General features: G+C 58.7%; 57 protein-coding genes, 4 tRNA genes and 1 other annotated feature (1 of these 62 only partly in view). Of the genes, 42 read left to right on the top strand and 19 right to left on the bottom strand.

The annotated features are described in order from the left end of the window. The 4 genes from cysD to ACSBQQ_RS14720 form a co-directional block, all read left to right on the top strand. Positions 1–552, top strand: partial view of a sulfate adenylyltransferase subunit CysD gene (cysD, locus tag ACSBQQ_RS14735; RefSeq protein ID WP_004932620.1) — the 3' portion only. It extends 357 nt beyond the left edge of the window; the window shows 552 of its 909 coding nt (coding positions 358–909); the start codon falls outside the window, past its left edge; its stop codon occupies positions 550–552. Positions 553–563: 11 nt separating this feature from the next. Next, positions 564–1991 (top strand): sulfate adenylyltransferase subunit CysN, encoded by a 1428-nt coding sequence (cysN, locus tag ACSBQQ_RS14730; RefSeq protein WP_060428636.1) that lies wholly within the window; start codon positions 564–566, stop codon positions 1989–1991. Beyond that, complete coding sequence (gene cysC / locus ACSBQQ_RS14725) at positions 1930–2619, top strand: adenylyl-sulfate kinase (protein WP_077791443.1); 690 nt, start codon at positions 1930–1932, stop codon at positions 2617–2619. Before cysN ends, cysC begins: the two co-directional genes overlap by 62 nt. 84 nt (positions 2620–2703) lie before the next feature. Continuing rightward, on the top strand, positions 2704–3030 hold the full coding sequence (locus ACSBQQ_RS14720) for a DUF3561 family protein (protein ID WP_004932611.1): 327 nt from the start codon (positions 2704–2706) through the stop codon (positions 3028–3030). Positions 3031–3082: 52 nt separating this feature from the next. Here ACSBQQ_RS14720 and ACSBQQ_RS14715 read toward each other — a convergent pair whose 3' ends face one another. The 3 genes from ACSBQQ_RS14715 to ACSBQQ_RS14705 all read right to left on the bottom strand — a co-directional run bounded on the left by ACSBQQ_RS14715 (position 3083) and on the right by ACSBQQ_RS14705 (position 5507). Next, positions 3083–3805, bottom strand: coding sequence for an amino acid ABC transporter ATP-binding protein (locus ACSBQQ_RS14715; protein ID WP_060428634.1), 723 nt, complete (start codon positions 3803–3805; stop codon positions 3083–3085). Next, entirely contained in the window at positions 3789–4556 is a 768-nt protein-coding gene (locus tag ACSBQQ_RS14710; RefSeq protein WP_086556831.1) for an amino acid ABC transporter permease, read from the bottom strand. The genes ACSBQQ_RS14715 and ACSBQQ_RS14710 overlap by 17 nt, the downstream gene beginning before the upstream one ends. A 180-nt stretch (positions 4557–4736) precedes the next feature. After that, entirely contained in the window at positions 4737–5507 is a 771-nt protein-coding gene (locus tag ACSBQQ_RS14705) for a basic amino acid ABC transporter substrate-binding protein (RefSeq protein WP_060428632.1), read from the bottom strand. 403 nt (positions 5508–5910) lie between these two features. Here ACSBQQ_RS14705 and ftsB point away from each other — a divergent pair, with 403 nt between their 5' ends. The 8 genes from ftsB to rpoS all read left to right on the top strand — a co-directional run bounded on the left by ftsB (position 5911) and on the right by rpoS (position 12216). Then, on the top strand, positions 5911–6231 hold the full coding sequence (ftsB, locus tag ACSBQQ_RS14700; RefSeq protein WP_016929043.1) for a cell division protein FtsB: 321 nt from the start codon (positions 5911–5913) through the stop codon (positions 6229–6231). Positions 6232–6234: 3 nt separating this feature from the next. Further along, entirely contained in the window at positions 6235–6942 is a 708-nt protein-coding gene (gene ispD / locus ACSBQQ_RS14695; protein ID WP_033649254.1) for a 2-C-methyl-D-erythritol 4-phosphate cytidylyltransferase, read from the top strand. Positions 6943–6952: 10 nt separating this feature from the next. Continuing rightward, on the top strand, positions 6953–7426 hold the full coding sequence (gene ispF / locus ACSBQQ_RS14690) for a 2-C-methyl-D-erythritol 2,4-cyclodiphosphate synthase (RefSeq protein WP_004932594.1): 474 nt from the start codon (positions 6953–6955) through the stop codon (positions 7424–7426). A 4-nt stretch (positions 7427–7430) separates the two neighbouring features. Further along, positions 7431–8477: a tRNA pseudouridine(13) synthase TruD gene (gene truD / locus ACSBQQ_RS14685; RefSeq protein WP_060428630.1), complete on the top strand. Its 1047-nt coding sequence runs from the start codon at positions 7431–7433 to the stop codon at positions 8475–8477. Then, the gene (gene surE, locus ACSBQQ_RS14680; RefSeq protein WP_033637163.1) at positions 8458–9219 is read left to right on the top strand and encodes a 5'/3'-nucleotidase SurE; all 762 of its coding nucleotides are present in this window, start codon (positions 8458–8460) and stop codon (positions 9217–9219) included. Before truD ends, surE begins: the two co-directional genes overlap by 20 nt. After that, entirely contained in the window at positions 9213–9839 is a 627-nt protein-coding gene (locus ACSBQQ_RS14675) for a protein-L-isoaspartate(D-aspartate) O-methyltransferase (protein WP_060428629.1), read from the top strand. Before surE ends, ACSBQQ_RS14675 begins: the two co-directional genes overlap by 7 nt. A 325-nt stretch (positions 9840–10164) precedes the next feature. Then, complete coding sequence (gene nlpD, locus ACSBQQ_RS14670) at positions 10165–11163, top strand: murein hydrolase activator NlpD (protein ID WP_033649258.1); 999 nt, start codon at positions 10165–10167, stop codon at positions 11161–11163. A 54-nt stretch (positions 11164–11217) separates the two neighbouring features. Further along, positions 11218–12216, top strand: coding sequence for an RNA polymerase sigma factor RpoS (gene rpoS / locus ACSBQQ_RS14665; RefSeq protein ID WP_004932578.1), 999 nt, complete (start codon positions 11218–11220; stop codon positions 12214–12216). 79 nt (positions 12217–12295) lie between these two features. Here the strand turns inward: rpoS and mutS are convergent, their stop codons facing one another. Then, on the bottom strand, positions 12296–14851 hold the full coding sequence (gene mutS, locus ACSBQQ_RS14660; RefSeq protein ID WP_043148268.1) for a DNA mismatch repair protein MutS: 2556 nt from the start codon (positions 14849–14851) through the stop codon (positions 12296–12298). A 387-nt stretch (positions 14852–15238) separates the two neighbouring features. Between mutS and ACSBQQ_RS14655 the strand changes: the two genes are divergently transcribed. Further along, a complete protein-coding gene (locus ACSBQQ_RS14655; RefSeq protein ID WP_162846236.1) occupies positions 15239–15406 on the top strand; it encodes a hypothetical protein in 168 nt (55 codons plus the stop codon). Here the strand turns inward: ACSBQQ_RS14655 and ACSBQQ_RS14650 are convergent. The 4 genes from ACSBQQ_RS14650 to ACSBQQ_RS14635 form a co-directional block, all read right to left on the bottom strand. Continuing rightward, positions 15403–16020, bottom strand: a complete 618-nt coding sequence (locus tag ACSBQQ_RS14650) for a Fic/DOC family protein (RefSeq protein WP_033649260.1) — start codon at positions 16018–16020, stop codon at positions 15403–15405. The genes ACSBQQ_RS14655 and ACSBQQ_RS14650 overlap by 4 nt on opposite strands. Positions 16021–16216: 196 nt before the next feature. Then, entirely contained in the window at positions 16217–17209 is a 993-nt protein-coding gene (locus tag ACSBQQ_RS14645) for a Vgb family protein (RefSeq protein ID WP_060428626.1), read from the bottom strand. A gap of 29 nt (positions 17210–17238) precedes the next feature. Next, positions 17239–18210, bottom strand: a complete 972-nt coding sequence (locus ACSBQQ_RS14640) for an aldo/keto reductase (RefSeq protein WP_039568911.1) — start codon at positions 18208–18210, stop codon at positions 17239–17241. Positions 18211–18222: 12 nt separating this feature from the next. Next, a complete protein-coding gene (locus tag ACSBQQ_RS14635) occupies positions 18223–19023 on the bottom strand; it encodes an SDR family NAD(P)-dependent oxidoreductase (RefSeq protein ID WP_048321287.1) in 801 nt (266 codons plus the stop codon). Positions 19024–19129: 106 nt separating this feature from the next. Between ACSBQQ_RS14635 and ACSBQQ_RS14630 the strand changes: the two genes are divergently transcribed. The 6 genes from ACSBQQ_RS14630 to chbG all read left to right on the top strand — a co-directional run bounded on the left by ACSBQQ_RS14630 (position 19130) and on the right by chbG (position 25335). Then, positions 19130–20023, top strand: coding sequence for a LysR family transcriptional regulator (locus ACSBQQ_RS14630; protein WP_060428624.1), 894 nt, complete (start codon positions 19130–19132; stop codon positions 20021–20023). A 417-nt stretch (positions 20024–20440) separates the two neighbouring features. Continuing rightward, positions 20441–20758 carry a PTS sugar transporter subunit IIB gene (locus tag ACSBQQ_RS14625; RefSeq protein WP_004932561.1) on the top strand — a complete coding sequence of 106 codons (318 nt, stop codon included), beginning with the start codon at positions 20441–20443 and terminating at the stop codon, positions 20756–20758. A 12-nt stretch (positions 20759–20770) separates the two neighbouring features. Then, positions 20771–22132, top strand: coding sequence for a PTS N,N'-diacetylchitobiose transporter subunit IIC (chbC, locus tag ACSBQQ_RS14620; protein WP_004932557.1), 1362 nt, complete (start codon positions 20771–20773; stop codon positions 22130–22132). A 43-nt stretch (positions 22133–22175) separates the two neighbouring features. Beyond that, a complete protein-coding gene (locus ACSBQQ_RS14615) occupies positions 22176–23561 on the top strand; it encodes a glycoside hydrolase family 1 protein (RefSeq protein ID WP_060428622.1) in 1386 nt (461 codons plus the stop codon). A 15-nt stretch (positions 23562–23576) separates the two neighbouring features. Further along, entirely contained in the window at positions 23577–24425 is an 849-nt protein-coding gene (gene chbR / locus ACSBQQ_RS14610; RefSeq protein WP_033637170.1) for a transcriptional regulator ChbR, read from the top strand. 148 nt (positions 24426–24573) lie between these two features. Next, positions 24574–25335 carry a chitin disaccharide deacetylase gene (chbG, locus tag ACSBQQ_RS14605; RefSeq protein WP_043148122.1) on the top strand — a complete coding sequence of 254 codons (762 nt, stop codon included), beginning with the start codon at positions 24574–24576 and terminating at the stop codon, positions 25333–25335. 11 nt (positions 25336–25346) lie between these two features. Here the strand turns inward: chbG and ACSBQQ_RS14600 are convergent, their stop codons facing one another. Next, on the bottom strand, positions 25347–26726 hold the full coding sequence (locus ACSBQQ_RS14600; protein ID WP_033649269.1) for an MFS transporter: 1380 nt from the start codon (positions 26724–26726) through the stop codon (positions 25347–25349). Positions 26727–26969: 243 nt separating this feature from the next. Between ACSBQQ_RS14600 and pncC the strand changes: the two genes are divergently transcribed. The 13 genes from pncC to luxS all read left to right on the top strand — a co-directional run bounded on the left by pncC (position 26970) and on the right by luxS (position 36790). Continuing rightward, positions 26970–27458, top strand: coding sequence for a nicotinamide-nucleotide amidase (gene pncC, locus ACSBQQ_RS14595; RefSeq protein ID WP_033649270.1), 489 nt, complete (start codon positions 26970–26972; stop codon positions 27456–27458). A 111-nt stretch (positions 27459–27569) separates the two neighbouring features. Next, complete coding sequence (gene recA / locus ACSBQQ_RS14590; RefSeq protein ID WP_004932541.1) at positions 27570–28634, top strand: recombinase RecA; 1065 nt, start codon at positions 27570–27572, stop codon at positions 28632–28634. A 60-nt stretch (positions 28635–28694) separates the two neighbouring features. Next, on the top strand, positions 28695–29207 hold the full coding sequence (recX, locus tag ACSBQQ_RS14585; protein WP_033649272.1) for a recombination regulator RecX: 513 nt from the start codon (positions 28695–28697) through the stop codon (positions 29205–29207). Positions 29208–29340: 133 nt separating this feature from the next. Continuing rightward, complete coding sequence (gene alaS, locus ACSBQQ_RS14580) at positions 29341–31968, top strand: alanine--tRNA ligase (RefSeq protein ID WP_033649274.1); 2628 nt, start codon at positions 29341–29343, stop codon at positions 31966–31968. Between the two features lie 252 nt (positions 31969–32220). Then, positions 32221–32406, top strand: a complete 186-nt coding sequence (gene csrA, locus ACSBQQ_RS14575; RefSeq protein WP_004091602.1) for a carbon storage regulator CsrA — start codon at positions 32221–32223, stop codon at positions 32404–32406. A 311-nt stretch (positions 32407–32717) separates the two neighbouring features. After that, positions 32718–32810 (top strand) — tRNA-Ser (locus tag ACSBQQ_RS14570). Positions 32811–32813: 3 nt separating this feature from the next. After that, a tRNA-Arg gene (locus tag ACSBQQ_RS14565) sits at positions 32814–32890 on the top strand. A 58-nt stretch (positions 32891–32948) separates the two neighbouring features. Continuing rightward, a tRNA-Arg gene (locus tag ACSBQQ_RS14560) sits at positions 32949–33025 on the top strand. Positions 33026–33216: 191 nt separating this feature from the next. Then, positions 33217–33293, top strand: a tRNA-Arg gene (locus tag ACSBQQ_RS14555). A 178-nt stretch (positions 33294–33471) separates the two neighbouring features. Then, positions 33472–34038, top strand: a complete 567-nt coding sequence (gene yqaB / locus ACSBQQ_RS14550; RefSeq protein ID WP_033650025.1) for a fructose-1-phosphate/6-phosphogluconate phosphatase — start codon at positions 33472–33474, stop codon at positions 34036–34038. After that, a complete protein-coding gene (locus ACSBQQ_RS14545; RefSeq protein ID WP_004932520.1) occupies positions 34035–34463 on the top strand; it encodes a YqaA family protein in 429 nt (142 codons plus the stop codon). Before yqaB ends, ACSBQQ_RS14545 begins: the two co-directional genes overlap by 4 nt. 82 nt (positions 34464–34545) lie before the next feature. Further along, positions 34546–36108: a glutamate--cysteine ligase gene (gshA, locus tag ACSBQQ_RS14540; protein WP_039568927.1), complete on the top strand. Its 1563-nt coding sequence runs from the start codon at positions 34546–34548 to the stop codon at positions 36106–36108. Between the two features lie 166 nt (positions 36109–36274). Further along, positions 36275–36790 (top strand): S-ribosylhomocysteine lyase, encoded by a 516-nt coding sequence (gene luxS, locus ACSBQQ_RS14535; protein ID WP_019455133.1) that lies wholly within the window; start codon positions 36275–36277, stop codon positions 36788–36790. Between the two features lie 63 nt (positions 36791–36853). On the opposite strand, the gene ACSBQQ_RS14530 is transcribed toward luxS, so the two are convergent. Both ACSBQQ_RS14530 and ACSBQQ_RS14525 read right to left on the bottom strand, forming a co-directional pair. After that, on the bottom strand, positions 36854–38143 hold the full coding sequence (locus ACSBQQ_RS14530) for an HlyC/CorC family transporter (protein WP_033637180.1): 1290 nt from the start codon (positions 38141–38143) through the stop codon (positions 36854–36856). A 41-nt stretch (positions 38144–38184) separates the two neighbouring features. Beyond that, a complete protein-coding gene (locus ACSBQQ_RS14525; protein ID WP_033637181.1) occupies positions 38185–38976 on the bottom strand; it encodes a cytochrome C assembly family protein in 792 nt (263 codons plus the stop codon). 169 nt (positions 38977–39145) lie between these two features. Here ACSBQQ_RS14525 and ffh point away from each other — a divergent pair, with 169 nt between their 5' ends. The 5 genes from ffh to rplS all read left to right on the top strand — a co-directional run bounded on the left by ffh (position 39146) and on the right by rplS (position 42762). Beyond that, positions 39146–40507 (top strand): signal recognition particle protein, encoded by a 1362-nt coding sequence (gene ffh, locus ACSBQQ_RS14520; protein WP_004932504.1) that lies wholly within the window; start codon positions 39146–39148, stop codon positions 40505–40507. A 214-nt stretch (positions 40508–40721) separates the two neighbouring features. Continuing rightward, a complete protein-coding gene (rpsP, locus tag ACSBQQ_RS14515; protein ID WP_004932501.1) occupies positions 40722–40970 on the top strand; it encodes a 30S ribosomal protein S16 in 249 nt (82 codons plus the stop codon). Between the two features lie 18 nt (positions 40971–40988). Continuing rightward, the gene (rimM, locus tag ACSBQQ_RS14510; protein WP_049196875.1) at positions 40989–41537 is read left to right on the top strand and encodes a ribosome maturation factor RimM; all 549 of its coding nucleotides are present in this window, start codon (positions 40989–40991) and stop codon (positions 41535–41537) included. Positions 41538–41589: 52 nt separating this feature from the next. Next, positions 41590–42357 (top strand): tRNA (guanosine(37)-N1)-methyltransferase TrmD, encoded by a 768-nt coding sequence (gene trmD, locus ACSBQQ_RS14505; protein ID WP_004932485.1) that lies wholly within the window; start codon positions 41590–41592, stop codon positions 42355–42357. Between the two features lie 48 nt (positions 42358–42405). Next, positions 42406–42762, top strand: coding sequence for a 50S ribosomal protein L19 (rplS, locus tag ACSBQQ_RS14500; protein WP_025301638.1), 357 nt, complete (start codon positions 42406–42408; stop codon positions 42760–42762). A 143-nt stretch (positions 42763–42905) separates the two neighbouring features. Here rplS and ACSBQQ_RS14495 read toward each other — a convergent pair whose 3' ends face one another. From ACSBQQ_RS14495 to ACSBQQ_RS14480, 4 genes are all read right to left on the bottom strand, one after another. Then, entirely contained in the window at positions 42906–43133 is a 228-nt protein-coding gene (locus tag ACSBQQ_RS14495) for an ogr/Delta-like zinc finger family protein (RefSeq protein ID WP_033637183.1), read from the bottom strand. A gap of 63 nt (positions 43134–43196) precedes the next feature. Then, the gene (locus ACSBQQ_RS14490) at positions 43197–43712 is read right to left on the bottom strand and encodes a lysozyme (protein ID WP_039568943.1); all 516 of its coding nucleotides are present in this window, start codon (positions 43710–43712) and stop codon (positions 43197–43199) included. After that, on the bottom strand, positions 43696–43917 hold the full coding sequence (locus ACSBQQ_RS14485) for an HP1 family phage holin (RefSeq protein WP_025301641.1): 222 nt from the start codon (positions 43915–43917) through the stop codon (positions 43696–43698). Before ACSBQQ_RS14485 ends, ACSBQQ_RS14490 begins: the two co-directional genes overlap by 17 nt. A 249-nt stretch (positions 43918–44166) precedes the next feature. Continuing rightward, positions 44167–44931 carry a DUF481 domain-containing protein gene (locus tag ACSBQQ_RS14480; RefSeq protein ID WP_004932469.1) on the bottom strand — a complete coding sequence of 255 codons (765 nt, stop codon included), beginning with the start codon at positions 44929–44931 and terminating at the stop codon, positions 44167–44169. A 507-nt stretch (positions 44932–45438) separates the two neighbouring features. Between ACSBQQ_RS14480 and ACSBQQ_RS14475 the strand changes: the two genes are divergently transcribed. Together ACSBQQ_RS14475 and tyrA are read left to right on the top strand one after the other, a co-directional pair. Continuing rightward, positions 45439–46515 (top strand): 3-deoxy-7-phosphoheptulonate synthase, encoded by a 1077-nt coding sequence (locus tag ACSBQQ_RS14475; RefSeq protein WP_016929016.1) that lies wholly within the window; start codon positions 45439–45441, stop codon positions 46513–46515. A 3-nt stretch (positions 46516–46518) separates the two neighbouring features. After that, the gene (gene tyrA / locus ACSBQQ_RS14470; protein WP_033637185.1) at positions 46519–47640 is read left to right on the top strand and encodes a bifunctional chorismate mutase/prephenate dehydrogenase; all 1122 of its coding nucleotides are present in this window, start codon (positions 46519–46521) and stop codon (positions 47638–47640) included. A gap of 58 nt (positions 47641–47698) precedes the next feature. Here tyrA and pheA read toward each other — a convergent pair whose 3' ends face one another. The 4 genes from pheA to bamD all read right to left on the bottom strand — a co-directional run bounded on the left by pheA (position 47699) and on the right by bamD (position 50533). Further along, positions 47699–48856 (bottom strand): bifunctional chorismate mutase/prephenate dehydratase, encoded by a 1158-nt coding sequence (gene pheA / locus ACSBQQ_RS14465; protein WP_049196868.1) that lies wholly within the window; start codon positions 48854–48856, stop codon positions 47699–47701. 42 nt (positions 48857–48898) lie between these two features. Further along, positions 48899–49025 (bottom strand) — a sequence feature (Phe leader region). Continuing rightward, positions 48977–49024, bottom strand: a complete 48-nt coding sequence (locus ACSBQQ_RS14460) for a hypothetical protein (RefSeq protein ID WP_101428074.1) — start codon at positions 49022–49024, stop codon at positions 48977–48979. (Overlaps the previous feature by 48 nt.) 122 nt (positions 49026–49147) lie before the next feature. Beyond that, complete coding sequence (gene raiA / locus ACSBQQ_RS14455) at positions 49148–49489, bottom strand: ribosome-associated translation inhibitor RaiA (RefSeq protein WP_004932457.1); 342 nt, start codon at positions 49487–49489, stop codon at positions 49148–49150. 312 nt (positions 49490–49801) lie between these two features. Next, the gene (gene bamD / locus ACSBQQ_RS14450; protein WP_004932456.1) at positions 49802–50533 is read right to left on the bottom strand and encodes an outer membrane protein assembly factor BamD; all 732 of its coding nucleotides are present in this window, start codon (positions 50531–50533) and stop codon (positions 49802–49804) included. A gap of 131 nt (positions 50534–50664) precedes the next feature. On the opposite strand from bamD, the gene rluD reads away from it, so the two are divergent. The 3 genes from rluD (at position 50665) to clpB (ending at position 55077) form a co-directional block, all read left to right on the top strand. Continuing rightward, positions 50665–51642, top strand: a complete 978-nt coding sequence (gene rluD, locus ACSBQQ_RS14445; protein ID WP_004932452.1) for a 23S rRNA pseudouridine(1911/1915/1917) synthase RluD — start codon at positions 50665–50667, stop codon at positions 51640–51642. Beyond that, positions 51642–52373 (top strand): purine nucleoside phosphorylase YfiH, encoded by a 732-nt coding sequence (gene yfiH / locus ACSBQQ_RS14440; RefSeq protein ID WP_039568951.1) that lies wholly within the window; start codon positions 51642–51644, stop codon positions 52371–52373. The genes rluD and yfiH overlap by 1 nt, the downstream gene beginning before the upstream one ends. Before the next feature lie 130 nt (positions 52374–52503). Beyond that, complete coding sequence (gene clpB, locus ACSBQQ_RS14435) at positions 52504–55077, top strand: ATP-dependent chaperone ClpB (RefSeq protein WP_025301647.1); 2574 nt, start codon at positions 52504–52506, stop codon at positions 55075–55077. The last annotated feature ends 534 nt before the right edge of the window (positions 55078–55611 follow it).

The following is a 55611-nucleotide window of genomic DNA, read 5'->3' as shown; positions in this document are numbered from 1 at the left end:
AAGCAGGCGTTGAACAAGTATGGTTTCGACGCCGCCTTCGGCGGTGCGCGGCGCGACGAGGAGAAATCGCGCGCCAAAGAGCGCATCTATTCGTTCCGCGATCGCTTCCACCGCTGGGATCCGAAAAACCAGCGGCCGGAGCTGTGGCACAACTACAACGGCCAGATCAACAAAGGGGAGAGCATCCGCGTCTTCCCGCTGTCGAACTGGACCGAGCTGGATATCTGGCAGTACATCTTCCTGGAAAAGATCGACATCGTGCCGCTGTACCTGGCGAAACCTCGCCCGGTGGTGGAGCGCGACGGCATGCTGATGATGGTGGACGACGATCGCATCGATCTGCAGCCGGGTGAAGTGATCAGCCAGCGCATGGTGCGTTTCCGCACCCTGGGGTGCTGGCCGCTGACCGGCGCGGTGGACTCGCAGGCGCAAACCCTGCCGGAGATCATCGAAGAGATGCTGGTCTCCACCACCAGTGAACGCCAGGGGCGGATGATCGATCGCGATCAGTCCGGCTCGATGGAGCTGAAAAAGCGTCAAGGGTATTTCTAAGGAGCCGCCGGATGAACAACGCAATCGCACAACAAATAGCCGACCAGGGCGGCGTCGAATCCTATCTGCACGCGCAGCAGCACAAGAGCCTGCTGCGCTTTCTGACCTGCGGCAGCGTCGATGACGGCAAAAGCACCCTGATTGGCCGCCTGCTGCACGATACCCGCCAGATCTACGAGGATCAGCTGTCGACGCTGCACAGCGACAGCAAACGCATCGGCACCCAGGGCGAGAAGCTCGATCTGGCGCTGCTGGTGGACGGCCTGCAAGCCGAGCGCGAGCAGGGCATCACCATCGACGTGGCCTATCGCTATTTCTCGACCGAAAAACGCAAATTTATCATCGCCGATACCCCGGGGCATGAGCAGTACACCCGCAACATGGCCACCGGTGCCTCCACCTGCGATCTGGCGATCCTGTTGATCGACGCGCGCAAAGGGGTATTGGACCAGACTCGCCGCCACAGCTTTATCGCGACCCTGCTGGGCATTCGCCACCTAGTGGTGGCGGTGAACAAGATGGATCTGGTGGACTACCAGGAAGCGGTGTTCGAGCAGTTCAAACAGGATTACCTGACCTTCGCCCAGCAGCTGCCAGGCGATCTGGACATCAAATTCGTACCGCTGTCGGCGCTGGACGGCGACAACGTGGCGAGCGAAAGCGCCCATATGCCGTGGTACAGCGGCCCGACGCTGCTGGAAGTGCTGGAGAGCGTGGACGTGGTCAGCGAGCGAGAAAACCAGCCGCTGCGCTTCCCGGTGCAGTACGTCAACCGCCCGAACCTCGATTTTCGCGGCTATGCCGGCACGCTGTCCGCCGGCGTGGTGCGGGTGGGGCAACGGGTCAAGGTGCTGCCTTCCGGCGTGGAGTCCAGCGTGGCGCGCATCGTGACCTTCGACGGCGATCTGCAAGAGGCGGTGCCGGGCGAGGCGATTACGCTGGTGCTGAAGGATGAGGTGGACATCAGCCGCGGCGATCTGCTGGTCGACGCCGGCGAAAGCCTGCAGGCGGCGCAGAGCGCGCTGGTGGACGTGGTATGGATGGCCGAGCAGCCGCTGGTGCCGGGCCAGAGCTACGACATCAAGATCGCCGGTAAAAAGACCCGCGCCCGCGTGGAGAGTATCCGCCATCAGGTGGAGATCAATACGCTGGCGCAGCACCCGGCCGACACGTTGCCGCTTAACGGCATCGGCCTGGTGGAGCTGACCTTCGACGAGCCGTTGATGCTGGACAGCTATCAGAGCAATCACGACACCGGCGGGCTGATCTTTATCGATCGCATGAGCAACGTCACGGTGGGTGCCGGTCTGGTACGCGAAACGCTGCAGGCCGCATCGGCGGCGCGCGGCGAGTTCAGCACTTTCGAGCTGGAGTTGAATGCGCTGGTGCGCAAGCACTTCCCGCACTGGGGCGCACGCGATCTGCTCGGTGGCCGATAAGGTGGCCGCTGAACTGAGGGCGACCGGGCCGGACGATGAGAACGTGGTTTGGCATCCGCACGCGGTGACGCGCGCGGATCGCGAAGCGCGCAACGGCCACCGCGGCGCGGTGCTGTGGTTTACCGGGCTGTCCGGCTCGGGCAAATCCACCGTCGCCGGCGCGCTGGAGCAGGCGCTGCACGGGCTCGGCGTCAGCACCTATCTGTTGGACGGCGATAACGTGCGCCACGGCCTGTGCCGCGATCTCGGCTTCTCGGACGAAGATCGGCGCGAGAACATCCGCCGGGTGGGGGAAGTGGCCAAACTGATGGTGGATGCTGGGCTGGTGGTGCTGACCGCGTTCATTTCGCCGCACCGCGCCGAGCGGCAGATGGTGCGCGAGATGCTCGGCGACGATCGCTTTATCGAAGTGTTCGTCGACACGCCGTTGGCGATCTGCGAGGCGCGCGATCCGAAGGGATTGTATAAAAAAGCGCGCGCCGGCGAGCTGCGCAACTTCACCGGCATCGACGCGGTTTACGAGGCGCCGCAGCAGCCGGAAATCCACCTCGATGGCCAACAATTGGTAACAAATTTGATTGCGCAATTGTTAGACGTGTTGCGTGGTCAGGCTATTATCAAACCCTGAATTCAAAAAAAGCGTGTGGCGTTTTTCGCCATGCGCTTTTTACTCTAAGCCGCCGCAGAGCGAGCCGAATAACCAGGGATCACTATGCAAAATGTCACGCCTATCTTGATCGACTCCAAGCAGTCAAAACAGGAGAGAGAGGAGCCTTCTTATTCTTTCCTGGGCGGCGTCAGCGGCTTTGTTTTCTACTGGCTGGCGTTCGCGTTGCCGTTTCTGGTTTACGGTTCCAACACGCTGTTTTTCCTGCTTTATACCTGGCCGTTCTTCCTGGCGCTGATGCCGCTGTCGGTGCTGATCGGCATCACCCTCAGCATGCTGTTGCGCGGCCGTCTGATCCTGACGCTGCTGCTGACCGGCGCCATCGTGCTGTGCCTGTTCTGGCTGGTGTTTAGCTTCTTGACCGGGTGGTGAGAGAGCGGGCGCCGATGCCGGCGCCCGAAGGATTGCAAAGCGGTGCCGAAGGTTACAAAACTTTGCTCAGAAACGCCTGTGTGCGCGGATTGGCCGGATGGCTGAAGATCTGCTGCGGCGCACCTTCCTCCTGAATGATCCCCTGATCGATAAACAGCACCCGATCGGCCACCTCGCGGGCAAAGCCCATCTCATGCGTGACCACCACCATGGTCATGCCCTCGTGGGCCAGCGATTTCATCACCGCCAACACTTCGCCCACCAGCTCCGGATCGAGCGCGGAGGTGGGTTCGTCGAACAGCATGATCTTTGGCTCCATCGCCAGCGCGCGGGCGATGGCCACCCGCTGCTGCTGGCCGCCGGACAGGCTGTTGGGGTAGGCGTCTATCTTGTCGAGCAGCCCGACCTTGTGCAGCAGCTGTTCGGCTTGCGCGATGGCTTCGGCGCGCGGCCGTCTCTTCACGCTCACCGGCGCCATGATGATGTTTTCCAACACCGTCATGTGCGGGAACAGGTTGAAGCGCTGGAACACCATGCCCACGCTTTCACGCATCTTGTTCAGGTCGGTTTTCTGATCGTGGACGGCGAAGCCGTTGACCTCGATCTCGCCGCCGGAGAGCGTTTCCAGCGCGTTGATGCAGCGCAGGAAGGTGCTCTTCCCGGAGCCGGAAGGGCCGATGACGCACACCACTTCGTTGGCGGCGATCCGGCAGGAAATGCCGCGCAGCACGTGGCTCTCGCCGAACTGTTTTTGCAGGTTATGTACGCGAATCACTTTTACCGAACCTCTTTTCCATGTGTTGCACCAGCAGCGAGAGCAGGAAGGTGATGACCCAATAGACCAGCGAAATGGTCAGGTAGGGCTCCCAGTAGGTTGCGTAGGCGCCGGAGACGGTGCGGGCGGCATAGGCCAGATCCGCCAGGCCGATGGCGGAGGCCAGCGACGAATCCTTGACGATGGCGATGGCGTTGTTGCCCAGCGGCGGCAGCATGCGGCGGAAGGCCTGCGGCAGGATCACCTGGCGCATGGTCTTGCCGTAGCTCATGCCCAGCGAACGCGAAGCTTCCATTTGGCCGCGGTCGATAGACTGGATCCCGGCGCGGAAGATTTCCGACACATAGGCGCCGGCATTGAGCGTGATCGCCACCACGCAGGAGAGAAAGGCGCCGTAGTCGGCGCGCAGCGCGCGGGCAAAATCGACGCTCATCAGGCCGCTGGTGACCAGCAGGCCGTCGCGCGGGTTGATGAACAGCGGCACCAGCGCGAAGTGCACCACCATGATTTGTACGAACAACGGCGTGCCGCGAAAGGCACTGATGTAGATGCGCACCGGCCACTGAACGCCGTAATGCAGAATGGGTTTCCAGATGCCGTGCGGCGCCTGCGCCAAACGACCCAACCCGAGGATCAATCCCCAGGTGGTGCCCAGCAGCACGCAGATAATGGTGCATTTGATAGTCATCCAGGCGCCTTCCATAAACAGCGGCGCGTATTCCTGGATAATCTCCCAGCGGAAGTTCAAGATCAGATCCTTATTTAAGCGTGTTAAGGCTACTGCGCGTTGTCATCTTGGGATTGGGCAGTGCTCGCCATCCTCATGGATTGCGTGTCCACTCCGGTGGCTGTGCGCTGGCCGCACCCAATCTGACTTAGCTCGCTACGCCTGTTTATTTACTGGCCGACTGCGCTGAGGCGCGCCAGTTGATTATTCCGCCGGCAGCGTCGGTACGTTGCTGTCGAACCAGGTTTGGTAGATCTTGGCGTAGGTGCCGTCGGCGACGATCTTCTTCAGGCCGGCGTTAATCTTGTTACGCAGTTCGTCGTTGCCTTTGGCGACGGCGATGCCGAAATACTGGCGCTCGAACTTGGCGTCGGACACCAGCTTGAAGGCCTTCTCAGGGTGGGTTTTGATATAGAACTTGGCCACGCCGACGTCGCCAACCGCCGCGCCGATGCCGTCTTCATACAGCTCCTGCAGCATCAGCGGCGTATTGTCGAAGCGCTTGATGGCGGTGCTGTTTTTGCCCAGCTCGTCGGACACCACGATGTCGCCGGTGCTGGAGTTCACCACGCCGACCTTCAGCGCTTTCAACGCGGCGATGGAATCGACCGTCGAGTCTTGCGGCACGACGATGGCCTGTTCGGCCGGGAAATAAGGCGCAGAGAAATCAACCATTTGCTTGCGTTTGTCGGTGATGGTGATGCCGGAAATGATGATGTCGCGATCGCCGGAATTCAGCGTGGCGAAGATCCCTTCCCACGGCGTATTGATCAGTTTGATTTGGAAGCCTTCGGCCTTGGCCACCGCTTTGATGATGTCGATGTCGAACCCTTCCAGCTGTTTTTGGCTGTTTTCAAATTCGAACGGCCGATAGGTGCCGCCGGAGCCGACGACGTAGGTAGGTTCAGCCGCCAACGCGGCGGTGGAGAAGGTGGCGGCCAGGCAGGCGCCGATCAGAACTAAACGTTTTAACATCGCGATCCCCGATAATGAAAGGTTATACATTGGAATTATTTATGCACTAGTAGTGCATAAAAATAAGCTTCAATGAATGAAAGTGCAACCGCTGCATGAAGATTATTCTTTCTATGGTGGTAAATATTCATTTTTTGCATTGCTGTGGCGTAAGCGATGGGCCGGTAAGCGGCGGTGCAGTGATTCTTGCTGCATAATGGAGGAAGGGCAGTGTGTCTCTCATCGGAAAACGCGCCGCGTGCGTCGGGTAAAAGGGGCTTTTTTTGCCGCTTTCGCCGCGGATTTGGGTTATAAACTCGGGAACCCTTCATCCGTATTCTGAATTTGGCGTTGAAATGCCGCTCTCAGTGTGGAGTCCAACGAGAAGTTGTGGGATGATTGGTCGGTTTTTCAGGGGGCGGAGATGGGAAAACTTACGCTGCTATTGCTGGCATTGCTCGGTTGGTTACAGTATTCACTGTGGCTGGGCAAAAATGGTATTCACGATTACGTGCGGGTCAATGAAGACGTTGCGGTCCAGCAGGGCAACAACGCCAAGTTGAAAGCGCGTAACGATCAGCTGTTTGCCGAAATCGACGATTTGAACGGCGGACAGGAAGCGATCGAAGAGCGTGCGCGTAATGAGCTGGGCATGATCAAGCCCGGTGAGACTTTCTATCGTCTGGTTCCTGACCAATCCAGACGCAACGCGGCGTCTTCCTCGCAAAACAACGCACAAAAATAACGCATGAATCACTCCGCAGGCACCTTTCCCTCGGTGATTGCCGTCCTGCCCGCTGCCGGTATCGGCAGCCGCATGCAGGCGGAATGCCCGAAGCAATATTTAACTATCGGCCGGCATAGCATCGTCGAACACGCCATCCATGCCCTGTTGCGCCACCCGCGTATCGAGCGGGTGATCGTGGCGATCGGCCCCGAAGATCGCCAGTTCGAACAGTTGCCGATCGCCCAGGATCCGCGAGTGATCGTCACCGAGGGCGGCAAGCAGCGCGCGGATTCGGTGATGGCCGGGCTGAATCTGGCGGGCGATGCGGACTGGGTGTTGGTGCACGACGCCGCGCGCCCCTGCCTGCACGCCGACGATCTCGAGCGCCTGCTGGCGATTACCGCACACAGCAAGGTCGGCGGCATTCTCGCCGCGCCGGTGCGCGACACCATGAAACGCGCCGAACCCGGCCGCGAAACCATCGCCCATACCGTCGATCGGCAGGATCTGTGGCACGCGCTGACGCCGCAGCTGTTTCCGCTGCCGTTGCTCAAGCAGTGCCTGCAGCGCGCGCTGGATGAAGGCGCGAACGTCACCGACGAAGCCTCGGCGCTGGAGCATTGCGGTTACCATCCGCTGCTGATCGCCGGCCGGGCGGACAACATTAAAGTAACGCGGCCGGAGGATTTGGCGCTGGCGGCGTTCTATTTGACTCAGTTAGACAATTAAGGAGCGCATCATGCGTATCGGTCACGGTTTTGACGTACATAAATTCGGCGGCGAAGGCCCGTTGGTGATCGGCGGTGTTCGCATCCCTTACGATAAAGGTTTGCTGGCCCACTCCGACGGTGACGTCGCGCTGCACGCCGCGACCGATGCCCTGCTGGGCGCGGCGGCGCTGGGCGATATCGGCAAGCTGTTCCCCGATACCGATCCGGCGTTCAAAGGCGCCGACAGCCGCGAACTGCTGCGCGAAGCCTGGAAACGCATTCGCGCCAAAGGGTATCGCCTCGGCAACCTCGATATCACCATTATCGCCCAGGCGCCGAAAATGGCGCCGCACATCCCGCAGATGCGCGTTTTCCTGGCGGAAGATCTGCAGTGCCATATGGATGACGTCAACGTGAAGGCCACTACCACCGAGCAGCTCGGCTTCACCGGGCGCGGTGAGGGCATCGCCTGCGAAGCGGTTGCCTTGCTGATCAAGGAATAACCGCATGGATATGGCGAATCTGACCTGGCTGCATGGCCGGCCGCAGAGCACCGGGGTGTTGAAAGCCAATCCGGAAGATTTCGTGGTGGTGGAAGATCTGGGCTTTGCACCGGACGGTGAAGGCGAGCACGTGCTGGTGAACATCCGCAAAAACGGCTGCAATACCCAGTTCGTGGCCGACTATCTGGCGCGCTTCGCCGGTATTCACGCCCGTTCCGTCAGCTATGCCGGCTTGAAGGATCGCCACGCGGTGACCGAACAGTGGTTCTGCCTGCATATGCCGGGCAAGGACACGCCGGATTTCTCCCGGTTTGCGCTGGAAGGCTGCGAGGTGCTCTCATATGCCCGCCACCTGCGTAAAATGCGCATCGGCAACCTGAAGGGCAACCACTTTACGCTGGTGCTGCGCCAGATTTCAGATCGTCAGGACGTTGAGCGCCGTCTGCAGGCCATCGCCGCGCAGGGCGTGCCGAACTACTTCGGCAGCCAGCGTTTCGGCCGTGGCGGCAACAACCTGGTGATGGCGCGCCGCTGGGCGAATGATGAAATTCGCGTCAAAGAGCGCAGCAAGCGCAGTTTTTACCTCTCTGCCAGCCGTAGCGCGCTGTTTAATCAGGTCGCGAGCAGGCGCCTGGCGGACGGCCTGCAGCGCACCGTGCTGGAAGGTGACGCCCTGCAGCTGAGCGGCCGCGGCAGCTGGTTTGTCGCCAAAGCCGATGAGCTGGAGACGTTGCAACAGCGCTTGGATGCCGGTGAGCTGGTTGTCACCGCGACGTTGCCGGGCGACGGCGAGCCGGGCACCGCCGGCAGCGCGTTGGCATTTGAACAACAATGCTTGGCGGAGCAGCCGGAATTGCTTACGCTTTTAAAGCGCGAGCGTGTCGACCCCGCTCGTCGGGCCCTGCTGCTGCAGCCGCAAAATATGCGGTGGAGCTGGTGGGATGACGTTACCGTGGAACTGCGCTTCTGGCTGCCGGCAGGCAGCTTCGCCACCAGCGTGGTTCGCGAGATCATGCAGCAGGATGACAGCGATGCGGATATTGCTGAGTAACGATGACGGCGTCAGCGCTCCGGGCATTCAGGTGCTGGCGGCGGCGCTGCGGGAATTCGCCGAAGTGCAGGTTGTGGCGCCGGATCGTAACCGCAGCGGCTCTTCCAATGCCTTAACGCTGGAGTCGCCGCTGCGCACGCAGACGCTGGCCAACGGGGATATTGCGGTGCTGCAGGGGACGCCGACCGACTGCGTTTACCTTGGCGTCAACGCCTTGATGCGCCCGGCGCCCGATATCGTGGTCTCCGGCATCAACGCCGGGCCGAATTTAGGCGACGACGTCATCTATTCCGGCACCGTCGCGGCGGCGATGGAGGGCCGGCACCTGGGGTTGCCGGCGTTGGCGGTGTCGCTGAACGGCCACCGGCACTACGCGACCGCCGCCGTCATTACCTGCCGCATCCTGCGCGCGCTGCAGCGCGAACCGTTGCGAACCGGAAAAATCCTGAATATCAACGTACCGGATCTGCCGCTGGCGGAGATCAAAGGCCTGCGCGTGACCCGCTGCGGCAGCCGCCATCCAGCCGACAAGGTCTTCTGCCAGCAGGATCCGCGCGGACAAAATATCTACTGGATCGGGCCGCCTGGTGATAAATTTGATGCCGGGCCGGATACCGACTTTGCGGCGGTGGAACAAGGCTATGTGGCGATAACGCCGCTGCAGGTGGATTTAACCGCCTACGCGGCGCAAGAAGTCGTGAAAACATGGTTAACCAAAGCAGAGGTTAGCGGGGAATGGTGAACAAGCGCATGCAAACATTGCTGACGCAGCTGCGGCAGCAGGGGATCCGGGACGAAAAGCTGCTGCGGGCGATCGAGACGGTGCCGCGCGAGCGTTTTGTCGACGAAGCGCTGGATCATAAGGCCTACGAAAACACCGCATTGCCGATCGGCTCCGGCCAGACCATTTCCCAGCCTTATATGGTGGCGCGGATGACCGAACTGCTGAATCTGACGCCCACCTCGCGGGTGTTGGAGATCGGCACCGGCTCCGGCTATCAGACCGCCATCCTGGCGCATCTGGTGCAACACGTTTGTTCCGTCGAACGCATCAAGGGGTTGCAGTGGCAGGCCAAGCGCCGCCTGAAGCAGCTCGATCTCCACAATGTTTCCACCCGCCACGGCGATGGCTGGCAGGGCTGGGCGTCGCGCGGCCCGTTCGATGCGATCATCGTCACTGCCGCGCCGCCGGAGATCCCGCAGGCGCTGGTGGAACAGTTGGACGACGGCGGCATTTTGGTGTTGCCGGTGGGGGAGCAGGCTCAAACTCTCAAACGCATTCAGCGTCATGGCAACGAGTTCGTTGTCGATGCGGTAGAAGCGGTGCGCTTTGTGCCGCTGGTGAAAGGCGAATTGGCCTAGCGATCGTCTGATTTTTCGACCGTCGGCAAAATCTGTTGCACTTTCATCATGCCCGGATAAGGTTTTCTCGTTCCAATCAGGTTAATTTTCACTAGAATTGGCCTTTCTACGTAGTTGTCTTATGGTGCGGCAACGCCAATCTGGTTAGCATTGGCGCGCGTTTTGATGCTCCGGCGCGAGATGACCTGGCATTCAGGGATCGGCCGGCGGCGCCTTTACATCGCAGAAACTGGGAAGTGGCAAAAGCTCGGCTACGATGTAAAGGGTATTTTGGATATATCACTGATATTGCTGTCATGGGGGAAGCATGAGCACGGGAAGCCCAATGATTACGTTACGCCGGGTTGCGGTGTGTACGATGGTAAGTTTGTGGTTGGCGGGTTGTACGAACAATGCCTCAACGTCGGCCCCTATCAGCAGCGTGGGTGGCGGCGGCGCCGTTCCATCCGGCAATAATAATGGCGGGGCGCAGCAGGCCAGTCCAGAGGGCCGCATTGTTTATAACCGCAGTTATAACGCCATTCCTAAAGGGAGTTACAGCGGCGGCGACACCTATACGGTCAAGCGCGGCGACACGCTGTTTTATATTGCCTGGATCACCGGCAACGATTTCCGCGACCTGGCGCAGCGCAACAATATTCCCGAGCCATACAGCCTGAATGTTGGCCAAACCATTCAGCTTGGTAATGGTTCCGCCAACGGCGGCGGCGGTATGTTGGCGACGACTGACGCGACCCAAGGCGGCGTTCCGAAGCCACCTTCCACCTCCCAGATCCAGACGGCAACGGTTGATTCTCAATCAACTAACGCGTATTCTGAAAACTCGGGTAAACAGAATGTAGGTAAGATGTTACCTGCAGCAGGGGCCGCAGCGGTTGGGACCGCGGCTGCGCCTGTTACCGCGCCGGAAGCCGCTCCACCAGTGAGCAGCACCGTCAGCAACAGCGCTCCGGTCAGTACCTGGAGATGGCCGACTGACGGTAAGGTTATTGATAACTTTTCCTCATCAGAAGGTGGGAATAAGGGTGTCGATATCGCCGGTTCCCGTGGGCAGCCGATCTTCGCTACCGCCGATGGCCGCGTAGTGTATGCAGGCAACGCTTTACGGGGTTACGGTAATCTAATCATCATCAAACATAATGATGATTACCTGAGCGCCTACGCTCATAACGACACAATGCTGGTCCGGGAACAACAAGAAGTGAAGGCGGGTCAAAAAATAGCCACCATGGGTAGCACCGGTACCAGTTCAGTACGTTTGCATTTTGAAATTCGTTACAAGGGGAAATCCGTAAACCCGCTGCGTTATCTTCCGCAGCGATAGATTGGGCAGAATACGCTGAGATTCTGCTCGCGGTATCACGGGTAGGAGCAGCATATGAGCCAAAATACGCTGAAAGTTAACGAGTTACATGATGATGCGGATTTCGACGAGAATGGAGCTGAGGCCGAGTCGTTTGATGAAAAAGCGCTGGTAGAAGAAGAGACCAGCGAGAACGATTTAGCGGAAGAAGAGCTGTTGTCTCAAGGCGTTACGCAACGCGTATTGGATGCGACGCAGCTCTATCTGGGTGAGATCGGTTATTCACCTCTGCTGACCGCAGAGGAAGAAGTCTATTTTGCGCGGCGTGCTCTGCGCGGTGACGTGCCGTCCCGCCGCCGCATGATTGAAAGCAACCTGCGGCTGGTGGTGAAAATCGCCCGCCGCTACAGCAACCGCGGTCTGGCACTGCTGGATCTGATCGAAGAGGGTAACCTCGGTCTGATTCGCGCAGTGGAAAAATTCGACCCGGAACGCGGTTTCCGCTTCTCCACTTACGCAACCTGGTGGATCCGTCAGACGATTGAACGGGCGATCATGAACCAAACCCGTACCATTCGTTTGCCTATCCATATCGTCAAAGAACTGAATGTCTATCTGCGCACCGCGCGCGAGCTTTCCCACAAGCTGGATCATGAACCGAGCGCTGAAGAGATTGCCGAGCAACTCGACAAGCCGGTGGATGACGTCAGCCGCATGCTGCGTCTGAATGAGCGCATCACCTCGGTGGATACGCCGCTGGGCGGGGATTCGGAGAAAGCGCTGCTGGACATTCTGGCCGACGAGAAGGACAACGGGCCCGAAGACACCACGCAAGACGACGATATGAAGCAAAGCATCGTCAAATGGCTGTTCGAACTGAACGCCAAACAGCGTGAAGTGTTGGCGCGTCGTTTCGGCCTGCTGGGCTATGAAGCGGCGACGCTGGAAGACGTAGGCCGGGAGATTGGCCTGACGCGCGAGCGCGTCCGTCAGATTCAGGTTGAAGGTCTGCGCCGTCTGCGTGAGATTCTGCAGATGCAGGGCCTGAGCATTGAGGCGCTGTTCCGCGAATAACGCCGGTTGTTGAACCGCATCAAATAAAAACGGTGAGCGTCATGCTCACCGTTTTTTTATGCCCGCGTTTGGCGCCAGACTACACCATATTTTTCAGCCGGTAGATCCATTCCAGCGCCTGGCGCGGCGACAGGGAATCCGGATCAAGCCCCTCCAGGGCTTCAACCGCCGGCGAGGTTTCTTCCTGCAGCAGCGTCATCTGGGTGGCATCGACGCTGCCCGAGGCGGTGTGGCTGGAGATAGACTCCAGCTCGCGCAGTTTCTGGCGGGCGCGCTTGATGACGTCGCGCGGTACGCCGGCCAATGCGGCGACCGCCAGGCCATAGCTTTTGCTGGCGGCACCGTCCTGCACGCTGTGCATGAAGGCGATGGTATCGCCATGTTCGAGCGCGTCCAGATGCACGTTGACCACGCCTTCCATTTTCTCCGGCAGGGTCGTCAGCTCGAAGTAGTGGGTGGCGAACAGCGTCATCGCCTTGATGCGGTTGGCCAGGTTCTCGGCGCAGGCCCAGGCCAGCGACAGGCCGTCGTAGGTGGAGGTGCCGCGGCCGATTTCATCCATCAACACCAGGCTATGCTCGGTGGCGTTGTGCAGGATGTTGGCGGTTTCGGTCATCTCCACCATGAAGGTGGAGCGGCCGGAAGCCAGATCGTCCGCCGCGCCGACGCGGGTGAAGATGCGATCCACCGGGCCGATGGTGGCCTTGGTGGCCGGCACGTAACTGCCGATGTGCGCCATCAGCACGATCAGCGCCGTTTGCCGCATATAAGTGCTTTTACCGCCCATGTTCGGGCCGGTAATGATCAGCATACGGCGCTGTGGCGACAGGGTGAGCGGGTTGGAGATAAACGGCTCGCTCAGCACCTGCTCCACCACCGGGTGACGGCCTTCGGTAATGCGGATCCCCGGCTGCTCGCTCATGGTCGGGCAAGCGTAGTTCAGGGTATCGGCGCGCTCGGCCAGGTTGGCCAGCACGTCCAGCTCGGCCAGTGCGGCGGCGCTTTGCTGCAGCTCCGCCAGGTGCGGCAGCAGCAGATCGAACAGCTCGTCGTACAGGCTTTTCTCGATCGCCAGCGCCTTGCCCTTGGAGGTGAGCACTTTGTCTTCGTACTCTTTCAATTCCGGGATGATGTAGCGCTCGGCGTTTTTCAGCGTCTGACGGCGCACATAGTGGATCGGCACCAGGTGGCTTTGGCCGCGGCTGACCTGAATGTAGTAGCCGTGTACGCCGTTGAAGCCGACCTTGAGCGTATCCAGCCCCAGCTTTTCACGCTCGCGGATCTCCAGCCGATCGAGGTAATCGCTGGCGCCGTCGGCCAGTGCGCGCCACTCGTCCAGCTCGCTGTTGTAACCGGGGGCGATCACGCCGCCGTCGCGCACCAGCACCGGCGGGGATTCAATGACCGCGCGCTCCAGCAGCTCGCGCAGCTCGTCGAACTGGCCCACCTGAGACAGCAGCTGCTGCACGTGCGGGGTATCCACATCTTGCAGCAGCGCGCGAATGTCGGGCAGTTGCTGGAAAGCATGGCGCATGCGCGCCAGATCGCGCGGCCGGGCGGTGCGCAGCGCCAGACGCGCCAAAATTCGCTCCTGATCGCCCACCTGACGCAGTGAAGGCTGCAGATCGGTGAACAGCTCCTGCAATGCGCCGATCGCCTGTTGGCGGGCGGTGAGAACCTTGATATCGCGGGTCGGCATGTGCAGCCAGCGTTTCAGCATGCGGCTGCCCATCGGCGTGACCGTGCGATCGAGGATCGCCGCCAGCGTGTTGTCGCTGCCGCCGGACAGGCTCTGCGTCAGTTCCAGGTTGCGGCGGGTGGCGGCGTCCATGATGATGCCGTCCTGCTGGCGCTCCATGGTGATGCCGCGAATGTGCGGCAGCGAAGTGCGCTGAGTATCTTTGACGTACTGCAGCAGGCAGCCGGCGGCGCGCAGCGCCTGGTGCGCCTGTTCGACGCCGAAACCGGTCAAATCGCGGGTGCCGAACTGCAGGTTGAGCTGCTGACGCGCGGTCTCAAGCTCGAATTCCCACAGCGGGCGGCGGCGCAGGCCGTGGCGCTGTTCGATCAGCGCCATTTGTTCGAAGGTTTCCGGGTAGAGCAGCTCGGCCGGATTGGTGCGCTGCAGCTCGGCGGCCATGGTTTCCAGATCCTGCGGCTCGGCGACGCGAAAGCGGCCGGAGCTCACGTCCAGCGTGGCGTAGCCGAAGCCGCGCGCGTCCTGCCAGATCGCCGCCAGCAGGTTGTCCTGGCGCTCTTGCAGCAGCGCTTCGTCGGTGATGGTGCCGGGCGTGACGATACGCACCACTTTGCGCTCGACCGGCCCTTTACTGGTGGCCGGATCGCCGATCTGCTCGCAGATGGCGACGGACTCGCCGAGCTGCACCAGCTTGGCCAGGTAGTTCTCTACCGCGTGGTGCGGCACGCCGGCCATCGGGATCGGTTCACCCGCCGAGGCGCCGCGTTTGGTCAGCGAGATATCCAGCAGCTGGGAAGCGCGCTTGGCGTCGTCGTAAAACAGCTCGTAGAAGTCGCCCATGCGGTAAAACAGCAGGATTTCAGGATGCTGGGCCTTGAGGCGCAGGTACTGCTGCATCATCGGCGTATGCGAATCGAGTTTATCGGTGCTATTCATGCGATTATTTTTCCAATCCATTGAATGTAAAGGGAACTGTGATTTTCATTGTCGTCATTCGCTATCACATTGTTTCAGCAGGCGCCGCCCCATTCAGCGCTTGGCGGTCGGCGCAAATCATCAAAACGCCAAACGGCGCGCTCAAACCCGAGGTTTGCACAGACGCTTATACTAGCCCAGCGGGCAATCGGCTGTCACAGGTAAAAATGGGAAGCGATGCGCAAGGAGGAGTTGTAACGAAGCGAGATTGTCGTTCGCCTGCGGGCAACAACGCAAGTCGCCGCCCGCTGAGGCGGCGTGGAGTTTATTGCGCGGCGGTGAGGGGCATGAAGTTATGTACAATCCTTGATATAATCTCATCAATGAATTTTCTGATCGGGGGGCGTCATGAGTAATACTAAAAAAGTGCCGGTGGGTTATGTTAAGCCATCTCGTACGGACATTGCCCGCTCAGTGGCGACATCAACGGCGGTTGAAACAGGTCAACCTTCAGCCAGAATTGAAGCTTCTTTAGAAGAAGTGCGTAAAAAATTCGCTCATCTGCGCCTTGCCTAATACTTTCTTAGTGCTTGGTTGACCCAGTGTTTCATCGGCTCGTAGTTCATGTTCATACCCGAGTGAATAGACGAGATATATTGGGCTCTGTTTTGTTCCCAGCTTTGATAATCCAACGGTTTATGCCCACCCTGAACCGCCATCACATCGGCCAACAGCCGTGACAAACGGCCATTCCCTTCTCTAAAAGGGTGTATGAGTATCAGTTCAACATGGATTATCGCGATCGCTTCTATCAGCTGTTCTTCGCTCATGTCTGAGCAAGGTGTGTAACTTGCCAGGTATTTCACTTCGAAATCGTCCAGTAGTTTGGGCAATCGCGTCGAAGGGGCAAACATGAAGCCTCCTTTGCTGATATTGACGGCTCTTGCTTGTCCAGCCCACGCATAAATATTGCCTAACCAGCGGTGATGCCATCCCTTAAGCATCTCGACGGTGATTCTTCCTAATGGAAAGTGCTGTTCGAAAACGGAACGGTAGAGCTGCTCCAGCAACACCAACTCGGCGCCGTCGAGTTCGTCGCTATCGGTGATGCCCAGCTTATTGGCTAGAACTTGCTCGCCGGATTCTTTCTCATATTGACCTTCGCTGCTGGAAACATGGTATCGGCTCATGAATACGCTCGATGATAATAAGGTGGGGGATAAGGCAAGTATAATCAGCGATGTGTAGTGGAACAATTTAATTAAAATCAGTCTATTAAGTTAGAATTAATCATAGTTCTGATTAATACCATCGAAATAAAGATTTTCAATTCATTGGATGTTAACGGTACAACGCAAGTCGCCGCCCGCTGAGGCGGCGTGGAGTTTATTGCGCGGCGGTGAGGGGCAGGGGCAGTTGATAGAGACGGAAGCTGTCGGGCACTTCGGATTCATGGCCGGGCAGCAGGCGGTGGCGAATGCGCGATTCGCTGACGAAGGCGCAGCCTTGTGGGGTGATAGTCAGATTGACCGGCGATTCCATGCCTTCGCGCAAGACCTCAATCCGGTGCATGCCTGCCGCCTTGGGAGACGGGATCCGCAGGATCCGCCCCTGGCCGCTCTGGATCCCGTTTTCCAGCACGATCAGCGCGCCGTCCGGTGCCAACCCCATCCCGTCCGGGTTTTCAATCAGGCGCGGCAGCTGCATTTCCGTCAACTGCGGCTTTGAATCGTTATAGCTGAGGGTGTAGAGCTTACCGGTGCCGAAATTGGCGACAGCCAGCAGCCGGTCGTCGAGCAGCACGATCCCGGCGGCGCCCAGCCCGCTAGGGGCCGCTAAGCGTGGATCCTGATACAGCGTACTGAATGCCGCTTCGCCCGGCCGCAGGCGCAGGATGCCGCCGCCGCGGGTTTCCGTCACGTATACCGTACCGTCTGCGCCGAGCACGATATCGTTGCCCATTTCTCCCGCCGGCAGCGCCAGGCTGCGGTTGAGCGTGCCATCCGCGACGTTCAGCGCGTAGATGCGGTTGGCGCGCGTTTTGCCGCCGGAGAGGAAGTCCGGCGAATTGCCCCACAGCAGCCCGCGCCGTTCGTCCAGCCGCAGCGCGTTTGAGGCGAACACCGTGTCAGCGCCGGGGAAAAAGATTTCCCACGCTTTACCCGGCCGTTTGCGCAGCACGTTGCCGCTGGTGATCAGGCCGACATACAGCGTGCCGTCCGCCGCGCGGGCGATGCCGTTGGGGTAAAGCGCGCCGGGCGGCAGCGTCATGCTGCTTTCTGTACAGTGTGCATCGACGGCGGCCTGCGCCGGCGCGCTAAGGGTGAGTGCAGTAGCGAGGGTGAATAACGCCGCTCGCGCGGTCACAACGTATGCCATGTCTTTCTCCTGGAATGAAGGAAAAGGGGCTACCAGCGCTCGGGGCGGGCAGCGTGCGCCATTGGCGCCTCCAGCGCGGCCACGTCTTCTTGCGATAGCCTGAGGTCGAGCGCCGCCAGCGCATCCTGCAGATGGTGTGGCTTGGACATGCCCACCAGCGGCGATGCCACGCCGGGTTTGGCCAACAGCCAGGCCAGCGCAATCTGCGCCGGGGGAACGCCGCGCGCGGCCGCCACCTCCGCTACCGCAGCGACGGTGCGTTCGACCTCGTTTCTGCCGCCGTACCAACGGGGGGCCTGCTCGTCGGTGGCGGCGCGCAGCGTGCCGCCACTGCCGGAGCCGGCCAGCACGCCGCGAGCCAGCGGCGACCAGGGCGTCAGGCCAAGACCTTCCTCCAGGCACAGCGGGATCAGTTCCTCTTCGTCTTCACGCGTCACCAGGTTGTATTGGCTTTGCAACGAAATAAACGGCGCCAGGCGGTGCTGACGTTGAAAGGCCAGCATTTTCATCAGGCGCCAGGCGTGCAGTGAAGACGCGCCGAGATAGCGGATCTTGCCCGCCCGCACCAGGCCATCGAGGGTGTCGGCGGTTTCTTCGATCGGCGTTTCGGTGTCGAAGCGGTGCAGCACGAACAGATCGAGGTAATCCGTTCCCAACCGCTGCAATGAGGCGTCAATGCTGTGCAGCAGGTGCTTGCGCGACAGCCCCCGGCTGTTCGGCTGCGCGTCCATCGGAAAGTAAGCCTTGGTGGCGATCACCACGTCTTCTCGACGGGCGAACGCCTTCAGCGCGCGGCCGAGAATGCGTTCACTTTCTCCGCCGGAGTAAATGTTGGCGGTATCGAAGAAATTGATGCCCGCTTCCAGCGCCTCGCGGATAAAGGGGCGCGCTTCATCCTCCTTCAGCACCCAGGGGCGCCAGGCCGGATCGCCGTAGGTCATGCCGCCCAGGCAGAGGCGGGACACCTTCAGGCCGCTGTCGCCAAGCCGAACGTAGTTCATGGCGTCGTCTCCTCAGCGCATGCCGGCGATGGTGTAACCGCCGTCCACCAGCAGGCTTTGGCCGGTGATGAAGCGGGCTTCGTCCGTCGCCAGCCACAGCGCCACATCGCCGATGTCTTCCGATTCGCCCAAGCGGCCGGCGGGCGTGTGGGCGATAAAGGGCGCGAACGCCGCGCTGTCGGCCACGCTGCCGCGCGCCATCGGCGTGTCGATGATGCCGGGGTTGATGTTGTTGACGCGGATGCCCTGGCCGCTGTATTCGAGCGCCACCGCGCGGATCATCGCATCGAGCGCGCCTTTGCTGGCGGAGTAGCTGGATGAACCGGCCAGCGCGCCGTGGGTCAGCCAGGAGGAAGTGTTAACGATCACGCCGCCCGAGCGCTGAGCCAGGAAGGTTTCAATCTCGTATTTCATCGCCAGCCAGACGCCTCTGAGGTTAATGGCGATCACCCGGTCAAAATCTTCGCTGCTCTGTTCGGTGATGGGAGCGAAGTTGCCGATGATGCCGGCGTTATTGAAGGCGACGTCGAGCCGGCCGTAGTGGGCGGTCACCGTGGCGAGCAGCCTACGGATATCGTCTTCCTGGGAGACGTCGGCCACGATGGGCAGGGCGTCGCCGCCGGCGAGCGCGATGTCGCGCGCCGTGGCTTCGATTTCCGCCGCGCGTCGGCCGGCCAGCGCCACTTTGGCGCCTTCGCGGGCATAGGCCAGCGCGGCGGCGCGGCCGATGCCTGTGCCGCCGCCGCTCACCAGCACGACTTTGTCCGCCAGACGGCGCGGCGTTTCATGAGTTGGAGCTGTAGCATTAATCATCGCATCGATACCTGGTAATGGGTTCGATCGTAATGCTATGTTGTTAGATAACGGATAACTATCCGCTAAAAATTCATCTCACTATTAGATAATTTATATTAATAGCATGAAGAAACCCGAATTGTCCGGCCTGGCGGCCTTCGTGGCTATCGCCAGTGAACGCAGCTTCCGCCGCGCCGCCGCCCGATTGGGCGTGACGCCGCCGACGCTGACCCACACCCTGCGCGAACTGGAAGCGCAGGTGGGCATTCGCCTGCTGAACCGCACCACCCGCAACGTTTCGCCGACGGAGGCCGGTGAGCATCTGTTGGCACAGCTGGTGCCGGCCTTTACCGACATCGACGCCGCGCTGGAGAGCCTGAATGCGTTTCGCGAAGGGCCACGCGGCCTGGTGCGCATCAACGCGCCGCGTTCGGCGATTGATCTCGCCATCGTGCCGCATCTGGGGCGGTTGGCCAGCGAATATCCCGGCATTACGCTGGAGGTGGTGGCGGACGAAGGGTTCGCCAACATCGTCGAGCAAGGCTTTGACGCCGGTATTCGGCTCGGCGAGGATCTGCACAACGATATGCGCGCGGTGCGTCTGACGCCGGATCTGCGTTTTGCCATCGTCGCCACGCCGGACTATTTTCAACGGCACGGCGAACCGACGCACCCGCAGGATTTACTGCAGCACCGCTGCATCGGTTGGCGCAAGGCCTCTTCGGGCGAGCGCTACAAGTGGGCGTTTCAGCAGGGCGAGCAGCGATTTACCGTGGCGGTCAACAGCCCGCTGATCGTGGATGACGCCAGGCTGCTGCTGCAGGCGGCGCTGGCGCACGTCGGCATCGCCTTCGCCATCGAGCAGGAGGTGGAAGAATACCTTGCGAGCGGGCGGCTGCGGCGAGTGTTGGCCGACTGGTGCGCGCCGTTTCCCGGTTTTTACCTCTATTACCCCAACCGCAGGAACCATTCCGTGGCGCTGGCCACGGTGATCGAGTTGCTGCGTCTGCCCACCTAATCCTCTTCGCCTGCCATCGCGTTCGGAGAGCAGCAGGCGAATCAAGCTTGAACTATTTTTATTTTCTTTTCGTTTGTTCAGGCGCAAATAAACCCTTAAATTCTCGGCGTGTTTATAACTATCTGTTTATAATTGTTATTTGAGTGTTTATTGCGAATATTCTGAGTTTATATCGGTTATTTGAGAGCCCGGTCACACTATTTTTTTATGCGAAATGTGAAGGGGGTCAAGCCATCAGGTCAAGGAGAGACGGTTATTCTCTCCCCTGGCTTACCGATCCGTTTTTCATGCTCCGTATACTGTCTGCAACCAGGGCAACGTGACGGAAATTTTCATAAGGAATGTGCGTGAAGCAATCGTGATTGCATCTGGCATACAAATAACACGGGGTTTTTTTGATTATCTGAGGTGCTTGGTATGGAAAAGAAAAAAATCTATCTGTTTTGTTCTGCCGGTATGTCCACTTCCCTGTTGGTTTCAAAAATGAAGGCGCAGGCCGAGAAATACGAAGTGCCGGTGATCATCGCCGCCTACCCGGAAGCGCTGGCTGCGGAGAAAGGCGTTGAAGCGGATCTGATCCTGCTGGGGCCGCAGATTGCCTACACCTTGCCGGAAGTGCAAAAACAGCTGCCCAACAAACCCGTTGAAGTCATCGATCCGCTGCTGTACGGCAAGGTCGATGGGCTGGGCGTGCTGAAGGCCGCGGTGGCCGCCATCAAGAAAGCCAACCAATAACAGGAGGCCGCCGTGAATACCCTCATTGCCTCGCTCGAGAAGGTTATCCTGCCTTTCGCCGTAAAAATCGGCAAGCAGCCCCACGTCAACGCCATCAAGAACGGCTTTATCCGCCTGATGCCGCTGACCTTGACCGGGGCGATGTTCGTGTTGATCAACAACGTGTTCCTGAGCTTCGGCGAAGGATCGTTCTTCTATTCGCTGGGCGTGCGCCTGGACGCCTCCACCATCGAGACGCTCAATAGCCTGAAGAGCATTGGCGGCAGCGTGTACAACGGCACGCTGGGGATCATGTCCCTGATGACGCCGTTCTTTATCAGCATGGCGTTGGCCGAAGAGCGCAAGGTCGATCCGCTCGCCTCGGCGCTGCTGGCGGTGGCTGCTTTTATGACCGTCACACCGTTCAACGTCGGCGAGGCCTATGCGGTGGGCGCCAACTGGCTGGGCGGCGCCAACATCATTTCCGGTATGGTGATCGGGCTGGTGGTGGCCGAGATGTTTGCTTTCATCGTGCGGCGCAACTGGGTGATCAGCCTGCCGGACAGCGTGCCGGCTTCGGTGTCGCGCTCCTTCTCGGCGCTGATCCCCGGTTTCATCATCCTCTCCATCATGGGGCTGGTGGCGTTCGCGCTGGCGCACTGGGGCACCAACTTCCACCAGATCATCATGGACGGCATTTCGGCACCGCTGGCCAAGATGGGCAGCGTGGTGGGCTGGGTGTACGTGCTGTTCTCCTCGCTGCTGTGGTTCTTTGGGGTGCACGGCTCCATGGCGCTGGCGGCGCTGGACAGCGGCATCATGACGCCGTTCGCGCTGGAAAACGTGGAGCTGTACAACAAATACGGTTCGGTCGAAGCGGCGGTGGCCGCCGGGAAAGAGTTCCACATGTGGGCGAAGCCGTTCGTCGACTCCTACATTTACCTCGGCGGCACCGGCTCGACGCTGGGCCTGATCATCGCCATCTTCATCGCCTCGCGCCGCGAGGATTACCGCCAGGTCGCCAAGCTGGCGACGCCGTCCGGCATTTTTCAGATCAACGAACCGATTCTGTTCGGCCTGCCGGTGATCATGAACCCGGTGATGTTCATTCCGTTCATCCTGGTGCAGCCGGTGCTGACCATTATCACCTCGCTGGCTTATTACTCCGGGCTGATCCCGCCTATCACCAACATCGCGCCCTGGACCATGCCGGTCGGCCTGGGGGCGTTCTTCAACACCAACGGCAGCATCATGGCCATGTTGTTGAGCCTGTTTAACCTGGCGGTCGCCACCGTGATTTATCTGCCGTTCGTGGCGATCTCCAACAAGGCGCAGAGCCAGATCGACGCGGCGACGGAAAGCGAAGAAGACATCGCCAAGGCGCTGAAATTCTAACTGTGGAACGGGGCGGCGCGGCCGCCCTGCGAGGGACGCGAGTATGGAATATCAATTTGCCGACGGGTTCTGGTGGGGGAGCGCCACCTCCGCGCCGCAGTCTGAAGGGGCGGCCGCGCGCGACGGCAAGAGCCGCAACATCTTCGACTATTGGTTCGAGATCGCGCCCGAGCGCTTTCACGATCGGGTGGGGCCGGCCGAGGCCTCGACCTTTTACGACCATTTCCGCGCCGATATCGGGCTGCTCAAAACGCTGGGCCACAATACCTTCAGAACGTCTATCTCGTGGTCGCGGCTGATCCCGGACGGTGACGGCGAGGTGAACCCGCAGGCGGTGGCGTTCTATAACGCGATGATCGACGAGCTGCTGGCGGAGGGCATCACCCCGTTTATCAATCTCTACCACTTCGATATGCCGCTGTGCATGCAGCAGCGCGGCGGCTGGGAAAGCCGGGCGGTGGTCGAAGCCTATGCGCGTTACGCCGATATCTGCTTCGGCCTGTTTGGCGATCGGGTCACCCACTGGTTCACCTTCAACGAGCCGATCGTGCCGGTGGAGGCCGGTTACCTGAATGACCTGCATTACCCTTGCGTGGTGGACTTCAAACGGGCGGTCACCGTGGCGTATCACAGCGTACTGGCGCACGCCATGGCGGTGCAGCGTTTCAGAGCGCGGGAGCTGCCGGGGAGCATCGGCATCATTCTGAATCTGAGCCCGACCTATCCGCGTTCCGACGCGCCGGCGGATCGGCAGGCCGCGCACGACGCCGATCTGCTGCTCAACCGCAGTTTCCTCGATCCGGTCGCCAAAGGACGTTATCCGGTGGCGTTGCTGCAGCTGCTGGAGCGGCATGGGCTGATGCCCCACTGCGAGCCGCAGGATGCGCAGCTGATTGAAGGCGGCGTGGTGGACATCCTCGGCGTCAACTATTACCAACCGCGCAGGGTGCAGGCGAAAGAGGGGCGTCGTGCCGAGGGGCCGATCGCATCGCCGGAGGATTTGTTCAGTTACTATGCAATGCCGGGCCGCAAAATCAATCCGCACCGCGGCTGGGAGATCTACGAAAAGGGGCTGTACGACATCCTGATGGATCTGAAAGAGAACTACGGCAACCTGCCTTGTTATATTTCGGAAAACGGCATGGGCGTTGAGGGCGAAGAGGCGTTTATCGGCGCCAATGGGCGGGTGGAGGACGATTACCGCATCGACTTTATTCGCGAGCACCTGAAGTGGCTGCACCGCGCGCTGGCGGAAGGCTCGCAGTGCAAAGGCTATCATCTGTGGACCTTTATCGACTGCTGGTCCTGGCTGAACGCCTACAAGAATCGTTATGGGCTGGTGCGGCTGGATCGGGCGGATCAGCGCCGCACCATCAAGAAAAGCGGCTACTGGTTTGCCGAGGCGGCCAGACGCAACGGATTTGACTAACGGGAGGCCGGCGCCGTGTCCGACAACCGAATTTCGCTGAGTGCCAACGACGTGAAGCTGATTCGCGAGCAGGATTTTTTTAACTGCAAAGATTTTCACCTGTTTATCTACAACAAGGTGGAAAGCGCCACCGGGCTGCATCAGCACGACTATTACGAGTTCACCATCGTGCTGAGCGGCAAATGCTATCAGGAGATCAACGGCAAGCGGGTGCTGCTGGAGCGCGGGGATTTCGTCTTTATCCCCATCGGCTCCTACCACCAGAGCTTTTACGAGTTCGGCGCGACGAAAATCTTCAACGTGGCGGTCAGCAAAGCGTTCTTTGAAGAGCACTATTTGCAGCAGCTGCCGCGCTGCTTCGTCGCCTCGCAGGCCTACAGCCTGAGAAACGAGTTTTTGGCCTATATCGAATCGGTGGTGAGTTCGCCGCAGTTTCGCGAGGACGACTTCGCCGAATTTCTCGAAACGCTGACCTTCTATGTGATCAGCCGTATTCGTCACCATAAAGAAGAAAACGACGGCGGCGATGATATCCCGCAGTGGCTGAAGAACACCCTGGCCGGCATGCATGACAAGGCGATGTTCGGCGAAAGGGCGTTGGCTAACATGGTGGCGCTGTCGGGGAAAACCCAGGAGTATCTGACCCGGGCGATGCGGCGTTACTACCACAAGACGCCGATGCAGGTGATCAATGAGATCCGCATCAACTTCGCCAAGACGCAGCTGGAGGTCACCAACTATTCGGTTTCCGATATCGCCTTCGATTCCGGCTATGGCGATGTCAGCCTGTTCATTAAAAACTTCAAGCGGCTCACCGATGTGACCCCAGGCAACTACCGAAAAAAGTGCTACGGCCCTCTTTAGGGCCGCTCCCGATCAGTATCAACGCCGATATGCCGATGAGCTTCAGGCCGCCGGCCGGTTAATCATTCGATTTTTACCTTAGCGAAGGGGAATGCCGCGCCGGTCGGTCGGGCTTCCCTTGCCAAAAATTCATCCCGCAGGAGCCACTATGGAAAAACTACTGATCGTGAATGCCGATGACTTCGGCCTGAGCAAGGGACAAAACTACGGTGTTATCGAGGCGTATCAGCATGGCGTCGTTTCCTCTACCACGGCGATGGTGAACGGCGGCGGCGCACAGCACGCGGCGGCGCTCAGCCGGCAATATCCGGGGTTACCGATCGGGCTGCATTTCGTTTTGACCCATGGCAGGCCGCTGGGCGCCATGCCTTCGCTGGTCAACGAGCATGGCGAATTGGGTAAATGGCTGTGGCGCCGCGCCGAGGCCGGCGAGCTGCAGCTGGACGAGATCCAGGAGGAGCTGCAGCGCCAGTTCACGCGGTTTGTGACGCTGTTCGGCAGGCCGCCGACGCACATCGACAGCCACCACCATGTACATATGCAGCCGCAGATTTACCCGCTGGTGGAGGCGTTTGCGCAGGCGCAGGGTCTGCCGCTGCGCCTCGATCGCGAAGAGGCGAAACGGCGCGATATTGCGTTGCAGACGCCCTGCAGCACCGACGCGTTTGACGCGGGATTCTACGGCGAAACGATTTCCGAAGCCTTGTTCCTGCAGCGGTTGGCGCGCGCTGACGAGCTGGGCGCCGAGTCATTGGAAATGATGTGCCACCCGGCGTTCCTCGACGCGACGATCCTGCAGAGCAAATACTGCCACCCGCGCCTCGTCGAGCTGGATGTGTTGACCGCGCCGACGCTGAAAGCGGCGATCGCCGAACGCGGTTTTCTGCTGGGCTCTTTCCTGGATCTGTAGCTCCGCGCCGTTTACAGCATGGCGTGCGCCTTTTTCAGGCCGGTGTCCTCTTGCGGATCGGCGCCCTGAGGCAAGTGCTCCGTTTCCTGTTCTTCAGGCTGCGGCTCGTCGACATCGGGCGCCGCTTCCGGCGGGGGCATGGTGTCGTGAATGATCTGCTCATCAAAGGTCGGATTGAGCGCCGGCGACAGCGGCGAGCTGGCGAGGCTGTCCGGCAGCGGAATGTGCGGCACCGGCGCGTCCTGCGCCAGTTGCGGCTCCTCCGCTTTCGCCGTGCGGCTGAGGGCCGCCAGCAGCACGCCGCACAGGGCGAAGAAGGCGTACAGGATATTGCCGCCTAGCGGCTCGATCAGCGCGCCGACCGCCAGCGGCCCGATGCTGGCGCCGACGCCGAACGCCATCAGCAGGCAGGCGGCCAGCGAGACGCGGCGCTCCGGCTCGATCAGATCGTTGGCCAATGCCACCACCAGCGGGTAGAGCGTAAACTGCAGCATGCTGACGACGAACCCCACCGCCAGCAGCAGCGGGAAATCGATGTGCGGCAGCAGCGCCAGCGGCAGCGCCGCCACGATCAGAAAAATGGCGTTGAGGCGCATCAGCAAGGGGCGGTTATAGCGATCCGACAGCCAACTGAGCGGGAATTGCGCCACCAGCCCGGCGAAGATGGCCAGCGCCATGAACAGGCCGGTTTGCTGCGTGGTTAAGGATTGCAGGCTGGCGTAGACCGGCGCCAGGCCGTAAAACGAACCTACCACCATGCCGATCACCAGCGTGGTGGCCAGCACCTTGGGAATAGCGCCGATAAAGTAACGCAGTTCCATCGGCGCCGGCGACATGTGGCGCGCATTGGTGCGGGTGGTGAGAGCGATCGGCACCAGGCAGAGCGCGAAGCACAGTGCGATCACCAGCAGCGTGGCGATGCCCAGATTGCTTTGCAGCATCAGCACGATCTGGCCCAGCGACATGCCGAGATAGGTCGCCGCCATATAGAAACCGAACACCATGCCGCGCTGGTTGGATTCCGCCTGGTCGTTCAGCCAGCTTTCCAGCACCATGAACTGACACATCATGCACAGCCCGATCACCAGGCGCAGCGCAACCCAGGCGGGAATGAACGCCGTCAGGCCGTGCCCCAGCACCGCGGCGGTAATGATGCCGGCGCAGGCCACGTAGGCGCGGATATGCCCGACGCGGGCGATGAGAAAGTGGCCGACCTTACCGCCGATCACCAACCCGATGTAGTTGGCGGCGATGATGGCGCCGATCAGCGCGCTGCTGACGTGGATGGAGGCCAGCCGCAGCGAGACGTAGGTGGTGAGCAGGCCCGAGCCCAACAGCAGCAGCAGGGTGGTGGTGTACAACGGCAAGAATACGCCCAACGTTTTTTTCACGCTATCGTCCTAATCTCTTCTGGTGCGCCCTGAGGCCGCCGCCGCAGCGTGCCGCCTCCGTGATGTTCCTTGTGCTGGTGCGCCGCCGCTCGCTGGGGCGCTTCTTTTGATACTAGCAGCTTGGCCGGGCGCTTAAAACCGCACCTCCTGCGAGGCGCTGCGCATTTCTGCGCGCCAGACGTCGCGCCGCCTTGATAAATGCTACTATCGGGCGCATATACCTGAATTCGCGAGGGAGGGGTTATGAGTGAAAACCAACTGCGCCGGCTCAGCGTGCTGGCGGGGGAAAAACTGAAGGCTCAGGGCCGCTGGATCACCTGCGCGGAATCTTGCACCGGCGGCGGCATCGCCAAGGCCATTACCGATATCGCGGGGAGCTCCGCCTATTTCGATCGCGGTTTCGTCACCTACAGCAATGCGGCGAAGCACGACCTGCTGGGGGTGAGCGAAGCCACGTTGGCGGCGCACGGCGCGGTCAGCGAAGAGGTGGTGCGCGAGATGGCGATAGGGGCGCTGCGTGCGGCGCGGGCCGATCTGGCGCTCTCGGTAAGCGGCATCGCCGGCCCGGACGGCGGCAGCGCGGAAAAGCCGGTCGGCACCGTGTGGTTCGGCTTCGCCGGCAGCGATGGCCGGGGGCTGTCGCGCAAGATGCAATTCGAGGGCGATCGCGATGCGGTGCGGCTGCAGGCGACGATTTTCGCGCTGCAAACCGCCATCGACGAATTTTTGTAAATTAGGCTTGATACTGTATGACCATACAGTATAATTAGTGACATTTCCTGCACAACATACATTCAGTGGCAGTGTGGGGTAACACCGGCATTGCGAAACGAAGGAGCAAAAATGGCTATTGATGAGAACAAGCAAAAGGCGTTAGCTGCGGCACTGGGCCAGATTGAGAAACAGTTCGGCAAAGGCTCCATCATGCGCCTGGGTGAAGACCGCTCCATGGACGTGGAAACGATCTCCACCGGCTCACTGTCACTCGATATCGCTCTGGGCGCTGGCGGCCTGCCGATGGGCCGCATCGTCGAAATCTACGGCCCGGAATCCTCCGGTAAAACCACCCTGACGCTGCAGGTGATCGCCGCTGCGCAGCGCGAAGGCAAAACCTGTGCGTTCATCGACGCCGAGCACGCGCTGGATCCTATCTATGCGAAAAAGCTGGGCGTCGATATCGACAACCTGCTGTGCTCCCAGCCGGACACCGGCGAGCAGGCGCTGGAAATCTGTGATGCGCTGACCCGCTCCGGCGCGGTTGACGTCATCATCGTCGACTCCGTGGCGGCGCTGACGCCGAAGGCGGAAATCGAAGGTGAAATCGGCGATTCGCACATGGGCCTGGCGGCGCGCATGATGAGCCAGGCGATGCGTAAGCTGGCCGGCAACTTGAAAAACGCCAATACCCTGCTGATCTTCATCAACCAGATCCGTATGAAAATTGGTGTGATGTTCGGCAACCCGGAAACCACGACCGGCGGTAACGCCCTGAAGTTCTACGCTTCGGTGCGTCTGGATATCCGCCGCATCGGCGCCATCAAAGAGGGCGACGAAGTGGTGGGCAGCGAAACCCGCGTGAAAGTGGTGAAGAACAAAATCGCTGCGCCGTTCAAACAGGCTGAATTCCAAATCATGTACGGCGAAGGCATCAACAGCCGTGGTGAGCTGGTCGATCTGGGCGTGAAGCACAAGATGATCGAAAAAGCCGGCGCCTGGTACAGCTATAACGGCGAGAAAATCGGTCAGGGCAAGGCGAATGCCTGTAACTTCCTGAAAGAAAACCCGGCTATCGCCGCCGAGCTGGATAAGAAGCTGCGCGATTTGCTGCTGCACAGCGGCGGTGAGCTGGTGGCCGCTTCCGGTGACGACTTCGAAGACGACGAAGCGGAAACCAGCGAGCAGTTCTAATCGCTGAAGATGTGCGCTGCCGTTCGTGTGGCGCATATCCCATAAATTCAGGCTTGAATGATGAATGACTTGCTAAGCCGCGCCATGCGCCTGCTGTCGCAACGCGATCATAGTGAAGCTGAACTGCGCCGCAAACTTGCGGCGCAGCCGTTTGTGGCGAAAGCCCGTTTTGGCAGCAAGGGGCCACATGCGCCGGCATCACCGCCGGTGGTTGAAGAGCCGGTGGATCCTGCGCTGATCGAGCAGGTTATCGCCTACTGTTACCAGCATAACTGGCTGGACGATAAGCGTTTCGCTCACAGCTACATCGGCAGCCGCAGCCGTAAAGGTTACGGTGCGCAGCGCATCCGCAGCGAACTGATGCAAAAGGGCGTCGACAAAGCGCTGGTGCAGGACGCGCTGGCGGATTGCGATATCGACTGGTGCGAACAGGCAAAACAGGTGGCGCAGCGAAAATTTGGCGATGCGTTGCCAACCGACTGGAAAGAGAAAGCCAAAGTGCAGCGTTATCTGCTCTATCGCGGCTTCTTCCAGGAAGAAATTCAGTCAATTTACCGTGATTTTGCGCAATGAGCGCACACGGGGTTTTACTTCCCTCTGAAGAAAATTTATCTTATCCCCACTTTTTGTTCGTGAGCTGGTTGTCATCGTCGGGATGACGCGTCACCGGCTCACGTGTCGTTATTCTAGCCTTTCCAGGAAAATTATGAGCAAGAGCACCGCTGAGATCCGTCAAGCGTTTCTCGATTTCTTTCATAGTAAGGGTCATCAGGTTGTAGCGAGCAGCTCCCTGGTGCCTAACAATGATCCGACATTGCTGTTTACCAATGCCGGCATGAACCAATTTAAGGATGTTTTCCTGGGGCTCGACAAACGCGCCTATTCCCGCGCCACCACCTCGCAGCGCTGCGTGCGCGCAGGCGGCAAGCATAACGACCTGGAAAACGTCGGTTATACCGCGCGTCACCACACCTTCTTTGAAATGCTGGGCAACTTCAGCTTCGGCGATTACTTCAAGCACGACGCGATCGGCTACGCATGGGAACTGCTGACCGGTGAAAACTGGTTCAACCTGCCGAAAGAGCGACTGTGGGTCACCGTGTATGAAACCGATGACGAAGCGTTCGACATCTGGCAGAAGCAAATCGGCGTACCGGCCGAGCGCATTATCCGCATCGGCGACAACAAGGGCGCGCCTTTCGCTTCCGACAACTTCTGGCAGATGGGCGACACTGGCCCATGCGGCCCGTGCACCGAGATTTTCTACGATCACGGCGATCACATCTGGGGCGGCCCTCCAGGCAGCCCGGAAGAAGACGGCGACCGCTACATCGAGATCTGGAACATCGTTTTCATGCAGTTCAACCGTCAGTCCGACGGCACCATGCTGCCGCTGCCGAAACCTTCTGTGGATACCGGTATGGGTCTGGAGCGCATTGCGGCGGTGTTGCAGCATGTGAACTCCAACTATGAAATCGATCTGTTCCGTACCCTGATCGCCGCCGTGGCTAAAGTGACCGGCGCAACCGATCTGGACAACAAATCCCTGCGCGTTATCGCCGACCACATTCGTTCCTGCGCCTTCCTGGTGTCGGACGGCGTGATCCCGTCTAACGAAAACCGCGGCTATGTGCTGCGCCGCATCATTCGTCGCGCGATCCGCCATGGCAACATGCTGGGCGCGAAAGACACCTTCTTCTACAAACTGGTGGCGCCGTTGATCGAAGTGATGGGCCCGGCGGCCGACGAACTGAAACGCCAGCAATCGCTGGTGGAGCAGGTGCTGAAAACCGAAGAAGAGCAGTTTGCCCGCACGCTGGAGCGTGGCTTGGCGCTGTTGGACGAAGAGCTGGCCAAGCTGCAGGGCGATACCCTGGACGGCGAAACCGCTTTCCGTCTGTACGATACCTACGGTTTCCCGATCGATCTGACCGCTGACGTCTGCCGCGAGCGCGGTTTGAAAGTCGACGAAGCGGGCTTTGAAGACGCGATGGAAGCACAGCGCCGCCGTGCGCGCGAATCCAGCGGCTTTGGCGCCGACTATAACAGCCTGATCCGCGTGGATGGCAGCAGCCAGTTCAGCGGTTACGATCACGACGAGCAGCAGGCGACGGTCATCGCGCTGTTCCGCGACGGCCAGCCGGTCGATCAGATCAACGCCGGCGAAGAGGCGGTGGTGGTGCTGGATGAGACGCCGTTCTATGGCGAATCCGGCGGCCAGGTCGGCGATAAAGGCGTGCTGAAAGCCGCCGGCGCTGAGTTTACGGTCAACGATACCCAGAAATACGGTCAGGCTATCGGCCATCAGGGCAAACTGGCGCAGGGTTCGCTGAAGCTGAACGATCGCGTGGACGCGCAGATCGACGCTGAGCGCCGTAACAGCATTCGTCTGAACCACTCCGCAACTCACCTGCTGCACGCCGCGCTGCGCCAAACGTTGGGCGACCACGTCGCGCAGAAAGGCTCGCTGGTTAACGACAAATACCTGCGTTTCGACTTCTCGCACTTCGAAGCGATGAAGCCGGAGCAAATCCGCGCGGTGGAAGATCTGGTGAACCAGCAGGTGCGTCGTAACCTGCCGGTGCAGACCGAGCTGATGGCCTTGGAAGATGCCAAAGAGAAGGGCGCGATGGCGCTGTTCGGCGAGAAGTACGATGACAACGTGCGCGTGCTGACCATGGGCGACTTCTCCACCGAGCTGTGCGGCGGCACCCACGCCAGCCGCACCGGCGATATCGGCCTGTTCCGCATTCTGAGCGAGTCGGGCACCGCGGCGGGCATCCGCCGTATTGAAGCGGTGACCGGCGCTGGCGCTATCGCTACGCTGCATCAGCAAAGCGATTTGTTGCAAGACGTTGCTCAGTTGGTCAAAGGCGACAGTAACACCCTGACCGATAAAGTGCGCTCGGTGCTCGATCGCACGCGCGCGCTGGAAAAAGAACTGCAGCAGTTGAAAGATCAGCAGGCGGCGCAGGAGAGCGCTTCGTTGTCCAGCCAGGCAAAAGTGGTTAACGGCGTGAAGCTGTTGGTCAGCCAGTTGGATAATGTCGAAGCCAAAATGCTGCGCACCATGGTAGATGACCTGAAAAATCAATTGGGTTCGGCCATCATCGTGTTGGCAACGACGGCTGATGACAAAGTCAGTCTGGTTGCTGGTGTGACCAAGGATCTGACTGACCGCGTGAAAGCCGGCGAGTTGATCGGCAACGTGGCGCAGCAGGTCGGCGGCAAGGGCGGTGGTCGCCCGGATATGGCGATGGCGGGGGGGACGGATATCAACGCCCTGCCAGCGGCGTTAAACAGCGTAGAAGCCTGGGTGGCCTCGAAGCTGTGAATATAAATAAATAGCACGCACAAACGCCATAATACTTTGTTGATTATGGCGTTTTCATACTGTGCTAACACAATTTAGTTACAATTGCGGGAACAAAGTTTTTCAGGTCGGCTAAACTTACCATTATCTGAGGTGGGACCAAGTCTGCTTACACTTATTGTGGGTTGCGCGGCTTACGTTTTCACCACATATGATGGATAATGACGGGGAAACTGAGAGACCCGACTCTTTTAATCTTTCAAGGAGCAAAGAATGTTAATTCTGACTCGTCGAGTTGGTGAAACCCTCATGATTGGCGATGAGGTTACGGTTACTGTGCTAGGGGTAAAAGGCAACCAGGTGCGTATTGGTGTGAACGCCCCCAAAGAGGTTTCGGTTCACCGTGAAGAAATCTATCAGCGCATTCAGGCAGAGAAGTCTCAGCAGACGACTTACTGATTCCGAAGCAGCGTCTCGTTGCCAGACGAGACGCTACTGCATCGTTTTACCCACTTCCTTCGCCCTCCCTCTTCTTTTTCGTGATTATTTTCCCGGTTAGTTTCCTGCTTTGTTGCTACAGACGCGGCGGTTGCCTGTTGATAAAACGCCCTTTTTGCCGTGAAATCGCCCATGTTGGGTGCGAATTGTGCAAACGCGCATGAGTTGGGAAAAATTGTTTGACTTAAAAGTCGGAGAAAGTAATATGTGCGCCACGCAGTGCCGATGAGCTTCTCTAAAGCGAGTTAGGCACAATTCGAAAGAAAGCGTTTGGTGAGGTGGCCGAGAGGCTGAAGGCGCTCCCCTGCTAAGGGAGTATGCGGTCAAAAGCTGCATCCGGGGTTCGAATCCCCGCCTCACCGCCATTTGCATCCGTAGCTCAGCTGGATAGAGTACTCGGCTACGAACCGAGCGGTCGGAGGTTCGAATCCTCCCGGATGCACCATATTAGCCGTATGGTAGAGTTGGGAACAAAGTACCATAGGGTATCAAAGAATTACTGTGCATCCGTAGCTCAGCTGGATAGAGTACTCGGCTACGAACCGAGCGGTCGGAGGTTCGAATCCTCCCGGATGCACCATTCTTCACTTCCCGTACAGCGAAGAGAAATCTTCAGGCGGGCAGTAAAAAAGAAAGTGTCCCTTAGGGAGGATAACGTTGCTTCAGCAACGGCCCGCAGGGTGAGGCGCAAGCGCCAAATCATCCTCCCGGATGCACCATTCTTTAAGTCTGGCCTCATTAGCGAAGCAGGCAAGCAGTAAAAACAGTAATGCATCCGTAGCTCAGCTGGATAGAGTACTCGGCTACGAACCGAGCGGTCGGAGGTTCGAATCCTCCCGGATGCACCATCTAAGAGAAACCCGCTTCGGCGGGTTTTTCGCTTTTCAGCATTTAACCATTCTCTCTTCACCCCTGTCCTCCTTTGCGCCCGATAGGGCACAGCACATTCCGTTATGACGCAGTCAGCGACAACCCAACGGCTTTACGCTAAAGTAGTTTTCTTTCCTCAACGATCATGGAGTAACGATGTACGACCGCTATCAGGGTCTTATTTTCGACATGGACGGCACGATTCTGGACACCGAGCCAACGCACCGTAAAGCGTGGCGTGAAGTGCTGTCCCGTTATGGCATGACGTTTGATGAAGCGGCCATGGTGGCGCTGAGCGGTTCGCCGACCTGGCGCATCGCGCAGGCGATTATCGCCAGCCATCAGGCCGATCTCGATCCTCATCACCTGGCCGCGGAGAAAACCCGCGCGGTGGAAGCGATGCTGCTGGACAGCGTGCGTCCATTGCCGCTGATCGAGGTGGTGAAGTCCTATCATGGCCGCCGTCCGATGGCGGTCGGCACCGGCAGCGAGCACCGCATGGCGGAAATGCTGCTGCGTCATCTCGGCCTGTTCAACTGCTTCGACGCGATCGTCGGTGCGGACGACGTGCAGCGCCACAAACCGGAGCCGGACACCTTCCTGCGCTGCGCCGAACTGATCGGCGTGCGGCCGGAAAAATGCGTGGTGTTTGAAGACGCTGATTTCGGCATTCAGGCGGCGAAAAGCGCCGGTATGGCGGTGGTAGACGTCCGTACGCTGTGAGTAGTACGCTAGCCGTAATATCGTTATTTGGCAGTAGCTTCCTCAGTGCGACGCTGCTGCCGGGAAATTCAGAAATCGTTCTGGTCGCCTTGCTGACCCAGAGTCGCGTCTCGCCGGAGTTGCTGGTGCTGGCCGCGACCCTGGGCAACACGCTGGGTGGCTTGACCAATGTCATTATCGGGCGCCTGTTACCGGCGTTGAAACCACAGCGGGGGCTGGCAACGGCGCTCGGGTGGCTGCAACGCTTCGGCCCGGCTGCGCTGTTGCTCAGCTGGGTGCCGGTGGTGGGCGATTTGTTGTGCGTGTTGGCAGGTTGGCTGCGCATGCCCTGGGGCTCTGTCGCGCTGTTTCTGTGTATCGGAAAGGCGCTGCGTTACATCGTTTTGGCTATGATAACGGTACAGGGCATCGCCTGGTGGCAGTAACCAAGTGAATATAACTCAATATTCTCTCGGGTGCGGATTCAGTATGCTTACGAGTTATTGTTTTTAGAAGCGGGAGGTCAATTTGATCCCGGACGTATCACAGGCGCTTTCTTGGTTGGAAGCCCATCCCCAGGCATTAAAAGGCATTCGTCGCGGCATCGAGCGTGAAACGCTGCGGGTCACGCCGAACGGCACCTTGGCGACCACCGGGCATCCGGAAAAGCTGGGCGCGGCATTGACGCACCACTGGATCACCACGGATTTCGCCGAAGCGCTGTTAGAGTTCATTACGCCGGTTGATGACAATATCGATCACCTGCTGACGTTCCTGCGCGATATTCATCGCTACGTGGCGCGCAATATCGGCGATGAGCGCATGTGGCCGCTCAGCATGCCGTGCTTTATCGAAGCTGAGCAGGATATCGAGCTGGCGCAGTTCGGCTCGTCGAACATCGGCCGCATGAAGACGCTGTACCGCGAAGGGTTGAAGAATCGCTACGGCGCGCTGATGCAGACCATTTCCGGCGTGCACTACAACTTCTCGCTGCCGCTGGAGTTTTGGCAGGCCTGGGCCGGCGTGCAGGACGCAGAAAGCGGTAAAGAGCAGATCTCGGCGGGCTATTTCCGCCTGATCCGCAACTATTATCGTTTCGGCTGGGTGATCCCGTATCTGTTCGGGGCATCGCCGGCCATTTGTTCTTCGTTCCTCAAGGGGCGCGAGACCAATCTGCCGTTCGAGCGCACCGAGCAGGGGATGTGCTACCTGCCGTACGCCACTTCGCTGCGCCTGAGCGACCTGGGTTATACCAACAAGTCGCAAAGCAATCTGGGCATCACCTTTAACGATCTGCACAGCTATGTGGCCGGTCTGAAACGGGCGATCGCGACGCCTTCCGAAGAGTTCGCCAAGCTGGGCGTGAAAGAGGGTGACCGTTACCTGCAGCTGAACAGCAACGTGCTGCAAATCGAGAACGAGCTGTATGCGCCGATCCGGCCGAAGCGCGTGACCCAAAGCGGCGAGACGCCGTCTGACGCGCTGCTGCGCGGTGGTATCGAATACATCGAAGTGCGTTCGCTGGACATCAACCCGTTCTCGCCGATCGGCGTGGATGCGGTGCAGGCGCGTTTCCTGGATCTGTTCCTGGTGTGGTGCGCGCTGGCCGATGCGCCGGAGATGAGCAGCGATGAACTGCTGTGCACGCGCAAGAACTGGAACCGGGTGATCCTGGAGGGCCGCAAGCCGGGCCAGACCATCGGCATCGGCTGTGGCGCCAGCCATGAACCGCTCGAAAAAGTGGGCAAGGCGTTGTTCGCCGATCTGCGTCGGGTAGCGGAAGTGTTGGACGGCGAAGCCGGCGATCGCCAATACCAGCAGGTGTGCGATGAGCTGGTCGCCGCGTTCGACGACCCTGAGCTGACCTTCTCCGCGCGCATCCTGAAAGCGATGCAAGCGGAAGGCACCGGGCGCGTCGGCCTGCAATTGGCGGAGCAATATCGCAAGATGCTGCTGGAAGAGCCGTTGGAAATCCTGAACGAGGCCGAGCTGGATAAAGAGCGGGAAGCCTCGTGGCAACGCCAACGCGACATAGAAGCCAATGATACGCTAAGCTTTGAAGCGTTCCTGAAGCAAAACGGCGGAAGCTGAAAAAGAAAAAGGCCACATCAATGTGGCCAAATATGCATCTCTGATGACAGGGATGATGATAACAAATGCGCGTCTTTCAGATACTGAGACTCGCAGGGTTGGAAAAGGTTTCCCGGTTAGGAAAAAAAGTTTCGAAATAAATGCTCTTTTACGAGGAGGTAGCGAAATGCCATTGCTGGATAGCTTTACCGTCGATCATACCCGTATGGCAGCCCCGGCTGTCCGCGTTGCGAAAACCATGAAGACGCCTCACGGCGATACCATCACGGTGTTTGATCTGCGCTTTTGCCGCCCGAACCTGGAAGTGATGCCCGAGCGCGGCATTCACACGCTGGAGCACCTGTTCGCCGGCTTTATGCGTGACCACCTGAACGGCCAGGGCGTGGAGATTATCGACATCTCCCCGATGGGCTGTCGTACCGGTTTCTACATGAGCCTGATCGGCGTGCCGGAAGAGCAGCGCGTAGCCGATGCGTGGAAAGCGGCGATGGCCGACGTGCTGAAAGTGACCGACCAGCGCAAAATCCCTGAGCTGAACGAATACCAGTGCGGCACTTACCATATGCACTCGCTGGAAGAAGCGCAGGAGATCGCCAAGCACATCCTGGATAACGACGTGGTGGTGAACCACAACGACGAGCTGGCGCTGCCGAAAGAGAAGCTGCAGGAACTGCATATCTAGCCGCGAGTTCCCGCAGAGAAAAAAAGACGCGATTTCGCGTCTTTTTTACGTTCTGGCCAGCGGTCAGTGATGGCCGACGCTGGACTGCAGCGAGGTGATCGGCGTGACCCGCACCTGTTTTATCATGTTGCCCTGCACGTCGAGAATGTCGATATCATAATGGCCGATACGCAACCGGGTGCCGATTTCGGGGATCTCTTCCAGCTCTTCGAGCAGCATGCCGTTGACGGTGCGCGCCTCGTTGGCCGGCAAGGTCCAGTTGAAGGCCTTGTTCAGCTCGCGCACGTTGGCGGTGCCGTCGATCAAGACCGAGCCGTCGCTCTGCGGCGTGACCTCTTCCGCCAGCGTTGGTGACATCGAGGTGGTGAAGTCGCCGACGATCTCCTCGAGGATATCCTCCACCGTGACCAGGCCCTGAATGTCGCCGTACTCATCGACCACGATGCCGACCTTCTCTTTGTTGCGCTGGAACTTCACCAGCTGCACGTTGAGCGGCGTGCCTTCCGGCACGAAGTAAATCTCGTCGGCGGCGCGCAGCAGGTTCTCTTTGTTGAACTCTTTTTTCTCGGTCATCAGGCGGTAGGCTTCGCGCACGCGCAGCATGCCGATGGCGTCGTCCAGCGAACTGCGGTACAGCACGATGCGGCCGTGCGGCGAGTGGGTCAACTGGCGCATGATCGACTTCCAGTCGTCGTTGACGTCGATGCCGACGATCTCGGTGCGCGGCACCATGATGTCGTTAACCGTCACCTTTTCCAGATCCAGCACCGAGATCAGCATGTCCTGATTGCGCCGGGAGATTTGCGACTGGGATTCGCGCACGATGGTGCGCAGCTCATCCTTGCTGACGGCATCGCTGATGCGCACGTTGGTGCGAATGCCGAACAGGCGCAGCGTCATACTGGTAATGCCGTTGAGCAGCCAGACCAGCGGGAACATCACTTTTTGCAGCGGCGCCAGCAGAAAGCTGCTGGGGAAGGCGATGCGTTCCGGGTAGAGCGCGGCGAAGGTTTTCGGCAGCACTTCGGCGAACAGCAGCACGGCGAAGGTCAGTATGCCGGTGGCGATCGCCACGCCGAGGTCGCCATACAGCCGCATGCCGACGATGGTCGCCAGCGCCGAGGCGAGGATGTTGACCAGGTTGTTGCCGATCAGTACCAGGCCGATCAGCCGATCCGGTTTTTGCAGCAGCTTCTCCACACGGCGCGCCGAGCGATTGCCCTGTTTGGACAGGTGACGCAGGCGATAACGGTTGAGCGTCATCATGCCGGTTTCGGAGGCGGAGAAGTAAGCGGAGACCACGATCATGATCACCAGGATAATGATGAGGGTCCCCGTCGACACATGCTCCAATGCAGTATTCCTTATAGAGAGGGAAAGTTGAGGCGGCCGGCTTAGCGCACCATCACCTGCTGAATCAGACGGCTGCCGAAGTAGGCGAGCGTCAGCAGGAAGGCGCCGGCGAAGCTGAACCAGACGACGCGGCGGCCGCGCCAGCCTTCATGGTAATGGCCCCACAACAGCACGATATACACGAACCAGGCCATGATCGACAGCACCGCTTTATGCACGTTTTCTTTGCTGAACAGGTTATCCATGTACAGCAGGCCGGTGCACAGAGTGAGCGTCAGCAGCACCACGCCGATCTGGGTGATATGGAACATCTTGCGCTCGATGCTCATCAGCGGCGGCATGTCGGCGCTAAAGGTCAACTTCTTGTTTTTCAGAAGGTAGTCGAGCCAGGCAAGCTGCAAGGCGTAGAGCGCGGCGATGATCAGGGTGGCGTAAGAGAACAGCGCCAGGCCGATATGCACCATCAATTCCGGGCTGGACTCCAGGTGAGTGATGAACTCGCCGGGCATGAAGCTGGCGAAGGCCAGATTGATCATCGCGAAGCTGTAGACGATCGGCAGCAGGAACCAGCCGCGGTCGCGCGAGGCGACGAAGGTCATGACCGAACAGATGATCAGGCTGACGATCGAGCCAATGTTCAGCAGGCTGAGATTCTGCCCGGCGCTGACGTCGAAGATGCGCTGCTGCAGCGCGATGGCGTGGCAAATCAGCGCCACCACCGCCGAGACGAGGGCAAGCCGACGGTATGCGCTGTTCTTCCGCAACAAGCTGGGAATGATCAGTCCAAGGCTGAGCAGGTAGGCCATCAAAGCCACAATGGAGAAAACTGGCATAGCGTTTAATTTTGCTTCGGCGTGGTTAATTGGAGTGTCAGTATAACGTTGCGCGCGTTTCACTCCAACCTATCTCCAACGCTGAGGCAGAGATCCGGCGCGCTTCGTGTTATCATCGGCGCAATTGTGTCGCCGGAGCGGCCTGTCATCACACGTTGAGCATGAGACGATGTTTGAAAATTTAACCGATCGATTGTCGCGCACGTTGCGCAATATCAGCGGCCGCGGGCGGCTGACCGAAGAGAATATCAAGGAAACCCTGCGTGAAGTGCGTATGGCGTTGCTGGAAGCGGACGTCGCGCTGCCGGTGGTGCGCGACTTCATCAACCGCGTCAAAGAGAGCGCGGTCGGCCATGAAGTCAACAAGAGCCTGACGCCGGGGCAGGAGTTCGTCAAGATCGTCAAGGGCGAGCTGATCGCCGCGATGGGCGAAGTCAACACCGAGCTGAATCTGGCGGCCCAGCCGCCGGCGGTGGTGCTGATGGCGGGCCTGCAGGGCGCCGGTAAAACCACCAGCGTCGGTAAGCTCGGCAAGTTCCTGAAAGAAAAACAGAAGAAGAAAGTGTTGGTGGTTTCCGCGGACGTTTATCGCCCGGCGGCGATCAAACAGCTGGAAACGCTGGCGGAAGGCGTCGGCATCGACTTCTTCCCGTCTGATGTCAAAGAAAAACCGATCGACATCGTCAATCGCGCGCTGCAACAGGCCAAGCTGAAATTCTACGACGTACTGATCGTCGATACCGCCGGCCGTTTGCACGTTGACGAAGCGATGATGGACGAGATCAAACAGGTGCACGCGGCGATCAAGCCGGTGGAAACCCTGTTCGTGGTCGACGCCATGACCGGCCAGGACGCCGCCAATACCGCCAAGGCGTTTAACGAAGCGCTGCCGCTGACCGGCGTGGTGCTGACCAAGGTCGACGGCGACGCGCGCGGCGGCGCCGCGCTGTCCATCCGTCATATCACCGGCAAGCCGATCAAGTTCCTCGGCGTGGGTGAAAAGACCGAAGCGCTGGAGCCGTTCTACCCGGATCGCGTGGCATCGCGCATCCTGGGCATGGGCGACGTGCTGTCGCTAATCGAAGATATCGAAAGCAAGGTCGACCGCGAGCAGGCGGAGAAGCTGGCCAACAAGCTGAAGAAGGGCGACGGTTTCGATCTGACCGATTTCCTGGAGCAGCTCAAGCAGATGCGCAATATGGGCGGCATGGCCAACATGCTGAGCAAGCTGCCGGGCGCTGGCCAGCTGCCGGACAACGTCAAGTCGCAGATGGACGATAAAGTGCTGGTGCGCATGGAGGCGATCATCAACTCGATGACGCTGAAAGAGCGCGCCAAACCGGAAATCATCAAGGGCTCGCGCAAGCGCCGCATCGCGATGGGGGCCGGCATGCAGGTGCAGGACGTCAACCGCTTGCTGAAGCAGTTCGACGAAATGCAGCGTATGATGAAGAAGATGAAGAAAGGCGGCATGGCGAAGATGATGCGCGGCATGAAAGGTATGATGCCGCCGGGCTTCCCAGGCCGCTGATAGGCCTCCGCACGCCGAGTGCGGGCGCTTTCAGCATTCGCCGTTCGCGGTGAAAACCGCCCGAAATTTGACAGGCTGCAAAAGTTGTCCCCTGCGATCGACGCTTTAGATTGCTTTTTGCGCCAAAATGAGTAAAATTTTCGGGCTTTTTATATTGCAACCGGGCCCCGTCCCTCAATGGGGCCCGGCTGTTTTATTAACTAAAGAGGATGTTATGGTAACAATTCGTTTGGCACGTGGCGGCGCTAAAAAGCGTCCGTTCTATCAAGTAGTAGTGACCGACAGCCGCAACGCTCGTGATGGTCGTTTCATCGAGCGCGTAGGCTTCTTCAACCCGATCGCTTCCGGTCAGGCTGAAGCACTGCGTCTGGACCTGGACCGCATCGAGCACTGGGTCGGTCTGGGTGCAACCGTTTCTGATCGCGTTCACGCGCTGATCAAAGACGCTAAGAAAGCAGCTTAATCTGTCGCGGTGGTGGCAATGAGCAAGCAACTCAAACCGGTAGCGCCTAAGCAGCCGATTGTACTCGGTAAAATGGGGTCCGCTTACGGCATTCGTGGTTGGCTCAGAGTGTTTTCATCCACCGAGAACGCCGAAAGCATTTTTGACTATCAGCCGTGGTTTATCCAGCAGGCGGGTCAGTGGCAGCATATCGAGTTGGAAGACTGGAAGCGCCACAGTCAGGATCTGATCATCAAGGTCAAAGGCATTGACGATCGGGACGCGGCGAATCTGCTGACTAATCGCGAGATTATGGTGGATTCCGATCAACTTCCTCCGCTGGAGGGTGATGATTACTACTGGAAAGACCTGATGGGCTGCCAGGTAGTCACCACCGCCGGCTACGAGCTGGGTAAAGTCATCGATATGATGGAAACCGGCTCGAACGATGTGATGGTTGTGAAAGCGAACCTGAAAGATGCGTTCGGCATGAAGGAGCGGTTGATTCCGTTTCTTCATGGGCAGGTTATCAAGAAAGTCGATCTCACTGCACGCGTGATTGAGGCAGATTGGGATCCTGGTTTTTGACCCCCGGATCAAACGGTCGAAGCAAGTGGAATAACGGTAAGGGGATTGGCTTGTGTTCATCGGTATTGTAAGCCTGTTTCCTGAGATGTTCCGCGCTATCACCGATTACGGGGTGACTGGCCGGGCAGTAAAAAATGGCCTGCTGAGCGTGCAGTGTTGGAGTCCTCGCGACTTCACCTACGACCGGCATCGCACCGTGGACGATCGCCCTTACGGCGGCGGCCCGGGAATGCTGATGATGGTGCAACCTTTACGGGAAGCCATTCATGCGGCGAAAGCAGCGGCAGGCGAGGGAGCAAAGGTGATTTATCTGTCACCTCAGGGGCGCAAGCTGGATCAAACCGGCGTGTGCGAACTGGCGGCCAATCAGAAGATGATTCTGGTGTGCGGCCGCTACGAAGGGATAGACGAGCGCGTAATCCAAACCGAAATTGACGAAGAATGGTCAATCGGCGATTACGTTCTCAGCGGCGGGGAACTGCCGGCGATGACCCTGATTGATTCAGTCGCCCGTTTCATACCGGGTGTGCTGGGCCATCAGGCCTCAGCGGAGGAAGACTCCTTCGCCGACGGATTGCTGGACTGCCCGCACTATACCCGCCCAGAGGTGTTGGAAGGGATGGAAGTACCGCCGGTTCTGCTGTCGGGCAACCATGCCGAGATACGTCGCTGGCGCTTAAAGCAGTCGCTGGGCCGAACCTGGCTTAGAAGACCTGAACTTCTAGAAAGCCTAGCTCTGACTGACGAGCAAGCGGTGTTGCTGGCTGAGTTCCAACGGGAACATCAGGCCAGGCAACAGGACTATGAAGGAAACGTCTGACATCAGACGGGACCGATATATCAGTTTACCTAGGGTAAGAGACATATTATGAGCAACATTATTAAGCAACTTGAACAAGAGCAGATGAAACAAGACGTACCTGCATTCCGTCCGGGTGATTCCGTGGAAGTGAAGGTATGGGTCGTTGAAGGTAGCAAAAAACGTCTGCAGGCATTCGAGGGCGTGGTTATCGCTATCCGTAACCGCGGTCTGCACTCTGCATTCACTGTTCGTAAGATTTCCAACGGCGAAGGTGTTGAGCGCGTATTCCAGACTCACTCCCCAGTAATCGACAGCATTGCTGTGAAACGTCGTGGTGCCGTTCGTAAAGCTAAACTGTACTACCTGCGTGAGCGTACTGGTAAGGCTGCTCGTATCAAAGAGCGTCTGAACCGCGTTGGCTAACGCTGCATCCAAAAGTTAATAGTTATCAGGGGTTGGCATTATGCCAACCCCTTTTTTTATCTGGAAAATCTATCATCTCGCATTTGCGAGACTTGGCCGCCTGGCAGCGACATTAAAAAGCCTGCATCAGCAGGCTTTTTGCATTACAGCGCGGCGGCGCTTTGTTTATGCTGACTCTCCGGCGGGTGCGGCTGCGCCGGGACAATGTCATCGCCAGGTTTGACGATCACCCGCGCGACGGACTCGTGCGTGGCGAACGTGCAGCTGCAATTGATGTTGCGGCATTGATGGTAACGCTCTTTGGTCGACTCGCTCAGATAGCGGCTGGAGCGAGTGTGGGCCACGTGACCGCATAATGGACAGTGCATCATAAGAACCCCCTTGAACAAATTAAGTGAAATTGTTGTGGCATCACCCTTCGGCGAGCGAACTCGTCATGATGAGGCAATACCCTGCAAGCACAGTGCGCGTTCCGTGGCGCGTCGCTGTTCCAGCCCTTTGTTTTTCTTTCCGTTTACGTAAATCCAGCGAGGCAACTGATCGCAGGCCTGCCGCCACTGGCGCTGTTGCAGCAGCGCGACCAGCGTAGAGTGGCAGGCTGCGCTGATGCCCACGTTGAAGGCGAAGGCGATCACCGCATCATAGGTTTGTTGCGAGAGCGTATGCGGCAGGCAAGCGGCCATGCCGCGTTCGGTGCGGCGAACATCGTCGACCAAACCCACCGCGGCTTGCCGTTCATCGATCGTCTTGCCTGGGATGACGTCGGCAGTATGCCCAATGCCCTGCGTCCACACCCCGGCGCTGCACTGGTAAGGCGACAGGCGGCAACCTTCGAGATCGGCGATCAGCCTGAGACCGGCTTCTGAGGTTTGCAGCTCGCCAAATGACGGTAACAGCACCGCGATGGCCAAAACGGCGGCGACGCTGCAGCGCTTAACGATTGCACTCATCGTAAATTTTCCTCCGTGATGCCGCATTGCGCTCAATGGCCTTCAAGATCTGCAGGCTTTTACGTCGGTAGTACCAGTTCACCAGAAACGTGCCGATGCCTACCGCCGCACCGACTAAAAAGGCAATGTCCTGCGGAGAGAGCTTGCCGAGCCAGGCGAGAAACAGCGCCATGGCGTAGGTGATGAATGAGGTGATTTTCTCCATAACTTATGCTCGCTTTGTTTACAGCATCTCGGGAACTATGGTGGCCATCGATGCGTTACTGGTCGCTCACTATCGAAATCCATCATGCCCCGAGGCTGTACAATAATTACTGTATATGCATACAGTATTAAGCTATTTGCTAAAGTCGTCAATGGGTGGGATGAATATTTTTAGCAGATTGTGCAAAAGAGGGCGGCAGGCATAAAAAAGCCCATCGATGATGGGCTTCGAGAGATTCTGGAAGGGAGATTACAGGCCGTAGACCAGCGTGACCGAGGTGGTGGTGTCGGTGTTTTTCGGTGCCGAGGCCGGCGGTTTGCTGTTGTAGGTCACGGTGTAGGCTACGCGCAGTGAGAAGCGATCGTTGATCGCCACGTTCAACGCGCTTTCCGAGTTCAGCGTGGTTTCCTCGTTCGCCAGCGCGGAAACGCCCTGAATGAACTTGGTGTTGTCGGTCAGCTGATAGGAATAGTTGGCCGCACCGTAGGCCAGCCCTTTGGTCGAGCGGCCGCCGCCGTGGTATTCGTCATGGCGCACGCCGGGACCGAATTCTACCCGCAGGTCGCTGAGCGGCCCGTTGAGGAGTTGACGGCCGTAGCCGCCCGTCAGCGTGGAGCGTGAATCGTAACCGTTGAAACGGTCGCTCAGCCAGCTGGCTTGGCCGAACAGGTAGTTGCGGTCGGTCAGGTTATAGCGCGTACGGCCACCGGCCTGGTATTTTTCGGAGGAGCGTACGTTGGAGGAGGTGGTGTTGTTGGCCGCCCCCCACAGGCTGTACGCCGCGTCGCTGTTGAACCAGGTCATGTTGGTGTTGGCCAGCAGGGTGGAACTCTGCGAGTTGCCTGACTGGGCGTTGTAGCCCGCCTGCACGTTGCCTTCAAACGGTTTCTTGGCGGTGGCCGGATCGTCCATCGCGGTGAAAAGCGTATTGTCGGCGAGAGCTGAAACACTGGTGAAAGTCGTTAAGCAGCAAATATACAGCGGAAAAGCGCGACGAGCGCGAGAAGAGAGCATTTTGGATCCAGTTGTTAAGGGTGGTTATTGTTGATGACGGTCACATTATATCGGTTCATTTCGGCGACAAAAATAGCCGCCATTAGCTTAAGTTTTTAATTTTTATTCCTTATTTATTCGCTTTTCTTCTACTGAAATTCATCGCTTTCAGCAGCGCTTCGTGCTGAGTCTGGCGGATGCCTGTCTCAGCCCATTCGTTGGCGCTGAGGTGGGGGGCGCGTCTTCCTTGTAAAATCAAATGTACATTTATGTTTACGATTCCCGTCTATTGCCAGGCAAGCGGGTAGAGAGGCGCTGGCAATCTTTTTGTTTGTATATGTTATTGAAATTATTGAGTTTATTTTATTTATTGAAGTGCCTTTCCCAATGGTTTTTCTTAGGGGTAATTACGGTAATTTTTTATTTACGGAAATTGGATTGAAAACTTTACATTGCGTGATAAGGTAGAGCCCTGAAACGCTCAAGGTTCCACTTCAACGCATAACGCCAAACGACAGGAATAGCATCATGCAAAAAGACGCGCTCAATAACGTACACATCAGTGCAGAACAGGTTCTCATCACACCGGAGGAGCTGAAGAACCAGTTCCCGCTTAGCGCCGACGACGAAAATGAAATCGCCACCGCGCGCAACACCATCGCCAACATTTTGCAGGGGCGCGATCATCGCCTGTTGGTAGTGTGCGGGCCTTGTTCGATCCACGATCCGGATGCGGCGCTGGACTATGCCCGTCGTTTGAAAACCCTGGCGGCTGACTTGAGCGATCAGCTGTATATCGTTATGCGCGTCTATTTTGAAAAACCCAGAACCACTGTCGGCTGGAAAGGTTTGATCAACGATCCGTACATGGACGGTTCGTTTGACGTTGAAGCAGGCTTGCATATCGCGCGTCGCCTGTTGCTGGATCTGGTGGGCATGGGCTTGCCGTTGGCTACCGAAGCGTTGGATCCGAACAGCCCGCAGTACCTGGGGGACTTGTTCAGCTGGTCGGCGATCGGTGCGCGCACCACCGAATCGCAGACCCACCGCGAAATGGCTTCCGGCCTGTCGATGCCGGTCGGCTTCAAAAACGGCACCGACGGCAGTCTGGGCACCGCCATCAACGCCATGCGCGCCGCCGCCATGCCGCACCGTTTTGTCGGCATCAACCAGGCGGGCCAGGTTTGCCTGCTGCAGACCCAGGGCAACCCGGACGGGCATGTGATCCTGCGCGGCGGTAAAACCCCGAACTACAGCGCCGAGCACGTTGCGGCCTGTGAAAAACAGATGCTCGAGGCGGGACTCCATCCGTCCTTGATGATAGATTGCAGCCATGGCAACTCGAATAAAGACTATCGCCGTCAGCCGGCGGTGGCCGAGTCCGTGGTGGAGCAGATTAAGGCGGGCAACCGTTCGATCACCGGCATCATGCTGGAGAGCCATCTGCATGAGGGCAACCAGTCTTCCGAGCAGCCGCGTGCAGACATGCGTTACGGTGTGTCCGTCACCGACGCCTGCATCAACTGGGAAAGCACGGAAACGCTGCTGCGTCATATGCATCAGGAACTCGGCGCTGCGCTGACGGCACGCACGGGAGAAAAGTAAGTTATGGTGGCAGAACTGACCGCGTTGCGCGATCAAATTGACGAGGTGGACAAAGCGCTGCTGGATCTGCTGGCGAAACGCCTGCATCTGGTAGCGGAAGTCGGCGAGGTGAAAAGCCGCCACGGTTTACCGGTTTATGTGCCGGAGCGCGAAGCGGCGATGCTGGCCTCGCGCCGTCAAGAGGCGGAAAACCTCGGGGTGCCGCCGGATTTGATCGAGGATGTCTTGCGCCGCGTGATGCGCGAATCGTACGTCAGCGAGAACGATAAAGGCTTTAAAACCCTGTGCCCGCAGCTGCGGCCGATCGTCATCATTGGCGGCAACGGCCAGATGGGCCGGCTGTTCAACCGTCTGCTGACGTTGTCGGGTTATCAGGTCAGGGTATTGGATCAGGAAGATTGGCCGCAGGCGGAACAGCTGTTGGCAGATGCCGGCATGGTGATCGTCAGCGTGCCGATCCATGTGACCGAACAGGTGATAAGCCGCCTGCCGCCGTTGCCCGACGACTGTATTCTGGTGGATTTGGCGTCGGTGAAGAACCGTCCGCTGCATGCGATGCTGGCGGTGCACAGTGGCCCGGTGGTGGGGTTGCACCCGATGTTCGGCCCGGACGTGGGCAGCGTGGCGAAGCAGGTCGTGGTTTACTGCGACGGCCGCCGGCCAGAGGCTTACCAGTGGTTGCTTGAACAGCTGCAGGTGTGGGGGGCGCGGCTGCACCGCATCAGTGCGGTCGAACACGATCAGAACATGGCGTTTATTCAGGCGCTGCGGCACTTTGCCACCTTCGCCTACGGGTTGCATCTGGCGGAAGAGAACGTGCAACTGGAGCAGTTGCTGGCGCTCTCTTCGCCGATCTACCGGCTGGAGCTGGCGATGGTTGGCCGCCTGTTTGCGCAGGATCCGCAGCTGTACGCCGACATTATCATGTCGTCGGAGGAAAACGTGGCGTTGATCAAACGCTACTACCAGCGCTTCGGCGAGGCGATCAAGCTGTTGGAGCACGGCGACAAACAGGCGTTTATCGATAGCTTCCGCAAGGTGGAGCACTGGTTTGGCGATTACGCCCAGCGCTTCCTGGTGGAAAGCCGCACGCTGTTGCGGCAGGCTAACGACAGCCGGCAGTAAAATACCGGCGGTAAATAAAAATGAAGGGTTCGGCTTGGCCGAACCTTTTTTTATCGCGTCAGGATGGGTTGACCGGCACCACGGTGTCGCTCGGATAACAGCCCAGCACCTTCAGCGAGCGGGTGATGGGCGCCAGATCGCGCAGCGCTTTTTGCATTGCGTCGCCACGCAGGTTGGCCTGTACATCAATATAAAACATCTCTTCCCACGGATTGCCGTTGATCGGGCGTGACTCCAGTTTGGTCATGATGATGCCGTTGTCGCGCAATACCAGCAGCGCTTCGACCAGCGCGCCGGATTGCTGGCCGGTCGCCATGATCAGCGTGGTTTTGGCCGGCACCTGTTCGGAGACGTCGATCGCTTTACGCGCCAGGACGATAAAGCGGGTAATGTTCTGTTGTTGATTGGCGAGGTTGTGTTCCAGCACTTGCAGCCCGTACAGCGCGCCGCCGGCCTCGCTGCCCAGCGCCGCCACCTTCGGCGAATTCAACTTGGCGACTTTCTCCATTGCGGCGGCCGTGCTTTCAGTGTATTCGATTTTCCAGTGCGGGAATCGATTCAGGAACTGGCTGCACTGCTGGAACGGCTGCGGGTGGCTGTAGACGGTTTCAATCTGGCTCAAATCGCTGTCGCCGGCCACCAGAACACAGTGGTTGATCGGGTTGGTCAGTTCGCCGACGATCGACAGACTGGTGTGTTGCAGCAGGTCGTACACCTCATTAATCGAGCCGGAGCTGGTGTTCTCGATCGGCAGAATGGCGTAGTCCGCCTGGCCGGTTTCCACCTGGGCGAAGATATCCTGAAACTTCTGGCAGCCACATTCGATCAACCGATCGAAATGGCGGGCGGCGTATTGGCGCGCCGCCAGATGTGAATAAGAGCCTTTCGGGCCGAGAAAGGCGATGCGGGCGGAGTGTTGGCTGACGGGATTGAGCTGGTGCTGCAGTAGCGCCTGCTGGGTCAGGACGGAGTCTTCAATGATCAGTTGGAACAGGCGGGTGACGTAGAAACCGTCCAGGTCGTAAGGCTTGGCGGCGGCGATCAGCGCATCCAGCAGATCGCGCTCGCGCTCTTTGTCGCGGATCGGACGGTGAGAGTGCAGTTTGGTCTTGCCGACTTCGATCGCCAGTTCACGGCGTTCCGCCAGCAGGGCCAACAGTTTCAAATCCAGTGCGCTGATGCGCTCGCGCAGCACCAATAACGGGTTGTCAGTCATAATCAGCTTCCGCCTTCAGTTCTTATTCGTTGTATAACAGCCATAAAAAAAGCCTCCTGTTTCCAGGAGGCCTTGTTGTTCGTCTTCGCATTCTTTCTCACACGACGAAACGCCTCCCAGTCAGGGGAAGGTAAAAAAGAATGCGAAGAAAAACGGTGTGCGTGGCATGGTCTACCTAAGGTTAATGCGAACAGGTTTTAAAGTAACCGCTGGCTTTTACCCCGTCAACAAAAATACCCGACAAAAAACGCGCCCTCGGGCGCGTTTGATGCGGCAACCGCAGTCGGACGGTTATTCCTGTTCCTGCGTCACTTCCGGCACGATGTCTTTCACGCTGGCATTGCAGCGGCGCGCTTCGCCTTTGTGCTGCACCTTGTTCAGCTGGCGCTCCAGCTTGGCGATCAGCTCGTTAACGGCGGTATACATGTCATCATGTTTGGCGCTGGCGACCAGCGGGCCGTTCGGCGTGGTAATGGTAGCGTCGGCGACAAACCCCTGCGGTTCTTTGGATAAGACGATATGCGGGTTTATCAGCTGGGTCTGCCATTTTTCCAGTTTGGTGAGACGGTCTTCGACGTGATTGCGGATTGCGGGAGTGATATCCATTTGTTTGCTGGTAATGTTCAATGTCATATAACTTACCTCTCTGTCTTTCCGTCTTGGTGAACCCAGCATACCCCGCTTTTTGTTTAAATGCGTGATGTAAATCACGATTTTTTGTCACTTTTTGCAAAGTTAGTTCAATCTGTGATTCAGCATTTGAATTGGTTATCTAATGCTTGAGAGTTGCCGCCGGATGGCGCATTATCGATGAGTTGACCGGTGAGGAGCGCTAGCTAACACCGTGTTTTTACTTGTGTATTCTTCCAGTGAAAACCAGGTCCACGCCAATGAAAACGGCAGCCGAGGCTGCCGTTTTGTTTTTTTGCCGTTGCCGACGCGCGCTTATTGCGGGTTGGCGGCGATCACTTTGGCCACTTTGTCAGCCTGGCCGTTCAGCTGCAGTTGCTTGTAGGCATTTTCCATCAGCGGCAACACGTCGTGCGTCGCTTTGGTATCCGGGAATTCACGCAACATCTGCTCGGCGCGATTAACGACCGCGACGTAAGCACCGCGTTTAGTGTAGTATTCCGCCACCGAAAGCTCATACTTGGCCAAGCGGTCTTTCAGATACACCAAACGCTTGTTGGCGTCGGTCGCGTATTGGCTGTTCGGGTATTGCTGAATCAGCTGGCTGAAGTCGCGGAACGCAGCGCGAGCGTGCTGAGGATCGCGGTCCGAACGGTCAACCCCGAAGAAGCCCTGCAGCGCGCTGTCATCGAGCGCCATGTCGGTCAGACCGCGCATGTACATCACGTAATCGATGTTCGGGTGCGTCGGGTTCAGGCGCATGAAGCGATCGATGGATGCCTGCGCCATCGGCAAGTCGGCGGCCTTATAGTAGGCGTAAATCAAATCCAGCTGGACCTGCTGGGAATACGGCCCGAAAGGATAGCGGTTATCTAACGCTTCGAGTTGCGTAATCGCGCCCTTGAAGTTACCGTCCTGCAGCTTTTGCTGCGCGGTGGCATAGATTTCCGAAGGTGGGTTGTCGGGAACCGCATCCTTGGATGTGGAGCAACCTGCCAGCGCCAGGCTCAACGTGGCTGCCGCCACCAGATATTTCATACGCGTCATGACGTTTTGATTATCCTCAGGGTGTTATTCCGGGAGACTGTCCGTTAAGCTCCCGACAAAGACCAGGTACAATAGCACATTATATTAAACGGCATCGCCGTGAAAACCCAACGTTAACGAAGAAGCTGCATATGGCACAACAAGTACAACTCACCGCAACGGTGGCCGAATCTCAACTCGGACAACGTTTAGATCAGGCTTTGGCCGAATTGTTCCCTGATTATTCACGATCTCGCATAAAAGAGTGGATCCTGGGCGATCGGGTGAAGGTCAATGGCAAAACGTCAAACAAACCGAAAGAGAAGGTGCTGGGCGGAGAGACGGTCGCCATCGATGCACAGATAGAAGAAGAGGCGCGTTGGGAGCCGCAGGATATCGCGTTGGATATCGTCTATGAAGACAGCGACATCCTGGTGATCAACAAGCCGCGCGATTTGGTGGTGCACCCTGGCGCCGGTAACCCGGACGGCACGGTGCTCAATGCGCTGCTGCATCACTACCCGGAAATCGCCGACGTGCCGCGCGCCGGCATCGTGCACCGTCTGGATAAAGACACCACCGGCCTGATGGTGGTGGCGAAAACCGTGCCGGCGCAAACCCGGCTGGTGGAAGCGCTGCAGGCGCGTGAAATCACCCGTGAATACGAAGCGGTGGCGATTGGCACCATGACCGCCGGCGGCACGGTAGAAGAGCCCATAGCGCGCCATTCCACCAAGCGTACCCACATGGCGGTGCACCCGATGGGTAAACCGGCGGTGACGCACTACCGCATCATGGAACACTTCCGCGCGCACACCCGTCTGCGTCTGCGCCTGGAAACCGGCCGTACTCACCAGATCCGCGTGCACATGGCTTACATCAGCCATCCGCTGGTGGGCGATCCGCTGTACGGCGGCCGTCCACGTCCGCCGAAGGGGGCTTCGGAAGCCTTCATCAACACGCTGCGCGGTTTTGACCGCCAGGCGCTGCACGCCACCATGCTGCGTTTGTACCATCCGATCAGCGGCATCCAGATGGAGTGGCATGCGCCGCTGCCGCAGGACATGGTCGATCTGATTAACGCGCTGAAGGCGGATACCGAAGAATTCAAAGATCAGATGGACTGGTAATGAACTCGCTCATTCTGCCCGACTGGCCGTTGCCTCCCGGCGTTAAGGCCTGCAGCACCACGCGCGGCGGCGGCGTCAGCCTGCCGCCTTATGACTCGCTGAACCTCGGCGCCCACGTCGGTGACGAGGAGCAAGCGGTGAAGCGCAATCGGGAACGGTTGGTTACCGTCGCCGGCTTGCCGCAGATGCCGGTGTGGCTCGAGCAGATACATGGCACCCGTGTGGTGACGTTGGCGGGGCAAGCGCCCGCCGATCTGCGGGCGGATGCGGTTTACAGCAACGTGCGGGGGCAGGTGTGTGCCGTGATGACGGCGGATTGTCTGCCGGTGCTGTTCTGTTCGCAGCACGGCGATGAAGTGGCCGCCGCTCACGCCGGCTGGCGTGGGTTATGCCATGGCGTGCTGGAGCAAACCGTGGCGGCGTTCAGCGCCGCGCCGAGCCAGATCAGCGCCTGGCTGGGGCCGGCGATCGGCCCGCAGCAGTTTGAGGTCGGGCCGGAGGTGCGCGCTGCCTTTATCGCGGAAGACGCCGAAGCCGCGGCGGCGTTTACGCCGCACGGCGATAAGTTTTTGGCTAATATCTACTTGCTGGCCCGCCAACGTTTGTTGCGGGCAGGCGTGCAGGCCATCTACGGCGGCGACCGCTGCACGGTTAACGAAAAGAGTCATTTTTTCTCCTATCGACGCGATGGAATAACCGGACGTATGGCAAGTTTAATCTGGCTGATATAACCTATTGAATTAGGACGATCCAACGACGCATGGCGTTGTACCGAAAATTTAGCGTCGAGATAACCTTGAAAATTTGAGGGATGACCTCATTTAATCTCCAGTAGCAATTTCGACCCATCTTGGAGGTGTTATGCGTCTGGATCGTCTTACCAACAAATTCCAGCTTGCCCTCGCCGATGCCCAGTCACTAGCCCTTGGGCACGACAACCAGTTTATTGAACCGCTACATCTGATGAGCGCCCTGCTCAATCAGGAAGGGGGCACGGTTCGTCCACTATTAACTTCCGCAGGTATCGATGCCGGGCGCGTGCGCACCGAGATCGAACAGGCGCTGTCCCGTTTGCCGCAGGTAGAAGGTACCGGTGGCGACGTTCAACCGTCCCACGAGTTGGTGCGCGTCCTGAACCTGTGCGACAAGCTGGCACAGAAGCGTGCGGACAAATTCATTTCTTCCGAGCTGTTTGTGCTGGCGGTGCTGGAAGACCGCGGCTCGTTGACCGACTTGTTGAAAGCGGCCGGCGCAACGGCCGACAAAATCAGCAAAGCCATTGAACAAATGAGAGGCGGTGACAGCGTGGAAGATCAAGGCGCCGAAGACCAACGGCAAGCATTGAAGAAATACACGATCGATCTGACCGAACGCGCCGAGCAGGGCAAACTTGACCCGGTGATCGGCCGTGACGAAGAGATCCGCCGCACCATTCAGGTGCTGCAACGCCGTACCAAAAACAACCCGGTGCTGATCGGCGAACCTGGCGTGGGTAAAACCGCCATCGTCGAAGGCCTGGCGCAGCGCATCATCAACGGCGAAGTGCCGGAAGGGCTGAAGCACAAGCGCGTATTGTCCCTCGATATGGGCGCCTTGATCGCCGGCGCCAAATACCGCGGCGAGTTTGAAGAGCGTCTGAAAGGCGTGCTCAACGATCTGGCCAAGCAGGAAGGCAGCGTTATCCTGTTTATCGACGAACTGCACACCATGGTCGGCGCCGGTAAGGCGGATGGTGCGATGGATGCGGGCAACATGCTCAAGCCGGCGCTGGCGCGCGGCGAACTGCACTGCGTCGGTGCCACAACGCTGGATGAGTACCGCCAATATATAGAGAAAGACGCGGCGCTCGAACGCCGTTTCCAGAAAGTGTATGTGGCGGAGCCGAGCGTGGAAGACACCATCGCTATCCTGCGCGGCCTGAAAGAGCGTTACGAATTGCACCACCACGTGCAGATCACCGACCCGGCCATCGTGGCGGCGGCGACGCTTTCTCACCGTTATATCGCCGATCGTCAATTGCCGGACAAGGCTATCGACCTGATCGACGAAGCGGCATCCAGTATTCGCATGCAGATGGATTCCAAGCCGGAGTCGCTCGACAGGCTTGAACGCCGCATCATTCAGTTGAAGCTGGAACAGCAGGCGCTGAATAAAGAGTCTGACGACGCCAGCAAGAAACGCCTGGACATGCTCAGCGATGAGCTGGGGCAGAAAGAGCGCGAATATTCGGAGCTGGAAGAAGAGTGGAAAGCGGAAAAAGCCTCGCTCTCCGGCACTCAGAACATCAAGGCTGAACTCGAGCAGGCCAAAATCACCCTGGAGCAGGCGCGCCGCGTCGGCGATCTGGGGCGGATGTCGGAACTGCAATACGGCAAAATCCCTGAGCTGGAGAAACAGCTCGCCGCCGCCACGCAGGCCGAAGGCAAGAGCATGAAGCTGCTGCGCAATCGGGTGACCGATGCGGAGATTGCCGAGGTGCTGGCGCGTGCCACAGGCATCCCGGTGGCCAGAATGCTGGAGGGTGAACGCGACAAACTGCTGCGCCTGGAGCAAGAGCTGCATTCGCGGGTGATCGGCCAGGACGAAGCGGTCAGTGCGGTCTCTAATGCTATCCGCCGCAGCCGCGCCGGGTTGTCCGATCCTAACCGGCCGATCGGTTCGTTCCTGTTCCTCGGCCCGACCGGGGTGGGGAAAACCGAGCTCTGCAAGGCGCTTGCTTCGTTCCTGTTCGACAGCGACGACGCCATGGTGCGTATCGACATGTCCGAGTTTATGGAGAAACACTCCGTTTCGCGTCTGGTCGGCGCGCCTCCGGGCTATGTGGGTTATGAAGAGGGCGGCTATCTGACGGAAGCCGTGCGCCGCCGGCCTTACTCGGTGATTCTGCTGGATGAAGTCGAGAAAGCGCACCCGGACGTATTCAACATTCTGCTGCAGGTGTTGGATGACGGCCGACTGACCGATGGCCAGGGCCGTACCGTCGATTTCCGCAATACCGTGGTGATCATGACTTCTAATCTGGGCTCCGATCTGATCCAGGAGCACTTCGGTCAGATGAACTACGCGCAGATGAAAGAGTCGGTGATGGAGATGGTGAGTCACCACTTCCGTCCTGAGTTCATCAACCGTATCGACGAAGTGGTGGTGTTCCATCCGCTGGGCGAGAAACACATTGCTGCAATCGCCAAAATTCAGCTGTCGCGTTTGTACAAACGTTTGGAAGAACGCGGTTACGAAGTGACCATGACCGAACCGGCCCTGGCTTTGTTGAGCAAAACCGGTTACGACCCTGTGTATGGCGCGCGTCCGTTGAAACGTGCGATTCAGCAGGAGATCGAGAACCCGCTGGCGCAGCAAATCCTGTCCGGCAAGCTGATTCCCGGCAAGCTGGTGACGTTGGATGTCGAAAACGACCATATCGTTGCACGCCAATAACGGCAACTAAGCGTCATGAAGATGAAAGGGAGCGGGTGACCGCTCCCTTTTCTTTATCTTCATTTGTCTCTATTTACAGGGTTTGCCGCTATTGCTGCGCTAAAACCGGTGTTTCTTGACTAATAAACATCCTAAAAAGGCATTTTGGGCGATTATTTGAGCGCTTGAAAAGTTTTTTGCATTTAGGGGTTGCGGCCTGCCGAGAACTCCCTATAATGCGCCTCCACTGACCGGGAACAACGACTGACAAGCCGCCGGGTCAGCGAGAGGATAGCGAAATAAACGCTTGACTCTCCGGGCGAAAAGCGTAATATACGCAGCCCGCGCCGATGAGTTTCTCGGCACTGCTCTTTAACAATTTATCAGACAATCTGTGTGGGCACTCCACAAGACGATATCCAGCATCTTCGGATGCAAAAAAATATCAAGTCTTGAAGAGTGACTAACTGAAGTAAAATTCATGCAGTAAATCTTTGAGCATCGCTTCTCGAGTGGAAGCACATCAAGCTTTTAATTGAAGAGTTTGATCATGGC

The sequence above is a fragment of the Serratia sp. G204Y genome (genome assembly GCF_051172435.1).
Taxonomy (GTDB): domain Bacteria; phylum Pseudomonadota; class Gammaproteobacteria; order Enterobacterales; family Enterobacteriaceae; genus Serratia; species Serratia sarumanii.
Note: the sequence above shows the minus strand (reverse complement) of the source record. Positions and strands in the feature narration are given on the sequence as shown.

Excerpts from the sequence above, each read along its gene's own strand:
- tyrA (WP_033637185.1), top strand. The coding sequence starts at position 46,519 with ATGGTGGCAGAACTGACCGCGTTGCGCGATCAAATTGACGAGGTGGAC.
- ACSBQQ_RS14525 (WP_033637181.1), bottom strand. The coding sequence starts at position 38,976 with ATGCCAGTTTTCTCCATTGTGGCTTTGATGGCCTACCTGCTCAGCCTT.
- cysN (WP_060428636.1), top strand. The coding sequence starts at position 564 with ATGAACAACGCAATCGCACAACAAATAGCCGACCAGGGCGGCGTCGAA.
- ACSBQQ_RS14640 (WP_039568911.1), bottom strand. The coding sequence starts at position 18,210 with ATGAACTACGTTCGGCTTGGCGACAGCGGCCTGAAGGTGTCCCGCCTC.
- ACSBQQ_RS14625 (WP_004932561.1), top strand. The coding sequence starts at position 20,441 with ATGGAAAAGAAAAAAATCTATCTGTTTTGTTCTGCCGGTATGTCCACT.
- nlpD (WP_033649258.1), top strand. The coding sequence starts at position 10,165 with ATGATTACGTTACGCCGGGTTGCGGTGTGTACGATGGTAAGTTTGTGG.
- ACSBQQ_RS14485 (WP_025301641.1), bottom strand. The coding sequence starts at position 43,917 with ATGGAGAAAATCACCTCATTCATCACCTACGCCATGGCGCTGTTTCTC.
- yfiH (WP_039568951.1), top strand. The coding sequence starts at position 51,642 with ATGAACTCGCTCATTCTGCCCGACTGGCCGTTGCCTCCCGGCGTTAAG.
- truD (WP_060428630.1), top strand. The coding sequence starts at position 7,431 with ATGGATATGGCGAATCTGACCTGGCTGCATGGCCGGCCGCAGAGCACC.
- rpoS (WP_004932578.1), top strand. The coding sequence starts at position 11,218 with ATGAGCCAAAATACGCTGAAAGTTAACGAGTTACATGATGATGCGGAT.
- surE (WP_033637163.1), top strand. The coding sequence starts at position 8,458 with ATGCGGATATTGCTGAGTAACGATGACGGCGTCAGCGCTCCGGGCATT.
- cysC (WP_077791443.1), top strand. The coding sequence starts at position 1,930 with ATGCGCTGGTGCGCAAGCACTTCCCGCACTGGGGCGCACGCGATCTGC.
- csrA (WP_004091602.1), top strand. The coding sequence starts at position 32,221 with ATGTTAATTCTGACTCGTCGAGTTGGTGAAACCCTCATGATTGGCGAT.
- ACSBQQ_RS14655 (WP_162846236.1), top strand. The coding sequence starts at position 15,239 with ATGAGTAATACTAAAAAAGTGCCGGTGGGTTATGTTAAGCCATCTCGT.
- ACSBQQ_RS14645 (WP_060428626.1), bottom strand. The coding sequence starts at position 17,209 with ATGGCATACGTTGTGACCGCGCGAGCGGCGTTATTCACCCTCGCTACT.
- ACSBQQ_RS14705 (WP_060428632.1), bottom strand. The coding sequence starts at position 5,507 with ATGTTAAAACGTTTAGTTCTGATCGGCGCCTGCCTGGCCGCCACCTTC.
- ACSBQQ_RS14650 (WP_033649260.1), bottom strand. The coding sequence starts at position 16,020 with ATGAGCCGATACCATGTTTCCAGCAGCGAAGGTCAATATGAGAAAGAA.
- ftsB (WP_016929043.1), top strand. The coding sequence starts at position 5,911 with ATGGGAAAACTTACGCTGCTATTGCTGGCATTGCTCGGTTGGTTACAG.
- ffh (WP_004932504.1), top strand. The coding sequence starts at position 39,146 with ATGTTTGAAAATTTAACCGATCGATTGTCGCGCACGTTGCGCAATATC.
- recA (WP_004932541.1), top strand. The coding sequence starts at position 27,570 with ATGGCTATTGATGAGAACAAGCAAAAGGCGTTAGCTGCGGCACTGGGC.
- ACSBQQ_RS14615 (WP_060428622.1), top strand. The coding sequence starts at position 22,176 with ATGGAATATCAATTTGCCGACGGGTTCTGGTGGGGGAGCGCCACCTCC.
- alaS (WP_033649274.1), top strand. The coding sequence starts at position 29,341 with ATGAGCAAGAGCACCGCTGAGATCCGTCAAGCGTTTCTCGATTTCTTT.
- ACSBQQ_RS14720 (WP_004932611.1), top strand. The coding sequence starts at position 2,704 with ATGCAAAATGTCACGCCTATCTTGATCGACTCCAAGCAGTCAAAACAG.
- rimM (WP_049196875.1), top strand. The coding sequence starts at position 40,989 with ATGAGCAAGCAACTCAAACCGGTAGCGCCTAAGCAGCCGATTGTACTC.
- ispD (WP_033649254.1), top strand. The coding sequence starts at position 6,235 with ATGAATCACTCCGCAGGCACCTTTCCCTCGGTGATTGCCGTCCTGCCC.
- chbG (WP_043148122.1), top strand. The coding sequence starts at position 24,574 with ATGGAAAAACTACTGATCGTGAATGCCGATGACTTCGGCCTGAGCAAG.
- ACSBQQ_RS14495 (WP_033637183.1), bottom strand. The coding sequence starts at position 43,133 with ATGATGCACTGTCCATTATGCGGTCACGTGGCCCACACTCGCTCCAGC.
- rpsP (WP_004932501.1), top strand. The coding sequence starts at position 40,722 with ATGGTAACAATTCGTTTGGCACGTGGCGGCGCTAAAAAGCGTCCGTTC.
- clpB (WP_025301647.1), top strand. The coding sequence starts at position 52,504 with ATGCGTCTGGATCGTCTTACCAACAAATTCCAGCTTGCCCTCGCCGAT.
- mutS (WP_043148268.1), bottom strand. The coding sequence starts at position 14,851 with ATGAATAGCACCGATAAACTCGATTCGCATACGCCGATGATGCAGCAG.
- ACSBQQ_RS14475 (WP_016929016.1), top strand. The coding sequence starts at position 45,439 with ATGCAAAAAGACGCGCTCAATAACGTACACATCAGTGCAGAACAGGTT.
- bamD (WP_004932456.1), bottom strand. The coding sequence starts at position 50,533 with ATGACGCGTATGAAATATCTGGTGGCGGCAGCCACGTTGAGCCTGGCG.
- rplS (WP_025301638.1), top strand. The coding sequence starts at position 42,406 with ATGAGCAACATTATTAAGCAACTTGAACAAGAGCAGATGAAACAAGAC.
- raiA (WP_004932457.1), bottom strand. The coding sequence starts at position 49,489 with ATGACATTGAACATTACCAGCAAACAAATGGATATCACTCCCGCAATC.
- ACSBQQ_RS14490 (WP_039568943.1), bottom strand. The coding sequence starts at position 43,712 with ATGAGTGCAATCGTTAAGCGCTGCAGCGTCGCCGCCGTTTTGGCCATC.
- pncC (WP_033649270.1), top strand. The coding sequence starts at position 26,970 with ATGAGTGAAAACCAACTGCGCCGGCTCAGCGTGCTGGCGGGGGAAAAA.
- ACSBQQ_RS14480 (WP_004932469.1), bottom strand. The coding sequence starts at position 44,931 with ATGCTCTCTTCTCGCGCTCGTCGCGCTTTTCCGCTGTATATTTGCTGC.
- pheA (WP_049196868.1), bottom strand. The coding sequence starts at position 48,856 with ATGACTGACAACCCGTTATTGGTGCTGCGCGAGCGCATCAGCGCACTG.
- rluD (WP_004932452.1), top strand. The coding sequence starts at position 50,665 with ATGGCACAACAAGTACAACTCACCGCAACGGTGGCCGAATCTCAACTC.
- ACSBQQ_RS14675 (WP_060428629.1), top strand. The coding sequence starts at position 9,213 with ATGGTGAACAAGCGCATGCAAACATTGCTGACGCAGCTGCGGCAGCAG.
- ACSBQQ_RS14635 (WP_048321287.1), bottom strand. The coding sequence starts at position 19,023 with ATGATTAATGCTACAGCTCCAACTCATGAAACGCCGCGCCGTCTGGCG.
- ispF (WP_004932594.1), top strand. The coding sequence starts at position 6,953 with ATGCGTATCGGTCACGGTTTTGACGTACATAAATTCGGCGGCGAAGGC.
- recX (WP_033649272.1), top strand. The coding sequence starts at position 28,695 with ATGAATGACTTGCTAAGCCGCGCCATGCGCCTGCTGTCGCAACGCGAT.
- luxS (WP_019455133.1), top strand. The coding sequence starts at position 36,275 with ATGCCATTGCTGGATAGCTTTACCGTCGATCATACCCGTATGGCAGCC.
- yqaB (WP_033650025.1), top strand. The coding sequence starts at position 33,472 with ATGTACGACCGCTATCAGGGTCTTATTTTCGACATGGACGGCACGATT.
- ACSBQQ_RS14630 (WP_060428624.1), top strand. The coding sequence starts at position 19,130 with ATGAAGAAACCCGAATTGTCCGGCCTGGCGGCCTTCGTGGCTATCGCC.